This window comes from Mycobacterium botniense (assembly GCF_010723305.1).
GTDB lineage: Bacteria > Actinomycetota > Actinomycetes > Mycobacteriales > Mycobacteriaceae > Mycobacterium > Mycobacterium botniense.
On the sequence record NZ_BLKW01000002.1, the window covers coordinates 1,029,212 to 1,086,882 of the forward strand.

Sequence of the window (57,671 nt, forward strand, 5' to 3'; positions counted from 1 at the left end):
AATACAGCGCACGGGTGACCAGCGTCAGCAGGGTGGGCGCGTGGATCCCGACGGTCAAATGAACTGATGGCTGCGCGGTTGTCTCGGCCGCGTGAACGCGTCCGCGCGGCAAATACAGCACGTCACCGACCTCCAGGCGCAGGCTGGTCGGCGCCGGCAGTTCAGCCGTGTTCACCGGCGCCCGGCGCTGCATCTGGTGCGGTGACACGTCAGCGCCGTCGTACAAGTGCCAGATCTTGGATCCCTGGATCTGCAGGATCAACACGTCATGCGCGTCGTAGTGGGCGACGAAACCCTGAGAACCAGGGGGCGTGATATAGGCGTTGACCTTGGTTGCGAAGTTCAGCTCGACTTCGATGGAATGCGTCAGCGACGCGATCGCGCGGACATACTGCTCGATACCGTCCAAGACGATGGTGTAACCATCGGCGAAGTCGTTGCGGACGCGGTCGAGATCCAGGCTGCCGTCCGCTCGCCGATAGGCATCGGAGTGATGTTTCTCGGTGCCCCGGACCAGCCGCATCGCCCAGGCCGGGCCCGGCTCAGACCGGAACAGCTCCACCAGCACCTCGGCCGCCGACGACGCGTCCAGCAGGCTATCGAAGTAGCCCGCACAGCTGCGTTTGACGTGGTAGTGCGACACACCCCAGATCTCGTTGAGAAAGGTGTCGACCGGCAGCGGTGCCAGCAACCAGGCGAGTGATAAATCAGCGTTGACGCCCGATAAGCGTTGGCCCATCAGCCGTGATCTCCGCCCTCTTCGGCCGCACCGGCCTGATCCGGTATCCAGCTGTGCGGCACCATCGAAATTCTAGGGGCCTCGCCGGATTCAGCGCCGGTGAGGCTGGTCAAATCTGCGAGCCGGCCCCGGCCCACACCGGCAACGAATCCGGGCAGAACGCCGCCGCATCAACGGTGCGATACGGCATAGTGAAGAGACTGCAAAGCCTCAGGCGAACTATCTGCCGCGGGCTATGCTGCTGGGCGGCTGGGCCAAGGGGGCAGCGCCACCGCTTTCATCCTGAGGTGAAAGGCCAGAATCCCCGATGAAATATGTGCTGGCGAACTGGGGAACCCGCGGCGAAGTCGAACCCTTTGTCGCAGTCGCGCGGGAACTGCTGCGCCGCGGGCATGAGGTATGCCTGGCCGTCGCTCCTGAGATGGTCGATTTCGTCGAGGCGGCCGGGCCGGCGGCGGTCGCCTATGGCCCGGACTTGCAGACCATCCTCGACGCCCACCGCGACTACTGGACGTTATTTTTCCGCACCCCGTGGAAGATCCAGGAACTGAACAGGTTGCTGCATGAGGTGTCCGAGCCGCTCAGCCAGTCGCGAAAGAAGGTCACCGCGACGCTGACGTCGCTGGCTGACGGAGCCGACGTGCTTATCACCGGCATGAATTTCGAGGACGCCGCCGCTAATGTCGCGGAGTATTGCGATATCCCGCTGGCCACGCTGCATCACTTCCCGCTGCGGGCCAACGGCAAGCTGCTGCCGTTCCTGCCCCCGCCGGTGGGCCGCTCCGCGATGACAGTGTTCGAGTGGCTGTCGTGGCACGGAACGAGGAGGCTCGAGGATGACGCCGAGCGCCGGGCATTCGGTTTGCCGGAGGCGACCGTCCCCTGGCCACGGCGGATCGCTGAACGTGGATCGCTGGAAATCCAGGCCTATGACGACGTGTGCTTTCCCGGACTGGCCGCCGAATGGGCCAAATGGAATGGCCAGCGGCCTTTTGTGGGTGCACTGACGATGGCATTGCCCACCGATGCCGATGAGGATGTCTTGTCGTGGATCGCCGCGGGCACACCGCCGATTTGCTTCGGCTTTGGTAGCGTATCGGTCGAATCCCCGGCCGACACGCTGGCCATGATCAGCACCGTCTGCGCGCAGCTGGGGGAACGCGCATTGGTGGGGGCCGCCGGGACTGATTTCGGCGATCTTCGCCGATTCGAGCACGTCAAGGTGGTGAGCGCACTCAATTACGCGGCGATCTTTCCAGCCTGCCGCGCGGTGGTGCACCACGGCGGCTCCGGCACCACCAACGCGGGCCTGCGCGCCGGCATCCCCACCCTGATCCTGTGGACCTTGCCTGATCAGGCGCTGTGGGGAGCCGCGGTCAAACGGCTGCAGGTGGGCACCGCCCGGCGTTTTTCGGCCACCACCGAGAAAACGCTGGTCGCGGACCTGCGCAAGATATTGGCCCCGCCCTACCCCGCGCAGGCCCGCGCGATCGCCGCCCAGATGAGCAAACCCGCTGACAGCGTCGCCGCGGCCGCTGACCTGGTCGAAGATTTCGCCCACCGCAAGCGTGCCGGCTGACCGGCGACGGCGCACCCGGGTCACATCAGAACGACTGATCCAAGCGCGTGACCTGTTACGGCCAATTTCGGGTCGCTAGCCCAGCTAGTGGATTACACTTCCGGGCGGGCTGGACGGGGACGCGATCTCCGATTTTCGTTTTGCGGAACGCGCACGTCACCGGAAAGACTGAGGTCTGCGATGCCTGAAGGCGTGTTCGGACGCAGCGACGCCGAGATCGACCTCTTGGTGCGCGGTATGCGGTCGGGGATCGCCGTGGTGGGCTTCGGCTACATCGGCACCGTGATTGGCGCCGTGCTGGCCGATCGCGGCTGGCCCGTCACGGGGATCGACGTGCGACCCAGCGTTGTCGACGAGATCAACCTGGGCAAAACCACCGTGCCGGAACCCGGCCTTAACGAGCTGGTGTCCAACAACGTCCGAGTCGGCCGGCTGCGCGCCACGACCGATTTCGGCGCGCTGGCCGACAACGATTTCGTCATCGTGACCGTCGGCACGCCGCTCGGCCCGGACTTCGAGCCTATTGTCGATGACATCAAGGCGGCGGCGTGGGCGGTGGGAAAGCATCTACGGGCCGGCCACCTGGTCATCCTCAAGAGCACAGTGCCACCCGACACCACTGAAAAGCTGTTTCAGCCGATCGTCGAAGAGGCCTCGGGGCTGCGGGCCGGGGTCGACTTCGGGTTGGCGTTTTGCCCTGAGCGGCTCGCCGAGGGCCAAGCCATCCACGAACTGATGTCGATCCCCATCGTCATCGGCGCTGTCGATGAGCGCAGCGCTCGGGCCTGCGCCACCCTGTGGCGACACGCCCTGGGAGTGGAATCTATTGTCGTCGACGATCCGCGCACCGCCGAAATGGTCAAGCTTGCCGACAACGTCTGGATCGACCTCAATATCGCGCTGGCCAACGAATTAGCCAAGATCTGCGACCGGCTCGGCATGGACGTGCTGCAGGTCATCGAGGCCGCGAACACAATGCCGAAGGTCAACCAGAATGTCAACATCTTGCGGCCGAGTATGGGCGTGGGCGGCTCCTGCTTGACCAAGGATCCGTGGTTCGTCAACCACTTGGGCGACTCCCTCGGGTTGGATCTGGCAATTCCCCGGACGTCACGAACGGTCAACGACACGATGCCGGCCTACACCTACGGGCTGCTCACACAGATCCTCGCTGATCAGGGCAAAACGATCGCCACCAGCAGGATCGCGGTCTTGGGTATCGCGTTCAAAAACAACACCGGTGATTGCCGACTCACACCGACCAAACATGTCATCGCGTTGCTCGAGGAGTCCGGCTGCGCCCTGTCGGTCCATGATCCGTGGGTGGCGGCCGAGGAGGCCCTCACGGTGACGAAGATCCCCTTGACCGCAGACATCGAGTCAGCGGTCGAGGATGCCGATGCCCTGGTGGTCCTCGCGGGCCACCGACAGTTCCACCAGATCCCGCTGGCCCGGCTCGCGGATCTCGCAGCAGCCCGGTGCGTGTTCCTTGATGGCCGCAATAGCTTCGACCCGGCAGCTGTGCGCGCCGCCGGGTTCATCTACAAGGGCATCGGTCGATAGCAGGCCGACAGCCCACCGTCAACCGGCACGCAGAAGCGAAGGGGCGTTCATGTCCGATGTCGTCGTCACAGGCGGCTACGGCTTCATCGGATCGCACTTGGTCACCGCGTTGCTGAACCGGGGAGACACGGTCACGGTTTTCGACCGCGCCAAGGACACTCGCGACAGCAGTATCGACTTCGACCAGCATGCCAACTTCCGGTTTGTGCGTGGCGATGTGACCGATCTGACCGCGCTCGAACAAGCCCTGACGCCCGGCGTCGAAACAGTCTTCCACCTAGCCGCAATCGTCGGTGTCGAAAACTATCTCAAAGATCCCCTCCGGGTTCTCGACGTCAACGTGACCGGCACCCGCAACGTCCTCGAGCTGAGCCGCCGACACGGGGCACGCGTGGTGTTCGCCAGCACATCTGAGGTGTTCGGGAAAAACCCGAACCCGCCATTTGCCGAAGACGACGACCGCGTCCTCGGGTCGACGAGGACCGCGCGGTGGAGTTACAGCACCAGCAAGGCCATGGCCGAGCATCTGGTTTTCGCGATGTACACGACCTATGCACTGCCGGTCACGGTGGTCCGGTACTTCAATGTCTACGGTCCACGGCAGAATCCGATATTCGTAATTTCACGGAGCATTCACCGAATCCTTAACGGCCGCAGGCCATTACTCTACGATTCAGGTCACCAGACCCGCTGTTTCACCTACGTCGACGACGCCGTCGCGGGCACCTTGCTCGCTTCCGATAGCACTGCGGCGATCGGTGAGGCCTTCAATCTTGGGAGTATGACCGAGACGAGTGTGGCGGACGCGGTCGCTCTGGCGATCAAAATCGCGAATGTCGACTCGGTGTCGGGTCCCGACGTTGTTACCACCGCGGCGCGCTATGGGGACCGCTATGAGGACATCCCGCGACGTATCCCCGACTCGACCAAGGCGCAGCGGGAGCTCGGATGGCGGCTTCGAGTCGGCCTCGAGGAAGGGATTCGCCGCACGATCGACTGGGCGCGCGCCAACCCGTGGTACCTCGAAGAACCGACGAAGTGAAAAGTGTTGATCAGCAATGAAATTCGCGTTGGCATGCTATGGAACCCGTGGTGATGTCGAGCCCGGTGCCGCGCTCGGCCGTGAACTGCTGCGCAGGCGGCATGAGGTGCACAAAATCCTGGACCCGTCCTACCTCACCCGGGCCCGCGAGTTCGCGTCCCGGATGACCACAGCCGCCGACAGCGTCGCGATGGCTGCTGACCTGGTGGAAGACTTCGCCCGCCGGCGGCGTTTCGGCTGATCGGCCACACCCGGGCCGGTCGGATGCCGCCGCCGACCAGGGCCTGGTGCGGGTGAATCCTTAGAGCTGCCCGGTATCGGCGTCTTTCATGGCTTTCTGCGCGTGCGCCACCTGCTCTGCGGTGTAGCCGATCAACAACGCCACCCCGCCGAGCAGCATGACGACCGCCGCGAGCCACTGCAGTCCGTAGGTGTAGCCATGGTCAAGTGCCAACCGCTGCGCGGCATTCATGGCTTTCACCGGCCCGTTGATGCCGCCCAAGTGCCGTGTGTGCGCTGTGATGACCGCCTGGATGACCACCAGCACCAGCGGCCCGCCGAGGCTTTGCAGCATCACCGCAACCGCCGAGGCGGGCCCGATGCGGTCGACGCCGACACTGGCGATCAACGACAGCCCGAGCGGGACGCTGATCATGCCCAGACCCACTGCGCCGACGGCGACCGGCAGCACCAGGTTCGGGAAGTAGGGCATACCGGAGTTGAGCCGCGAACCGCACAGCAACGCCCCCAGCACCACGATGCTGCTGGCGATCACCAGCACCCGCGGGGAAAACCACACCACCAACCGTGACGCCACGGCGACCCCGACCGCCAGCGCGATGGCGAACGGCACGAAACCGATCGCTGTGTGCAGCGGGGTATAACCCATGATGTTCTGCACATACAGGGCGACCAGCACGGTCAGGGTGAAATTCACCCCGCGGGACAAGAACATGGCCGCAAAGGTGGCCACCCGGTTGCGGTCACTGAACAGGCTGAACGGCACGACGGGGTTCTCGGCTGTGCGCTCGACCACGGCGAACGCCACGCACGCGGCCAGGGCCACCAGGCCTGAACCGAGTGTGGGAGCCGACAGCCAGCCCTTCTCCGGGCCTACCGATAAGCTGAACACCGCCGCAATACAGATCACCGTGGCCACGACCGCCCCGGTGGCGTCGAGCTTCATCCGCTGCTGCTTCTGGGTCTCTCGCAGGCTGACGCGGGCCAAATAGAGCACCAGCAGCCCCATCGGCACGTTCACCAAAAACGCCAGGCGCCATGACACATCCGTGACCGCCCCACCCACGACCAAGCCCACCACCGCGCCGATACCGCCCATCGCGCCGAACACCGCCGTCGCCGCATTGCGTTCGGGTCCCTTCGGGAGATTCGTCGCCACCAGCGCGATACAGGTCGGTCCGATGATCGCAGCTGCCATGCCGTGCAGCAGCCGCGCTAAAACCAGGGTCGCCCCGTCCCAGGCGATTCCGCATATGACCGAGGCGAAGGTGAAAAGCGCGACACCGGCGATGAAGGCGCGCTTGCGGCCGATGGTGTCGCCGAGGCGGCCGCCCAGCAGGATCAGACCACCAAAGGTCAGCACATACGCGGTGATCACCCAGCTGCGCCCGGCATCCGAGAGGCCTAGCTCGTTTTGGATCTTCGGAAGCGCCAAAACTGCGACGGGGCCATCCATCGACGCCATGAGCTGGATGCCGCCAATCGTGACGGCGACACCGACGAACCGGCGAGACAGCGCCCAAGCCGGCAGATGCCGTCTCGACCGGCGCAACGTGGCCGAGTCGGCGGGTATCGGGGCCGCTGAGTCCGTCTGCCGTGTCGTCTTGCGAGCTAACGACTGCTCTGCGTCGTCGAGAGCCGCCATAGCGGCTGACCCTACAGCAAACGTGCGCCGGGCGGTCGCCGGTCCCCGCCGAATACCGGCACGGGGCTATCCGCGCCCATGAGCGCGCCCGAGACGTTACGGCTGCGCTTCACCTGACGGTGCACGTGTAATACGGTCGCGCCATGAGTGACTATGAGGTCGAGGCGGTGGATCGGCTGCCCTTCAGCACTGCGGAAAAAGCCGCGCGTTACCGCACCGAGAACTATCAGGGAGCGGTGGGGCTCAACTGGTATAACACCGATCCCACCTTGCAATTCATGATGGCCTATTATCTGCGGCCCGACGAGTTGGCATTCGCCGAGCCGCATCTGACGCGCATCGGCGAGCTCATGGGTGGACCGGTGGCGCGGTGGGCTGAGGAGACCGACCGGAACCCGCCGCGGCTGGAGCGCTACGACCGTTGGGGACATGACATCAGCCGGGTGGTGATGCCGCCGTCGTTCATCGAGTCCAAGCGTGCGGTGCTGGACGCCCAGAAGACCCTGCGTGACGCGGCCCGGCGCGCCGGGATGAACCCGGCAGTGCCGTTGTTCGCGTCCAACTATTTACTCGACCAGGCCGACATCGGGATGGGCTGTGCGCTGGGCACCGGCGGCACTATGGTCAAGTCGCTGGTGGCGGCCTACGCGCCGGCGGATGTCCGGGAGTATGTGCTGGCCAAATTCGCGTCCGGGGAATGGGACGGTGAGACCGCGCAGCTGCTCACCGAACGCACCGGCGGCTCCGATCTGGCCGCGCTGGAGACGACCGCGACGCGCTGCGGGGACGCTTGGCTGCTCAACGGCTTCAAGTGGTTCGCCTCCAACTGCAACGGCCAGGTCTTCGTTGTGCTGGCCAAGCCGGTGGGCGCCCCGGACTCCACCCGCGGTGTAGCCACGTTCCTTGTGTTGCGGACGCGCCGCGACGGTTCGGCCAATGGTGTGCGGATCCGGCGCCTCAAGGACAAGCTGGGCACCCGCTCGGTCGCTTCCGGAGAGGTGGAATTCGTTGATGCCGAAGCCTTTCTGCTTTCCGGGGAGCCGAGCGGCGACGCCGGCCCGGCTGACGGTAAAGGGCTCGGCCGCATGATGGAGCTGACCAACGCCGCTCGGCTGGGTATCGCACTGTTCGCCCTCGGCAACGCGCGCCGTGCCCTGGTGGAGTCGTTGTGCTACGCGTGGGCGCGGCGGGCATTCGGTGAGCCGCTCCTCGACAAACCGCTGATGCGACGCAAGCTGGCTGAGATGATCGTGGACGTTGAAGCCGCGCAGGCTATGGTTTTCGACGGGATCGGATTCGCTAACCATCAGCAGCCCAAGGTTATTCGCCAGCGTATCGCGGTCCCGGTCACCAAGCTGAAGGTGTGCCGGCTCGGTATCACCATGGCGTCGGATGCGATCGAAATCCACGGCGGCAACGGCTATATCGAAAACTGGCCGGTGGCGAGGATTTTGCGTGACGCCCAGGTGAACACCATCTGGGAGGGCCCCGACAACATTCTCTGTCTGGACGTGCGGCGGGGCATCGAGCAAGCCCACGCCCACGAGTCGCTGCTGGCGCGGATGCACGACGCGGTGTCGGTGTCCGACGACGACGATACGACGCGGCTGGTCGCAGACCGCGTCGCGGATCTGGACGCGGCGATCACCGCGTGGAGCAAACTCGAGCGCGGCGTGGCTGAAGCGCGGCTGTTTCCGCTCACGCAGTTCATGGGCGACGTGTACGCGGCCGCTCTGCTCGTCGAGCAGGCCGCCTGGGAGCGGGCCAGCCGACACGCTGAGCGCAAAGCACTGGTCGCCAGGCTGTACGCCCAGCGTTACCTCGCCGAGCGGGGCCGGCTTCGTGGTATCGACGCGGAAAGCGACGAAGCGCTGGAACGTTTCGGCGAGCTGGTGGACGGCGCTCTGAGGATGCAGTGAGAGCAGCCGCCCGCCGTTAAATGGGGATCAGCGCGTGCTTGCGCTGCACGTGCTGAACCTGCTTGTCACGTAACAGGTGTAGCGCCTTGCGCAGCAGCAGCCTGGTCTGGTGCGGTTCGATCACCGCGTCGATAAACCCGCGTTCCGCGGCGATCCACGGGGTCGCCATGTTGAGGTTGTAGTTCTCGATGAAGCTCTTCTTGATCGCCTGTGCCTCAGGGGTGGTCGGATCCGGGAACCGCTTCATCAACAGCTGCGCCGCGCCCTCGGCGCCGATGACGGCGATCCGCGCGGTGGGCCACGCGAAGTTCAAGTCCGCGGTCAACTGTTTCGACCCCATCACCGCATAGGCCCCTCCGTAGGACTTGCGCACCGTGATGGTCACCTTCGGCACATCGGCTTCCACCACCGCGTACAGGAACCGGCCGCCGCGTTTGATGATGCCGTTCTTCTCCTGCTCGACCCCCGGCAGGAAACCCGGGGTGTCGACGACGAAAATCAGGGGCAGGTTCATCGTGTCGCAGAACCGGATGAACCGTGCCGCCTTGTCTGAGGCCTCGTTGTCGATCGAGCCGGACAACACCATCGGCTGGTTGGCGACCACACCGACCGGATGCCCGTCGACCCTGGCGAAACCGGTGATGATGGCCTGCCCGGCCTGCGCGCCGACGTCGAGGAAGTCGCCGTCGTCGAAGATCCGCAGCAAGATCTCGTGCATGTCGTAGGCCGCGTTGTCGTTATCGGGAACGATCGAGTCCAGCTCAAGGTCATGCGGGGTGATCTCCGGCTCCAGGCCGGGATTGACGATCGGCGGCCTGTCGAAGCAGTTCGACGGCAAGAACGACAGAAAGTCGCGCACATACTGAAACGCTTCAGCCTCGGAGTTCACGACCTGGTGGATGTTGCCGTAGCGGGCTTGGGCGTCGGCACCGCCGAGCTCGTCGAGGGTCACATCCTCGCCGGTGACTTCCTTGATCACGTCGGGCCCGGTGACGAACATGTAGCCCTGGTCGCGCACCGCGACGATGAGATCGTCCTGGATCGGTGAATATACCGCTCCCCCAGCGCATTTACCGAGAATCAGTGAAATCTGCGGGGCTAGACCGGTCAGCCGTTCATGGCGGGCGCCGAGCTCGGCGTACCATGCCAGGGAGGTCACCGCATCCTGGATCCGGGCCCCGCCGGAGTCGTTGATCCCGATGATCGGGCAGGCCACCTTCGCGCACCATTCCATCAGGTGAGCAACCTTGCGGCCGAACATTTCTCCGACTGTGCCGCCGAACACGGTCTGGTCGTGGGAGAACACCCCCACCGGGCGGCCGTCGATCCTGCCGTGGCCAGTGACCACACCGTCACCGTAGAGCGCGTTGGGATCGCCCGGGGTGCGGCACAGCGCGCCGATCTCCAGAAAACTGCCCGGGTCCAGCAGAGCGTGGATACGGTCGCGTGCGCTTGGGATACCTTTCTTCGCGCGCTTGGCCGCGGCCTTCTCGCCGCCGGGTTCTTTGGCCAGTTCCAGTTTTTCGCGGAGTTCGGCCAGCAGCTGCGCGGTGGTCTTCGTACTCACCTGCGGGCCTTCTGTTCGGCTTCGATCCGGTTGAGGGCTTCGCTCATATGCGCTCCCACCTTGGCGATGTACGGCTCGTCGATGACCTGGATGTGTTCGCCGCCGATGTGCACGATCTCCAAATCGGACACGTATTCACCCCATCCGCCGTCGGGTTGGCGGATGGCGTAGCGCGGCTCGAACATGATCGCGTCGTCGTGGTAGCGGTCGGCCATGTAGAGGGTGACATGCCCGTCGTATGGCTGGATCTGTACGGTGTCCAGCGCCCGGTTGTCCAGATATGAGGTGCGCTGGTGTTCGATGATCCCGGCCGGGATTTGCACACCGCTGGCCCTGACCGCTTCTAGAACGAATTTCACCTGACCCTCGTCGTCGAGTTGTTCGAGCTGCTCGTAGGGAATCTCGGGGATGGTGACGTTGAATGTGCGCTCGGCGAAGCGCGCGTAGCGCTCCCAGCGTTTGCGGATCTCCTCTTTGGTCTGCGGGATTTCTTCGCCGGGGCGCACGGTGTCGATGAGCCCAACGAACGGGATATCGCAACCCAGCCGTTTCAGCCCGATCGCGCACGCGTAGGCCAGCGCGCCGCCCAGCGACCACCCGGCCAGAATGAACGGCCCCTCGCCCTGCATCTGCACCAGCCGGGGCACGTAGCGCAGCGCGCGTTCCTCGATCGTGCCCTCGACCCGCTCGAAACCATACATCGGGGTGTCCGGCGGCAGGCGCTTGAGCAGGGGCTCGTACACCACCGTCGAACCGCCGGCCGGGTGGAACACGAACACCGGGATTTTCGTGGAGCCTTCCGCACGCGCCCGTAGGGTGCGGACGAACCCGTCGACTTGCCCGGCCTCCAGATGCTCACGCACCTTCTCGGCCAGCGCCTCGATCGTCGGTGCGGACACCACATCCTCGACGGTGATCGGGCCGTCGGCGCGCTCGGCGAGCCGCTGTGCCATCTTGGCGGCGGTGTCCTCGTCGAGCGTGGGCAGCGGATTGAAGATGCCGCCCGGGGACTTGCCGGTGACAATCGCCCAGGTCGCGAACGTGACCCGCTCGGCGGCGTCGCGCGGCGGCACATCAGAGCTCAGCGCCTCGGCGACCGCGCGCTGGTTGAGCGCCTGCGCGGCACCGGCCAGATTGGGCTGCGCGGCCGGACCCGACGGGTCCGTGGGCGGCGGCGGGACCGGTTGTGCGGCCGGGCCCGACGGGTCCGTGGGCGGCGGCGGGACCGGCGCATCCGGTGCCGCCGCTGCCGAATCCGGTTGAGCCGCCGGTGTCTGGGTCGCGGCCGTTTGGGCGCTGCTGAGCAATTCGGCTTGCTCTTTGGCGATCTCTTCGGCCGTCTTCGTCTTCTGGTATTCGTGCAGCTGCTGCACCTCGTCGCGGTGCTCGATCGCGTATTCGATCAGCTTCTCGACGTTGTAGAGGTTCGCGTCACGCACGGCCTGCAGTTGGATGGGCGGCAGGTCGAAGTCGTATTCGACACGGTTTTTGATGCGCACCGCCATCAGCGAATCCAGGCCCAGCTCGATCAGCGGCACCTCCCACGGCAGGTCTTCGGGTTCGTAACCCATCGCCGCTGAGACGATCGTGGCAAGCCGCTCGTGCACCGTTTCCCCGGAATCCGGTGACCATTTGGTGAAGCCGGCCGGCATGTTGCGCAATGTCAGGCTGTCGCGCAGGGTCTCGGCGTCCGGCTCGGCCTCAGCCGGCGCGGTCGCGGCTTCGGTGGTCTCCGTCGGCGCGGTCGCAGCGGTGATCACCGTGCCGGCACCCACCGCAGCCGGCAACCCCGCCACCTGGCCGGCCCTGCTCACCAGCGCGTCGTAGACCAAAGTGAAGGACTCATCGATGCGGGCGTGCACCTGCACCGACGCCCCACCGGGATAACGGGCCAGCGTCGTCACCAGCCGCGCACCCGCACCCGGTACCGCCCGCTGCTCTGCCGCGATGAGCTGGGCATCCGGAAGTACCTGCGCGGCAGCTGCTTTCACCAATTCAGTGAGGTTGGTTTCACCACGCGGCGCGTACTCCCACACGTGCCGACCGTCGGGCAGCGCGACGTGGGTGCCCGGCATGATCACCGAGCCGTCGCCGGCGAAATGCGCGTCGAGCCAGTGCTCTTTGCGTTTGAACCGGGTGGGGGGAATGTTGGCGTAGTCCTCGGGGCCTTTCGCGCGAGTGAACAACGTGCGCATGTCCAAGTCGTGACCGTGCACATACAGCTGCGCCATCGCGGCGGTCATCGAGTCGACTTCATCCTGCTTACGCGCGAGCGTCGGGATCAGCTGCGCGTCAGGTAATCCCGCCGCGGCCGTCGTCAGGCCCACCTGCATCAGCGCCACCGGGTTGGGTGCGAGCTCTAAGAAGGTGGTGTGCCCGCTGTCGACGGCGTTGCGGATGCCGTGGGTGAAGTAGACCGAATGCCGCAGGCCCTTCTTCCAGTATTCGACGTCGTGGATGGTCTCGCCGGGCTTGATGTAGCGGCCCTCGTGCACGGTCGAGAAGTACCCGATGGTGATGGGATGCGGCCGGATACCTTGCAATTCGGCGGACAGTTCGCCCAGCAGCGGATCCATCTGCGAGGTGTGGCTGGCGCCCTTGGTCTGAAACTTGCGGGCGAATTTGCCTTCGGCCTCACAGCGGGCGATGATCGCGTCCACCTGCGCGGGCGGACCGCCGATGACGGTCTGGTTGGGGGCGGCGTAGACGCAGACTTCCAGATCGGGGAAGTCGGAGAACACCGTTTTGATCTCCTCGGCAGAGTATTCCACCAGCGCCATCAGCCGGATGTACTCGCCGAACAGCATCGCCTCGCCCTCGCCCATCAGATGCGAGCGCGAGCAGATCGCGCGGGTGGCGTCCGCCAGCGACAACCCGCCCGCCAGGTAGGCCGCCGCGGCTTCGCCCAGCGACTGGCCCACCACCGCCGCCGGTTTGGCGCCATGGTGGCGGAGCAGCTCGCCCAGCGCAACCTGGATCGCGAAAATGGTGACCTGCGTGGTCTCGATGCCGTAATCCTTCGAGTCGTCGAGGATCAGCTCCACGATCGAATAGCCGCGCTCAATCTGCACGTAGGCGTCGACCTTGTCGATCCACTCGGCGAAGACCGGGTTGCGCAGGTAGAGGTTCTTGGCCATCTTGCGGTGCTGGGCACCGAACCCGGCCAGCACCCATACCGGCCCGCTGGTGACCGGCCCGTCAGCCGAATACACGTTCGGCGCCTGCTTGCCCTCGGCGACCGCGCGCAGACCCTTGATCGCCTCCTCGTGGGTGCGGGCCAGCACCACCGCGCGTGAACGCCCGTGGTTGCGCCGTGACAGCGCCCGCCCGATCGACTCCAGCGATGATGCTTGTCCTTCAGGGCTTTCCATCCAGTCGGCCAGCTCCGCGGCCGCGGTTTTCTTGCGGGACGTCAGAAACGCTGAAACAGCCAGCGGCACAAGCGGAGTCACAGGCTCTGCGGCTTCCAGCTCCTGCAGCGCGATTTCCTTGAGCCGTTTGGCCTCCTCAGTCAGCCCCGGCAGCTCGGGCTCGTCCGCCGCTGGCTGCTGCTCGATGAATTCGCCGTACTCGTCGAAACGCACCCCGGTTGCGGGTGCCTCCGGGGTCGCGGGGGCTTCCGGTTGGGGCTCCGGCTCGTCGCGCTCGATCACGTCGCGGGGCAGCACTTCCCGCAACACCATGTGCGCGTTGGCGCCGCCGAACCCGAAACTGGACACCCCGGCAATCGCATACCCGCTGTAGCGCGGCCAGTCGGTGACGGTGTCGGCCACCTTCAGATGCAGCGCGTCGAAGTCGATGTGCGGGTTGGGCCCGGCGTAGTTGATCGACGGCGGCAGCTTGTCGTGCTGTAAGGCCAGCACCATCTTGGCCAGGCTGGCCACCCCGGCGGCCGATTCCAGGTGCCCGATGTTGGTTTTGACCGCACCCAGCAACGCGGGCTTGTCGGCGGGGCGGCCCTTGCCGACCACGCGCCCCAGCGCTTCGGCCTCGATCGGGTCGCCGAGGATGGTGCCGGTGCCGTGTGCCTCGATGTAGTCGACGGTGCGCGGGTCGATGCCGGCGTCTTTATAAGCGCGGCGCAGCACGTCAGCCTGGGCGTCGGGGTTGGGGATCAGCAGGCCCGAGGAGCGCCCGTCGTGGTTGACCGCGCTGCCGGCGATCACCGCCAGGATCTGGTCACCATCGCGGCGGGCGTCGTCAACCCGTTTGAGCACGAGCATCCCCGCACCCTCCGAGCGGGTGTAGCCGTCGGCGTCGGCGGAAAACGACTTGATCCGCCCGTCGGGAGCCAGTACCCCGCCGACCTCGTCGAAACCCACCGTGATCACCGGGGTGATCAGCGCGTTCACCCCGCCGGCGACGGCCACGTCACACTCGCCGGACCGCAGCGCTTGCACGGCCTGGTGGGTGGCGACCAACGAACTCGAGCAGGCGGTGTCCACCGCCACCGAGGGGCCACGGAAGTCGTAGAAGTAGGACACCCGGTTGGCGATGATCGAGTGCGCGTTGCCGGTGATCGCGTACGGGTGAGTGACGGTCGGGTCCGACATGGCCAGGAAGGCATAGTCGGTGACCGAGGCGCCGATGAACACCCCGACAGCCTGGCCGCGCAGACTCGACGCCGGGATCCGGGCGTTCTCCAGGGCTTCCCAGGTCAGCTCCAGCGCCATCCGTTGCTGTGGGTCGATGTTGTCGGCCTCGGTCTTCGACAGCGCGAAGAACTCCGAATCGAAGCCCTTGATGTCTTTCAAATAGCCGCCGCGGGTGCGGGCCCGGGCGACCCGCTCGGCGATGCGGGGTTCACCGAGGAACTCCGACCAGCGGCCCTCCGGCGGGTCGGTGATTGCGTCGCGGCCCTCCAACAGCGCCTGCCAGGTTTCCTCCGGGGTGTTCATATCCCCGGGGAAACGGGTGGCCAACCCCACCACGGCGATATCGACCCGGTCGGCCGGCCCGGGGCGCGACCAGTCCTCGTCGTCACCGGTTTCGACCACCGCGGGTTCGCCCTCAACGATGTAGGTGGCCAGCGAATCGATGGTCGGGTGCTGAAAGGCCACCGTCGCCGACAGCGTGACCCCGGTGCGGTCTTCGATGTCAGCGGCCATCGCCACGGCATCGCGTGACGACAGACCCAACTCCACCATCGGCGTGGATTCGTCGATCGTGTCGGGGGACTTTCCGGTGGCGTTGCCCACCCACTCGCGCAGCCAGCGCCGCATCTCGGCGACTGTCATATCGGTGCGCGCGGGCCGTGACGCGGGGGAGTCCACCGCTGAGGTCACCGGATCTGAGTTCACCGGAGAAGTGCCGGAATCAGCCATACTCATCATTTGGCCTCGTCAGCGAAAACGGTGGGGGATGCGACGCCGCGGCGCAGGCTGCCGTCCAGGTAGGCGGCACGACAAGCACGCCGCCCGATCTTGCCGCTGGAGGTGCGCGGGACGGTTCCGGCCTGCACCAGCAGCACATCACGCACGGTGACGCCGTGCCGGACGGCGATGGCCGCGCGGATGTCGTCGGTGATCGGCTGGGGATCGAGTTTGTGCGCGCCGGGAGCGCGTTCGGCGACGATGACCAACTGCTCGGAGGTGTCGTCAGGATCGTAGGTGAGCCCGCTGTGCGGGTTGTCGAACACCTCTCTGGGCAGCTGGTTGGCCGGCACCGAGAAGGCGGCGACGAAGCCGGTGCGCAACGCCCGGCTGGCTTCCTGCGCCGAGAACTCGAGGTCTTGGGGATAGTGGTTGCGGCCGTCGACGATGACCAGGTCTTTGATGCGCCCGGTGATGTAGAGGTTGCCCTGGTAGAAGGTGCCGTAGTCGCCGGTGCGCACCCACAGCCCGTCGTCGGGAGCGCCTTCGGCGTGTGAGGGGCTGGTCCGCGACTTGAGGATGTTCTTGAACGTCTCCTGGGTTTCCTTGTCGCGGTTCCAGTACCCGCTGCCCATGTTGTTGCCGTGCAGCCAGATCTCGCCGATCTGGCCGTCCGGCAGTTCGCTGGCTGTCTCCGGGTCGACGATGGCCGCCCATTCGTCGATGCCGATCTTGCCGGTGGACACCTGGGCGACGGCGTTGGGCGCGTCAGCATCGACCTCCACGAAGCGGTGGTTGTTGAGCGCCTCCCGGTCGACGTAGATGATGGTGGGCGCCTCGGACATCGGGGTGCTCGAGACATACAGCGTCGCCTCGGCCAACCCGTAGGCGGGCTTGATCGCGGTGTCGCGTAACCCGAACCGCCGGAACGCGTCATGGAACTTGCGCATCGATGCGACCGAGATCGGCTCGCTGCCGTTGAGGATTCCCTTGACATTGCGAAGATCCAGCGGCGGCTCGCCGTCTTTGGGCACACCACGCACGGCGGCGTGCTCGAACGCGAAGTTAGGCGCAACGGAGTAGACCTCGCCGTTGTCGTTCTCGTCCTGGCGCGCCATGGCGCGCAGCCAGCGGATCGGGCGGCGCACAAAGGCGGCCGGTGTCATGAACGTATTGGACTGGCCGAGCACCGGTGAGAGCATGATCGCGATCAGACCCATATCGTGGAAAAACGGCAACCACGTCACACCACGATCGCCCTCTTTGCCGTCAAAGCTGTATAACACCTGGACCACGTTGGTGGCCAGATTCAGGTGGGTGATCTCCACGCCGGTCGGGACACGGGTCGAGCCGGAGGTGTACTGCAGGTAGGCGATGGTGTCCGGATCGGTGTCATCGGGGGGTTGCCAGGTGGCGGCGACCTCATCGGGTACCGCGTCAACAGCAATGATGCGGGGTCGTTCTTTGGCGGGACGGGTGCGGAAAAATTTGCTCACCCCCTCGGCGGAATCACTTGTGGTCAGAATCGCTGCGGGAGTGCAATCGTCGAGTACGGCATGAAGCCGGCCAACGTGACCCGGTTCCGCCGGATCGAACAGTGGTACCGCGATCCGCCCGGCGTACAAGGTGCCGAAAAAGGACACGAGGTAGTCCAGATTCTGAGGGCACAGGATGGCGATGCGGTCCCCGGGCTGGGTGACCTGCTGCAGACGGGCACCGACTGCCCGGTTGCGGGCGGCGAAGCGGGCCCATGAGATATCCCGCGCGACGCCGTCCCGCTCGGTGGAGTAATCGAGGAACCGGTAAGCCAGCTTCTCCCCGCGGACCTTCGCCCACCGCTCCACGTGACGAACCAGATTGGCATTCTCCGGAAATCTGATGTGTCCGTTCACGATGAACGGGTTGTGGTACGCCATGCCACTCTCCTGTCACACGACTACTCCGGTGTATCGGCTCGGCCTGCGCGACGCCGCACGCTCAGGTCGCGCCGGTCGTTGGGTAACGCCAAACTTCACAGATGCTACAGATGCGCACACGTCCATTAGCACGGCGTTGGACTCGTCGGGCCTCCCTGCAATCCTTCTTAATTTCCTCTTAATGTTACGGGTCGGTATCCGGCGAACCAAATCAGAAGGTACCGCGTGAAAGGCCGTTCAGCGGTGCGGTGATGCGGCGATGTCGGCAAACCGGCCTCACGGAGCTGAACCGGTCGCGCCGTCACCGGTGCCGGTCCTCGGGCGGGCTACCCGTGTTTGGGATGCGGCGCGTGGTCGATGAGGTTCCGCGCCCAGTTCAACGTCCACTCGGTGGCTGACTGCCCATCGAGGCTCCAGAACTGGGTGGTGGCATACATGGCGTGTACGGGTTGGCCCGCGCCGCCGGCCAGCGTGTCGAGGGTCTTGGGCAAGTTGGCGAGGCTGAACGCCTGCTCGGGGGCAGCGCAGATCAAGTCGCCGGGCGCGCAGATTTCATTGGTCCGGTCGTCGAGCACGCCGAAACCGCCCGGCCGTTTGCCGGTCATCGTCAGTCCGAGCCCGGACAGGACCGGCACCTCGTGCAACGTGATCTCAGCGCCCTCACCGGGGGGGTTGGGGCCGATATCTTTGCCCACCCCGATCTGCCGGCGCCCATCGGCGATCAATGTGACACCCAGGACCAAATCCGGGTCGACGGGTCCGCGTCCATTGCCAATGTCGCTGGCGATGTCGCCGGCGATCACCGCGCCCTGCGAGAACCCGATCAGCACATAGCTGGTCAACGGGCACTTCTTGTTCATATCGAGCATGGCCTGAACGGTCGCGCGGGTGCCTTCCGCCCGGCTGTCGTTGTAAGACATCTGGGTATCGGTGCTTAACGGGTTGTGAAACTGCGCGGTGTACGGAACCGTGTACTCCTCGACCCTGCTGGCCGGAAACTGCTCGGCCAGCGGCCGGGTGATGTTGAGCAGCAATGCTTTGGGGAACTGCACCGGGTTAAAGGGGTTGTCGTGCAGCGAGGACTCCCACGTTCCGGGAACGGCGATCACCTCGACATCGGGGCAGCTGGCGTTCTGAAAAGCCGGCCGGGGTTTTTTCGCGTGCGGCGGGGTGCTGCTCGGCGGCACGATACTGGGCGGCACCGCGGTGGGCGGGGACTCCGGGTGACGGACGATGACCACCGCGACAGCGACCGCCAGGGCGACCGCAACGGCCGCCGCGGCGGCGGCGAGCAGCCCCAGGATTCGGTGACGTCGACGCCGAGAGCTCTTCGGGCTTTTAGTCATCGTGTCCGCCCCGTAGAGCCGAACGGTCGTGAACCAGTCGGCGGCGGGATCGTCCACCAGGGCCGCCCGCTGTGCAGGGGAATGCGGCCCGTCCACTCCTGCGCTGCACGCTTCCACGGTACCGGCTCACCGCCGCGTCCCGTCCCGGCGGAATGCGCCCGGAAGCTCCGGGCCGCGCTAGCGGATCGCGCCGACGATATCGCCGGACATGGCAGCCAGTTCCGCTTTCCAGGAGCCCCAGCCGTTGTCCCCGCCGCCCGGGAAGTCGAAGTGGCCGTTGTGCCCGCCGACGTTGCGGTACTGCTGGTAAAACATCCGGCTGTTCCCCATCGCCTCTCCGGCTTGGCCGATCATGGCGGCGGGATCGCTGGCGGCCATGTCGGTGGGGCTGAAGACCCAGATCCGGCTGTTGTTCTGCGCCAGCAGCGCGGCGTGCACGTAGGGGTCGTGCCACTTCCACCGGCCCAGCTGCGGCGCGCCCCACATGCCGTACGAATCCACCCCGCCGAACTGCGCCATGCCGGCAGTGATGGCGCCGTTGGTGGTGGTGTTCGACGGGTACAGGAAGCCCGACATCGAACCGGCGTAGCCGAATCGGTCGGGGTGGAAGCAGGCCAGCGCCATCGCCGCGTAGCCCCCCTGCGAGGCACCCACAACGGCGTGGCCGCCGGGCGCCAGTCCTTTGTTGGCCGCCAGCCAGTCAGGTAGCTCGCTGGACAGGAAGGTTTCCCACTGCTTGCTGCCGTCTTGTTCCCAGTTGGTGTACATGCTGTAGGCGCCGCCCGCCGGTGCCACCACCGAAATGCCTTTGCCGGCAAGGGTGTTCATCGCGTTACCCGCGGTCACCCAGTTGCTGACATCTGGGGCGGCGTTGAACGCGTCCAGCAGGTACACCGCATGGGGCCCACCCGCCATGAAGCTCACCGGGATGTCGCGGCCCATCGAGGGCGACGGCACCATCAGGTTTTCGACACTGGCCGCGTGAGTCGAGCCGATGTGAGTCGCGGCAATCGCGCCCAATCCCGCCGTCAGCGCGACCGTCCACAGCACGCGTAGCAGCACCGACACACCCCTCATTTCCACCTCACTCGTCTCTGGCTCGCCGGCCCGGCAACCCCATCTCGCAAGGTAGTGAACCACACCACCGCTAAGAGGATGCCGAAAATGGCTCACGGCGACGACCGCTGGGATCATCGCCGTGAGCCGGATCTGCGGACATCCGCGCAATGCGGGACTACGTGGTGGACTACGTGGTGGTGGGAGTAGCGCCCACGGTCTGCTGGATGTCGGATTTCATGGCCACAAGCTGCTGGTTCCAATAGGACCAGGTGTGCGTCCCGTTATCCGGGAAATTGAATACCGCGTTGTGCCCGCCGGCCGCGATGTATGCGTCCTGGAAGGCGATATTGCTTTTCCGCACGAAGCCCTCGAGAAACTTGGCAGGCAGGTCAGCGCCGCCCAACTCCGTCGGAGTGCCGTTACCGCAGTAGACCCACAACCGGGTGTTGTTGGCGACCAGTTTGCCGACATTGACCGTCGGGTCGTTGCGCTGCCATGCGGGATCCTCTTTCGGCCCCCACATGTCGGCGGCCTTGTAGCCGCCGGCGTCACCCATCGCCAGACCGATCAGCGAGGGGGCCATCCCAGCGGAGGGGTTCAGATAGCCCGACAGCGACGAAGCGTAAATGAACTGCTGCGGGTGGTACATTGCCAGCACCATCGACGACGAGCCGGCCATGGACAGGCCCACCACGGCGCTGCCCGTCGGCTTCACTTGCTTGTTGGCCTGCAGCCATTGGGGCAGCTCGCTTGTCAAGAAGGTTTCCCACTTGTAGGTCTGGCAGCCCGCCTTCCCACACGCCGGCTTGTACCAGTCGCTGTAGAAGCTGGACTGCCCGCCCACCGGCATGATCATCGACAGGCCCGATTGGTAGTACTCCTCGAAGGCCGGGGTGTTGATGTCCCAGCCGTTGTAGTCGTCTTGGGCGCGCAGGCCGTCGAGCATGTACAGCGCGGGCGAGTTGGGCCCGCCGCTTTGGAACTGGACCTTGATATCGCGAGCCATCGACGGCGACGGGACCATCAGATATTCAACCGGCAGGCCGGGCCGGGAGAACGCGCCGGCAGTCGCGTATCCTCCCAGGACACCGATCAGCCCCGGCAGCAGGACCGCCCCGAGGAGCCCGACCACGAGACGGCGCGGCATGTCTGATACCGCGCCGCGAAACCTGTCCACCAACTTCATCCTTGCTTCCTCATCCTCCAGGCCTAGTCACTTGTCAGGTCCGACTGCCCGCGACCGGCGCGGCAGTGCTCGTGTAGTCAACCACATGTATCTGGGGCCGCTCTCCTCGAGTAGGCCGTGTGGCCTCTGTGGGCCGAGTTCTCGGCGAGCCGCCCACGCCGGGTCTGCCGCCGCTGCTGCGCGGGCCGGCCGCTGTCAGGGACCGGTCGCCGGCAGACCCGTATAGCCGGTGGCGCCCCCGTCGCGCACCTCCAGCCCGCACCTGATGAGCTCGTAGAGCGGAACCCGGTCGATTCGGTACGTGGTGAATTGGTAGGCGTGCAGCAGGTTTGACAGAAACCGATGGAAGGTCATCGGGGCGCGCACCGAATTGAGCACCGCCGCCGTCGCCGGGCATTGCAGCGCCGCCCGCGCTTGGTCCACCCACGCGGGATCCAGGTAGGGCGGCACACCCACGAACGGGCCCTCGGCGATGGCCCAATCCGGAAACAGGTTTTTGTCATGGCCGATGCGGCCGTGTTTCAGGCGCGCCGTGTGCGCCGCCAGTGGATTCGCCAGGCCGATCTGATCGATCACCCGCACGTCGAGGCCCACATTCATGCCGACCATGCCGATATTGGTGAAAAATACTGTGTGAGGACCTTTTTCGGTTGAACGCTGACTGGGTGCAGTTCCCCGGCGTGGCGGCGGGGCCGCCGGCACGACATCCCATTGGGTGTAGTTGCCCGACGGCAACAGCAGCGCCCCGGCGGGTGTGTTGTTGAGCGTCTCCACAATCGCGCGCATCCGCGGGTAATTCAGGTAATCGGCAGCGGTCAGCGGGTGCGCGTGCCCGGTCGCCTGCGCGTAAAAACGGCGCTCATCGACGATCCCCGAGTAGGTGACCCGGGTGGCGTCGTCGCCCATGCCCGGTGAGTTCGCGGCCCACAGCGACCAGCCCGCGATCGCCACCCACAGCGCGCTCACCGTGCCTGTTAACCAATAGCCGGTTTCCCGCGTGAATGTCGTGTCGGCGGGCGACACCACAGGAATAACCGCAACCGGTGCCAGCAAACAAAACAGGGGTGCCAGCAACACGCGGCCGTGCATAAAATCGCCGCCTTGCCGGATCCAGTACAGCGCCTGCAACACCCCGCTGACCAGCATGAAGACCACCACCGCCGCGGGGTTGTGCACCGCGCGGGCGAGTAGGCCGTAACCGGGCGACAACAGTTGTCGGGTCGACCCTGGCCGGGGCCGGCCGATCACCAGCAGCGCACCCATCGCGCACATCAACACCGCCGGCACCCACAGCGCGTAGGGCCGGTTGAAATTGGCCAGATAGATCATGCCCTGCGCCCATTTGTCGCCGGCGGCGTCCTTGGCCAGCGCGGTGCCGGGCACCAGCAACGCGTAATAGCCCATCCGAAAGATCTCGCAGGCAACCGGAAGCAGCCCGCCGGCCGCCACGACGAGAACCCGCCGGCGCCAGCCCTGAGCGGCTACCAGCATCATGATGAGCGCCAGCCCGCCGATCAGCGCCAGTTCCGGGCGCACCAGCACGCTCAGGCCCGCGACAAAAGCCAGTGCGGCGGTGAATGCCGGGCCCTCCGGACGGGCCCGCGGCGCCTGCGACCAACACACCATCATCCACCACAGCAAGCCCAGATAGGCCAGCACCAGCCCGTTCTCCAAACCGGATGTCGCGAAGTCGCGTGCGGGGGGGATCGCGAGATAAACCAGCGTCCCGGCCGGCAGCAACACCGCGCGACGGCCCTGCAAGCTGGGAGCGTAGAGGCGGGCCGCGCCCAGCATGACCAACACCATGCCCAGCACCGACAGCACCAACGCCAGCACCAGCGCCACGTACTCCAGCCGCATGGGTCCGCCGACCCAGCCGCCTGCATACAGCAATAAAGTCCACACTGTGGAGGTGTTCGCCTCCACCCGCTCGCCGGCGTTGAACACCGGTCCATTGCCGGCCAGCAGGTTGCGCACTGTGCGGAGCACGATGAGCCCGTCGTCGGCGATCCAGCGTCGTTGCCAGGCTCCCCAGCCGAACAGCACCGCGACCACCGCAACACTCACCCAGAGGCTCACCCGTGCCGTGGTCTGGTAGGGAAATAACGGCCGGCTCGCCGGCCCGGCTGCGGGTCGGCGGGCCGTGAGCGTGGTCTTGGGACTCGGACTAGCCGAACGCAACAGCAACACCGAGAGTTCCGATCCAGGCCAGGAACAACAGCTGGAGCACCCGATCACGCAGGGCGATGTCTTCCGGTTCGCCGGCGAGACCCCCGTCGACGTCGACCGCATACCGCAGGACGGCGATGGTGAATGGGACCATCGACACCGCAAACCAGGAGCCTGAGGAGCCGCCGCGCTCGAACGCCCACAGCCCGTAGCACATCACCAGCGCGGTGGCCGACATCGTCCAGACGAAGCGCAGATAGGTGCTGGTGTAGCTTTCCAGCGCTTTGCGGATCTTGGCGCCTGTCCGTTCGGCCAGTTGCAGCTCGGCATAACGCTTTCCGGCCACCATGAACAGTGACCCGAACGCCATCATCAACAAAAACCACTGCGACAAGTGGATGTCGGTGGCCGCGCCGCCGGCGATGGCACGAAGCAAATACGCCGATGACACGACGCAAATATCAATCACTGCTTGGTGTTTGAGCCCGTAGCAATACGCCAGCTGCATCCCGACGTAGACGGCCATCACCAGCGCCAGGTTCGGGGTCAGCCACCACGCGATCGCAAGCGACGCAACGCCGAGCACCGCGGCGAGGCTATAGGCCAGCCACTCGGGGACCACGCCCGCGGCGATCGGCCGGAAACGCTTGGTGGGGTGCTCCCGATCGGCCTCGATATCACGGACATCGTTGATCAGATACACCGACGACGCGGCCAGACAGAACGCCGCGAACGCGACACACACATCGGCCAGCACCGCGGCGTAGTCGTAGTGAACATCGGCACTCCACGCGGCCAGCGGCGCAGCCAGCACCAGGACGTTTTTGATCCACTGCCGCGGGCGGACCGCTTTGACCACCCCGACGATCAGGTTCGCGGGTGGTCCGGTCACCGGCACCACGTCCTCACTCATGGGGCACACTCACCGTCGTGCCGGCGTCCCGTCGTTCAGCCGCCCCCCGCAGCCGTAACCGGCCCGCGTCGCCGGGCAGCCGCCGGTCCAACCCGATGGCAAACGCCGCGACACAGGCACCCACCGCAGCGCCCGCGGCGACATCGCTGGGATAGTGCACCCCGAGCACAATGCGGGACAGCGCCATCGGCGGCACCAGCGCGATAGCCAGCGGCGTCCCGCTGATCCGGCCCAGTAAAAGCGCCGCCGCAGTGGTGGAGCTGGCGTGCGCAGACGGGAAGCTCAGCCGGCTTGGGGTGCCCACGTTCACCGCGACCGCCGGATGCTGCGGGCGCGGACGCCGCACCACCCGTTTGACCAGCACCGCCGCGGCGTGCGCGGTGAACGCTCCGGCTCCGGCGAGCAGCCAGGCCCGCGCGCGCTGCGGATGGGTGAGGCTGCCCAGCAGCGACACCACCAGCCAACCGATACCGTGTTCGCCGAAATACGACAACCCACGTGCCAGCGCCAGCACACCGGGACGGCCGGCCAGTGCCGACTGGATCGCGACCACCGCGGTGAGTTCACCGTGTGGCGCCGACGGCTCAGGCATGTTCGGGCGCTTTGTCTGTCGCGGGCAGCAGCACCGTCTCCCACTTCTGCGTGCTCGACAGCACCGGTAACGCGTCACGGTAGATCCGGCGCATCTCACCGAACCTGCTGGCCACCTTGCGCTGACGGCGCAGCGACTGCCACAGCAGCGAGAACATCGTGGCCCGGTCGCGTTGCCGGTAGACCACACCGCGGCCGTCGGCAGTCGTGACGGTCGCACCGTCGAGGGTGCACAGCCTGAACCAGCGCGCATCTTGGGTCGGCACATTCAGCTGAGGTCGCCGATGGTGCGCCGGGTCGGCCCTGGTGAGATTGTGCAGCGCCCCCCGGGCCAGCCGGTAGCCGATCGCCCACAGCCCTACCGGCGGGTTCATTGGTTTGTTCTGCTGCGACGGCGGCGGCAGCTCGCTCGCGGCGGGCAACACAATCGCGTCCGGGTAGGCGTTGCGGATGCGGTGCACTTCCGGCAACGCGGTTTCGAGTATCGAAAACAGGTGCTCGGGGCCCGCGAGAAAGTCGTCAATCGCTTTATTCTGAATAGCCACCGTCGAATATTCCAGGCAGGCAAGGTGTTTGAGCGTCGCCTTGAGATGGCTGCGTAACAAGCCGAGAACGTCGCCGTCCCAGTGCATGGCGGCCACCACCAGCCGGTTACGCAGGTGGAAGTAGGCCTGCCAGTCGATGGCGTCGTCTTTGTCGCTCCACGCCATGTGCCATATCGCGGCCCCGGGCAGCGTCACGGTGGGATAGCCGTGCTCGGCGGCACGCAGCCCGTAGTCAGCGTCGTCCCATTTGATGAACAGCGGCAACGGCTGGCCCAGTTCCTCGGCGACCTGGCGCGGGATCATGCACGTCCACCAGCCGTTGTAGTCGACGTCGATGCGCCGGTGTAGCAGGTTGCTCCGAGGGTTGTTGTCGCTCAACGGATACTTAGCGAAGTCGTGGTCGTATTCGGCGTGCGGCGCCGCGGTCCACATGAAGTTCGACCGGTCCACCACCTCGCCCATGATGTGCAGGTGCGAAGGTTCCTGCAGGTTGAGCATCTGGCCGCCGACCAGCATGGGCGCCTTGGCGAAGCGGTGCATCGCCAGCACACGAAGGATCGAATCCGGCTCGATGCGGATGTCGTCGTCCATGAACAAGATCTGCTGACAGTCGGTGTTTTTCAGCGCCTCGTACATCACGCGGCTGTATCCGCCGGAACCGCCCAAATTGGGTTGATCGTGAATGGACAGCCGATCGCCCAACGGGGCGGCAGCGGCCGCGAAGTCGGGGTGGTCACGAACCTTCATACTGCCCTGGTCCGGTACGATCACCGCGCCAATTACCTTGTCCACCAATGGATCTGATGTCAGTTCCCGCAGGGCGTTGACACAGTCTGCGGGCCGGTTGAAGGTCGGGATTCCCACCGCGATGTTGGCCACGCCCGGCGCCGGTTCGGTCGCATACCACCCTGCGTTGTGCACGGTGACGTCGCTGTCGGTGGTGATGTCGAACCAGATCCAGCCGCCGTCCTCAAACGGCGCCAGGCTCATCTCGAACTCCAGGATCGTGGACACGTCCGGGGTGGTGATGAATCGGCGGCCCTCGATGAAGATTCGCGCCCCGGTGGCCTTGGTGCGGTACACGTCAACGCGTCCCGCGCCGGTCAGCTCGATCCGTAACACCACGGACTTGCAGGTCGTCCAGCGGCGCCAATAGCTGGCCGGAAAGGCGTTGAAATAGGTGGCGAACGACACCTCGGACTCCGCGCTGATCTCCAGTGTCGTGCGTGTCACCGCCCGCGCGCGCCGGGTGTTGGTGCGTGACTCTTCCAGGTAGAGCTTGCGCACGTCCAGGGGCTCGCCCGGGCGCGGCAAGATGACACGGGCCAGCAAACTGACGGCGGCGCCGGTCACGTCGAGCCGCTTTCATATCGCGGCCGCGCTGAGGCGCGCCCGCTCCCGATAGCGCCGGACCCGCCCCCGTTCTGCGGCCCCACGGGTCGGTCCTCCAGCGGCACACCGTCGCGGAAGTAGGGGGCGAGAACGTTGTCGTACATGTTCAGCGCGCTGGCGATGGCCATATGCATGTCCAGATACTGATAGGTGCCGAGCCGTCCGCCGAACAATACCTTCGATGACACCGTCTCGGCTTTCGCCCGAGCCCGATACGCAGCCAGCAGTGCTCGATCACCTTCGGTGTTGATCGGATAGTACGGCTCGTCATCGTCGCCGGCGAATCGGGAGTACTCGCGCATGATCACCGTCTTGTCCGTCGGATAGTCCCGCTCGGGATGGAAGTGACGGAACTCGTGGATGCGAGTGTAGGGTACGTCCAGGTCGTTGTAGTTCATTACTGACGTACCTTGGAAGTCGCCGATTGGTAGCACTTCGACCTCGAAATCCAATGTGCGCCAGCCTAGATGACCTTCAACGTAGTCGAAGTAGCGGTCGAGCGGACCGGTGTAGACGACCGGGGCTTGCGGACTGGCCGCCCGCAGCTCCTCACGAACATCGAACCAGTCGGTGTTCAGCCTGACCTCGATGCGCTCGTCTGCGGCCATGTTCTGACACCACGCCGTATAGCCGTTGACGGGCAGTCCCTCGTAAGTGTCGTTGAAGTAGCGGTTGTCAAACGTGTACCGCACCGGCAGTCGGGTGATGTTGGACGCCGGTAGCTCCTTGGGATCGGTCTGCCACTGTTTGGTGGTGTAGCCCTTGATGAATGCCTCGTAGAGCGGACGCCCGATCAGCGAGATCGCCTTCTCCTCGAAGTTCTTCGCCTCGGCGGTGTCGATCTCGGCCGCCTGTTCGGCGATCAGCCGGCGCGCTTCGCTGGGACTGTAGTACCTGCCGAAGAACTGGCACACCAGTCCCAGCCCCATCGGGAATTGATAGGCCTGCCCGTTGTGCATTGCGAACACGCGGTGCTGATAGCCGGTGAATTCGGTGAATTGCCGCACGTAATCCCACACCCGCTGGTTTGAGGTGTGGAAGAGGTGGGCCCCGTATTTGTGGACTTCGATACCGGTCTGCGGCTCGACCTCCGAGTAGGCGTTGCCACCGATATGAGGTCGTTTCTCGACGATGAGCACACGCTTGTCCAGCTGTGTGGCGACGCGCTCGGCTACCGTCAGGCCGAAGAATCCGGAACCGACGACAAACAGGTCATAACGAGCGGTCATCGGTTGCCTAGGGTATCTGACCACGCGGGTGCAGCCTGCTTGGCCGGGTCGGCCCAGTTCCTGAGATTTGCCGCCGCGAGCCTCCGGCGGAAGGTCGCAATTGCCTCACGATTCGATATAGCCACACCAGTATCAGATGTCACGTCAGTACCATCAGTCACGTGGGTTGTCTGTCGTGCTACCGGGCAGCGCAACCGCACCACACACATAGTCCAGTTAGAGGAGACTTCCGTGCCTAACCGACGCCGGCGCAAGTTCTCGACAGCTGTCAGTGCGGTCGCCGCTCTGGCAGTCGCGACTCCTTGTGCGTACTACGTTGTTGACGAATCGATGGCGGGTGACAAACCTGAGCACCACGAATTCGTTCGGGCGGCGGTGGCGACCGACCTGCCCAGCGAATTGATGTCGGCGCTGTCGCAGGGGCTGTCACAGTTTGGCATCAACCTGCCGCCGGTACCCAGCCTTTCGGGGACATCGACCACCTCCGGGCTGGCGCCTGCCGGCATGCCGGCCACCACCCCCGGCTTGACCACACCGGGTCTCACCTCGCCCGGGTTGACCTCGCCGGGCACGACCGCGCCGGGTCTCACCTCGCCCGGGTTGACCCCGCCCGGCACCACCGCGCCGTCGGCCACCGGTCCGTCGCTGACCGACCCCTCACTGACGAATCCGGGCCTGACGAATCCGACGGTGACCAGCCCCAACGGGGCATCGCCGGCCAACCCGGCCGGGGCCACACCGGGGTTGGCCACCCCCGGGACCACACCAGGGCTGACCACCCCGGTCGCCGGCGGCGCCGGACTGACGACGCCGGGCCTGACCAGTCCCAGCGAAGTACCGATCACAACCCCGGTCGGATTGGATCCGGGAGCCGACGGGACCTACCCGATACTTGGCGATCCCTCGCTGGGTGCGGCAGCGCCGTCAACCGCCCCGTCGTCTGGCGGGCTGATCAGCGATGTCATGAACACCGCCAACCAGTTGGGCGCCAGCCAGGCCATCGACCTGATCAAAGGCATGGTGATGCCGTCGATCATGCAGGCCGTGCAAAACGCTCGCCCGGCTGCGGCACCGCCCGCGCCTCCGCCACCGGCACCACCCGCCTAAAGCGCAGAGACCTGTCACCCCGACGGCACCGCAGAGCGGCGCCGGACTCGGCCCCGACCACCAGTCCGGCACCACAAAGCCTGCGGTGCCGCCCCAGGTCGTCGCTCGTATGTGGACTTTCTTCATATAAGTCCGTGTCGAAACATTTATAACAATTACCACATACGTACCATCGGCACGTGCCGTGCCGTCGTCCGACCCCGACGATGCTGTTCACCGCCATCGCGGCGACCGTCGTGACCCTGCTGTGGGCCAGTGACCCGGTACCTCCCCACCGTGACGAAACCACCGCGGTGGGGCGCACTCAGCTCCGTGAGCACCCGTTGGCCGGTCTTGGTGGCGGTGACACGATCCGTGAAATCAGCCAACGGACACCGTTTTCCATGGTTGCGCTGACCGGCGATGACCTGACCGGGACCTTCGTGCGGGTGCGCGCCAAGCATGCGGACGGGTCGTGGGGGCCATGGTATGCGACCGAGACCATGGAAACGGGACGCGACGGCGCTACCCGCAAATCACATGGCACTGAACCGGTGTTCGTGGGCCGCACCACAACGGTGCAGGTCGCGGTCACACGCCCGGCCGGCGCACCGGTGACATCGGCGGCACCGCATCATGCATCGAGCCGCTCTGGACTGGGGTACCGGCCGGCAACGGCTGAACAGCCGCTCGCACAGAATATTTCCGCCGTCTTGATTTCGCCGCCGCAAGCACCGGTGGATACTCAGTGGACCCCGCCGAGCGCCGCCCTGGCACCGGGTCAGCCGCCGACCATCATCAGCCGCGCCCAATGGGGTGCCAACGAATCGTTGCGATGCGGAAACGTGTTGTACAGCAACGGTATTCGAGCAGCTGTGGTCCACCACACCGCAGGCGGCAACGACTACGCTCCAGAGGATTCGGCGGCGATCGTGCAGGCTATCTACGCCTACCACACCAAGACTCTGGGCTGGTGTGACATCGCGTACAACGCGCTTGTCGACAAATACGGGCAAGTCTTCGAGGGCAGAGCCGGCGGAATCGTGAATGCGGTGGAGGGATCCCATACCGGGGGATTCAACCGCAACACCTGGGGTGTGGCGTTGATCGGCGAATTCGACGAGGTGCCGCCAACTCCGGTCCAAGTTCGTACGGTGGGTCGGCTCCTGGGGTGGCGGTTGGGCAAGGATGGTGTCGACCCCAAGGGCACGGTGACCCTGGATTCGGCGGGCGGCCCCTACACGAAGTTCCCGGCAGGTGCCACCACGACCCTGCCGACGATATTCACCCACCGTGACGTGGGCTATACCGACTGCCCCGGTGATGCCGTCTACGCGCTTCTGGACAAGATCCGTGATACCGCTGCGCGTTTCAACGCGCCACTCGGCACCGAGGAGTTGGCCGCCTCGCTGGAAGGGGGCGCGATCTACCAGCGCTGGCAAGCCATGGGCGGCCTGAACAGTGCGCTGGGGGCACCAACCTCGCCAGAAGCCAGCGGAGCGGGCTCGGCACGCTATGTCACATTTCAAAAGGGCGCAATCTACTGGTCGCCCGAAACCGGAGCGCAGCCCATCACCGGCGCGATTTATGATGCGTGGGCATCGCTGGGGTACGAGCGCGGTGCGCTCGGATTGCCCACCAGCGGCGAAATTCAGGAGCCGCAATGGGTGAAGCAGAATTTCCAGCACGGCACACTGAATGTCGACCGGCTGGACGGCACCGTCAGCCGGGTGATGGATGGGGTAGCGCAGGTGTTGCCGCCGCCGTCCCCTAGCGGCCCTCCGGTGCAGCTGGAGCGATTCTCGCCACCGATCGGTTGATGTGCGAGGCCGGGCTGCGCCGTGCCTGGTTGCACCGTTATGCCCACCAGCGTTCCAGCACCCGCGCCACTCCGTCGTCGGTGTTGGGGGCGGTAACCTCGTCGGCCGCGGCCAACGCCTCGGGATGGGCGTTGCCCATCGCCACTCCATGCCCGGCGCGTAACAGCATCGGCACGTCGTTGGGCATGTCCCCAAATGCCACCACTTCTTCATCGGTGATGCCCAGCGGAGAGGCGATCTCCTCGACGCCGGTCGCCTTATTGACTCCCGCCGGCACGATCTCCACCAGTCCATTGTCGGTGGAATAAGTGATATCGCCCTGGATACCGATGTACTTGGCTAATTCGGCTGCCATCTCGGCACTGCGGGCACCGGGTTTCCGGATCAACAGTTTGACCGCGGGCGCGCTGAGTAAGTCTCTAATTGACACCTCGGTGTTATCCGGGTTAAGCCAAGCGTGCTCGTAGCCCGGTGAACTGACGAACTGAGGCGTGGCCGTGTCGTGCACGCTGCCGCCGACACGCTCGACAGCCAGCCCGGCGCCTGGTATCACCCGCGTCGCGACCTCCGCCAGCTCGCCGAGGGTCTCGACCGGCAGGGTGCGCACCGACACGATTCGATCGGCAGCGGAGTCGTAGATGACTGCCCCGTTGGCGCACACGGCCATTGGTGCGAAGCCAAGCGCGTCGACGACCGGCCACACCCAGCGGGGTGGGCGGCCCGTCGCCAGGATGAACCGCGCACCGGCTGCGACCGCGGCGTGCACGGCGTGGCGAGTGCGAGGACTGATGGTGTCATCATCGTTGAGCAGAGTGCCATCCACGTCGCAGGCGATCAGTGCGGGCAGCGTCATCGGCCCGATCCCCGTGGGCCGCTCGTCGGAGCCGTCACTCGGACATGCCTCTGCCTACCGTTTTCACCGGCTGGTCCTGCCCTGTTTCCGGGCCCGCTCGGCTAATTCGGCGGCACGCAGGCCCTTCGAGTCTTCCGGAGTCGGCGCACCGCCCCCCAGCCGCCGTGGCACCCAGTACGCCCCCGCAGGGTGCGGATATTCCTCTTGGACTCGATACAGCAACGAATTCATCCGTTCCCGCAACATGGCGTTGACTTGGTCGACACCACCCGACGGCCACAGCGGTGCACCGGCCGCGACGGTGATCGGAACATTGGCGCGAATCAGGTTCTTCGGATGGTCTTTAGCCCAAATCCGCTGCGCACCCCAGACAATTAAGGGAACTATCGGTACGCGGGCCTCCAGCGCCATACGCGCCGCGCCGGTTTTGAACGGTCTCAGCTCAAAACTCCGGCTGATCGTAGCCTCGGGATGCAACCCGACGAGTTCGCCCTCCTTGAGCCGCTGCACTGCAGCCGCATATGCGTCAGCGCCGACACTGCGGTCAACCGGAATGAGTTTGGCATGCCGGATCACGTAATTGACTGCCCACACCTCCCGCATTTCCGCTTTGATCATGAATCTCAAACGCCGCCGTCGCCGGTAGGCGGCGATCGAAGCGGGGAGCCAGTCCACATAGCTGGTGTGGTTCAGTGCGACCACGGCGCCGCCGCGGTCGGGAATGTTCTCTAGGCCCTCATACGTGATTGTGATCCCGTTGGCCGCGACTATCGGCGGGACGATGATTTCCATCATGCGAAAAAATGGCTCTGCCATAACGGTTTTCCCCCGTTCGCTGCTGCTGCCCAACTGCCTTAGCTGAACCGTTGCTGTGTGATCGTGGTTGTGCACCAGTGTCATCGCACGATTCATTTCCACTGCTCGCCGGCGTCACATGTGCGCCAACATCACTGATAGGTGCTGTCCCGGTGTTTCGCCGACGCGGTGCGCCGATCCGGCGGGCAAACTGCATCCGCCTAAGCCGCCCCGGCTGATGATTGCGCGGCGCCCGTTCCCGCTCGGCGCGTTGTCCTGCGCGCTCGACGATTTCGGCTTGGTCGAGCGCGTTAGCCTCCTCCGGTGTCGGTGCGCCACCGCCAAGTCGGCGCGGCACCCAGTATGCACCGGCCGGGTGCGGGTATGACTCTTGTGTCTCGTGCAACAACGTGGTCATCGCCTCGCGCAGGGCCGTCTGGGTTTGGTCTAGCGTGGCGGCGGCGTATAGCGGCTTTCCAATGTTAACGATGATTGGAATATTGTTTCTTCCTAGTGATTTTGGGTGATCTTTAGTCCAAATACGTTGAGCTCCCCATACTATGAGCGGAATGATCGGCACGTCGGCTTCGTGAGCCATCCGGGCCGCGCCACTCTTGAACTCCCGCAACTCGAAACTGCGGCTGATGGTGCCCTCTGGATGCACGCCGATGAGTTCTCCCTCACGCAGGCGCTGAACAGCGATCGCGTAAGCATCGGCTCCGGCGTTGCGGTCCACCGGGATGAGCTTGACGTGCTTGATCACAAAGTTAATCGACCGCACATGCTGTAACTCGGCTTTGATCAGGAACCGCAGACGTCGGCCTCGGTTGACCGCCGCATACGCCGCCGGAATCCAGTCCAGATAGCTGGTGTGGTTCATCGCGACCACCGCGCCACCGTGTTGCGGAATGTTTTCTTGGCCAAGAAACGTGATCCGTGCCCCGGTGGCGGCGACAGCCGCCTTGACCAGAATCTCGATGATGCGAAACACCGGCTCGGCCATTCCCGCTACTCCCCTCGTCCAGCCCACCCCGACCCGGACTTTTGCTGTGTGTGGTGCGCGGCCCGCGCCGCGAACTCCGCAGCGTCCATCCGGGCCGCTTCGGCTAAAGTCGGCGCACTGCCGCCCAGCCGATGCGGCACCCACCACACCCCGGGCGGATGCGGATACTCCTGCTGAACCCGGTGCAGCAAAGCGGTCATCGACTCACGAAGTGCGGCGTTCGTCTGTTCTACGCCTTCGGCGGCGCACATCGGTGCACCAACCGCAACCGCAATTGGTATTTTTTTGCGGCCCAAGTTTTTTGGGTGATCTTTCGTCCAGATCCGGTGCGCGCCCCACACGATGAGAGGAATGATCGGGACTCGTGCCTCCGCAGCCATGCGGGCCGCGCCCGTCTTGAACGGTTTCAGTTCAAAGCTGCGGCTGATCGTGGCCTCAGGATAGACCCCACAAGTTCCCCCTCCCGCAGCCGCTGCACAGCCACGGCATATGCGTCGGCGCCCGCACTGCGGTCCACCGGAATCGTCTTGGTGTGCTTGATCAGGTAATTCACCAGCTTCACTTGCTGCATCTCAGCCTTGATCATGAATCGCAGCCGTCGGCGCCGCTGATATGTGGCCAGTGCAGCCGGTAAAAAGTCGACATAGCTGGTGTGGTTGATCGCGATCACGGCGCCGCCATGGGCGGGAATGTGTTCCACGCCGCTGAAGCTGAGGGGGCTTCCGGAGGCCGCGACGACTACCCGAGCCACAATCTCCAACGCGCGGAAAACCGGCTCCGCCATCCGCTGTTACTCCACGGCTCCGGCGGCACCACCCTGCTCCGCCCGGCGAGCTGCTCTTTCTGCAGCCTCCTGGGCGTCGAGTCGGGCTGCCTCCGCCAATGACGGCGCGCCTCCCCCCAGCCGGTGCGGCACCCAGAACTCCCCTGCCGGGTGCGGCCCGTAAGCCTCCTGCACCTTTTCGAGCAGATGCTGCATCCGGGCCCGCAGCAGCGCAGTCAGCTCGGAGGCCGGAAGTGTCGGGGCGATCGGCTCCCCGACGGCGACCGCGATGGGGACCTTTGGGCGAAACAGTTTCTTGGGATGGTCTTTGGTCCAGATCCGCTGAGCCCCCCACACGATGTGGGGGATGATGGGCACGTCCGCCGCCACAGCCATGCGGGCAGCTCCGCCCTTGAGTTCCTTGATTTCAAAACTGCGGCTGATCGTCGCCTCCGGATAGACACCGACCAGTTCACCGGCCTTGAGCAGCACGACCGCCGCGTCAAAGGCTGCGGCGCCGTTGTCACGGTCCACCGGGATGTGCCGGCATGCCCGCATGATCGGCCCGGCGACCTTGTGGTCGAAGACCTCCCGCTTGGCCATGAACCGCACTTTGCGCCCCAGCCCCTGCTGGTAGGCCGGCAACCCGGCGAAGGTGAAGTCGAAATAACTGGTGTGGTTGATGGCGATGACGGCCCCACCGCTGGCGGGCACATTCTCCACGCCGGTGACATGGAACTGTAAACCCTGCACTCGCCAGGTCAGGCGTGCGAGCTGGATGATCGTCGCATACACCGGCTCCACAGCGCCCAGCCTAATGCCCCGTCGGGAAGTCTTTCGGGCTCGGACGTGAGGCGGGGGTTCTGAGCAGTTCCCGCGGTTCTGCCCGGTTGCTGACCGGCCGTAGCACCAGTCCGCTCGCTAAGCTCAAAACGACGTTGCTGTCCTATCGTCCTACCCCTGCATGAAAGGTACGTGAAAGGTATTCGTGCAGCTCACCAGCATCGGCCATGCCGGATTTCTGATCCAGACCGCGGCGGGCAGCATCCTGTGCGACCCCTGGGTTAATCCGGCCTATTTCGCGTCGTGGTTCCCATTCCCGGACAACAGCACACTGGACTGGGCTGCCCTGGGTGACTGCGACTACCTCTACGTGTCACATCTGCATCGGGACCACTTCGACGCGAGGCTGCTGGCCGCGCACGTGAACAAGGATGCGGTGGTACTGCTGCCCGACTATCCGGTGCCCGACCTGCGAGACGAGCTGACCAAGCTGGGTTTCCACCGGTTTTTCGAGACCACCGACTCGGTCAAACATCGGCTCAGCGGACCTAAAGGCGAGCTTGAGGTGATGATCATCGCGTTGCGGAGCCCCGCTGACGGCCCGATCGGCGACTCGGCGCTGGTGGTCTCCGACGGCGAGACCACGGTTTTTAACATGAACGATGCCCGCCCCGTGGAGGTGGACATGCTGCCCGCCGAGTTCGGTCACATCGACGTGCACATGCTCCAGTACTCCGGGGCGATCTGGTACCCGATGGTCTACGACATGCCGGCGCGCGCCAAAAAGGCCTTCGGCACCCAAAAGCGGCAGCGTCAGATGGACCGCGCCCGCCAGTACATCGCACAGGTGGGGGCCACGTGGGTGGTGCCATCCGCCGGTCCGCCGTGTTTCTTGGATGCGGAGTTGCGCTACCTCAACGACGACCACGGAGATCCCGCCAATATCTTTCCCGACCAGATGGTCTTCCTGGAACAGATGCGTGCGCACGGCCACCACCGCGGCCTGCTCATGATTCCCGGTTCCACCGCCGACTTCACCGGTCCGGTATTGCACTCAGTGCATCACCCGCTGCCGCACGACCAGATTGAGGCCATGTTCACCACCGGCAAGGCGGCTTATCTCTCCGACTACGCCGACCGGATGGCCCCCGTCATCGCCGCGGAGAAGGCCAGTTGGGCCCCGGCGACCGGCGAGGCGCTGCTCAAGCCGCTGCGGGAACTGTTCGAGCCGATCATGTGGCAAAGCGACGAGATCTGCGACGGTGTGGGCTACCCAGTGGAACTGGTTATCGGTTCCGAGTCCATAGTTCTCGACTTTCCGAAACGAGCTGTGCGAGAACCGATTAACGGCGAGAAGTTTCGCTACGGCTTCGCTATCGCGCCGGAGTTGGTTCGCACTGTGCTGCGCGACAACGAACCAGACTGGGTCAACACCATTTTCCTGTCCACCCGCTTCAGGGCCTGGCGGGTCGGTGGTTACAACGAATACCTCTATACATTTTTCAAATGCCTTACCGGCGAACGGATCACGTATGCCAATGGCTGGTTCGCTGAAGCACATGATGACACTGCGTCGATCGCGTTGGACCGCTGGGAAGTTCAACGCCGCTGCCCACACCTGAAGGCTGACTTATCTAAATTCGGTGTGGTCGAAGGTAATACATTGACTTGCAACATGCATGGCTGGCAGTGGGATCTGGACACCGGCCGCTGTCTCACGGCACGCGGTCACGAGCTTCGGTGTTCACCGCTGTGAGCAAGGCGGCCAGGCGGTCCTACGACGACGGTCTCGTGCAGCTGGACGATCAAGCGATCACCCTGCGCCGCTACCACTTTCCCTCTGGCACAGCGAAAGTCATTCCACTGAACACTGTCCGCGGATACAGGGCTGAGCCACTGGGCCTGCTGCTGCACCGGTTCCGTATCTGGGGCAGCTCAGATCTGCGCCGCTGGCTGCCGTTAGACGTACGTCGACCGCTGAAATCGACGTTGATCACGCTGGACGTACCGGGAACCCGGCCAAGGCCCGCATTCACCCCGGCACATCCGGCCGAGTTTATCGCATTGCTCGACGAGCTGCTGGCTGGCCGGCAGCCGTGTTGATCCTCTTCGGGTCGGTCTTCCCGGTTTTTCTGCCCTATTGACAAATCAACGAATCGGCACTGAGATGGCGCGCGTGTTCTCACTGTTGGCGCATGGTTTGCTGGGCTTGACGGTGATCGGCGCGATCGTCGTGTCGAACTGCGCTGTTTTCGCCAGGCCAACTGAGGGACCGCGGTTTTCGATGCTTGAGTGTGCATACTATTGCGTCGGTATCGCCTCGATCGTGCTGGGTTGGTATTTCAACATATGTTTCGTGCGTGATTACTCGTCTGGGGACGGCAATCCGATCTGGGGGCCCGGAAGTTGGTCGGATTACATCAGGCTGCTGTTCACCAATCCAGCCGCCAGCTCCGCCGGCCAGGACTATACGATCGCGAACGTGGTTCTGCTGCCAATGTTTAGCATTGTCGACGGCTACCGTCACGGTGTGCGGCGTCCATGGCTGTACTTTGTGTGCAGCTTGTTCACCAGTTTTACATTTGCCTTCGCGTTCTACTTCGCCACCATCGAACGACAGCGTCGTCACCGGCGGTTGAGCGCTCAGGTTCCGGGCTGACCGCAGCGCTCAGTGCGTGGGCTCCAGCAGTTCGGTGCCCACGTAGGGGACGAGTGCGTCGGGGATCCGCACACTGCCGTCGGGTTGTTGGTGATTCTCCAGTATCGCCACCAGCCAGCGGGTGGTGGCCAAGGTGCCGTTGAGTGTTGCAGCGATGTGCGGCTTTCCGTTGGGATCGCGGTAGCGCGTCGCCAGCCGGCGTGCCTGAAAGGTGGTGCAGTTCGACGTGGACGTCAGTTCGCGGTAGGTGCCTTGTGTCGGCAGCCAGGCCTCGCAGTCGAACTTCCGAGCCGCTGAGGAACCGAGATCGCCTGCGGCCACGTCGATTACCCGATAGGGCACCTCGACCTTGGCTAACATTTCGCGTTGCCAGTGCAGCAATCGTTCATGCTCGGTTTCAGCGTGGGCGGGCATGCAGTAGACGAACGCTTCCACCTTGTCGAACTGATGCACCCGGATGATGCCGCGCGTGTCTTTGCCGTGGCTGCCGGCCTCACGCCGAAAGCACGACGACCAGCCCACATAGCGCAGGGGCCCGGCGGACAGGTCAAGGATTTCGTCTGCGTGGTAGCCGGCCAGGGGAACTTCGGAAGTACCGACCAAATAAAGGTCGTCAGACTCCACGCGGTACACCTCTTCGGCGTGGGCGCCGAGAAACCCGGTACCGGACATCACCTCGGGACGCACCAGCACCGGCGGGATCATCGCGATGAACCCGTTGTCGACGGCCAACCGCATCGCCAGCTGCAAGAGCCCCAGCTGCAGCAGCGCACCCCGGCCCGTCAGGAAATAAAACCGCGAGCCGGACACTTTGGCACCGCGCTGCATGTCGATGAGCCCCAGTGCCTCACCGAGTTCGACATGGTCACGCGGGTTTTCGACGGCGGCGGGCTCACCGACGACATCCAGGACGCGATAGTCGTCTTCCCCGCCGGGGGGCACGTCGTCGAGGATGACGTTCGGGATCGCCAGATGGGCCGCAGTGAACGCCGCCTCGGCCTGCGCCTGAGCGGCCTCGGCGGCCTTGACCTGTTCGGCCAGTTCCCTGGCCCGCGCTAGCAGTGCCGCACGCTCGTCGCCGGAGGCGGTACTCACGTTCTTGCTCGCAGCCTTCTGTTCGGCGCGCAGTGAGTCCGCCGTGGAGATCGCCGCCCGGCGGGCGGCATCAGCGGCCAGCAAGGCGTCCACCAGAGCGGGGTCTTCGCCGCGGCTGACCTGAGAACGCCGGACCGCGTCGGGGTTATCCCGCAGCAGCTTCAGGTCGATCACGACCTTTAACCTACTTTCGGTCGCCGGGGCCGAGCGTCGCCGGCCTGGCGCCCGGAGCCAGGATCCCACATGCAACAGCTTTCACGCCGGTCATGCAGCCTGTCAGAATGGAGCGGATGCCAGACGCAACCGACCAGGACGATTCACCGGCCGCCGCTCAACAGCCGCGGGCGGCACGGCGTCGGCTGCCCTCCTGGCATGCCCTGCGCGCCACGTCGACACGACGCACCCTGCTGCTGACCGCCCTGGGTGGCCTGCTCATTGCCGGCGTGGTCACCGCGGTGCCGAGCGGCGACACCGGTCCGGGGCGGCTGGTGGGTTACATGGTCGCTAACCCGGTGCCCAGCACCGGCGTCAAGAGCAACGAAGCTTTCAACCGCGCCACCAGCGGCGACTGTCTGATGTGGCCGGAGAACCTGCCCGAGGCGGCCAGTATCGTCGAGTGCAAAGACGAACACCGTTTCGAGGTCGCCGAGTCCATCGATATGCGGACCTTCCCGGGCTCGGAGTACGGTCCCGATTCGGCGCCGCCGTCAGCTGCTCGTATCGAGCAGATCAGCCAGGAGCAGTGCGAGGCTGCGGTCCGGCGCTACCTGGGAAACCACTACGACCCCAACAGCAAGTTCAGCATCAGTATGCTGTGGTCGGGTGACCGCGCCTGGCGCCAGTCTGGTGACCGCCGCGTGCTGTGCGGCCTGCAACTGCCCGGCCCCAACAACCAACAGGCCGCTTTCCAGGGCCGGGTCGCCAACCTTGATCAATCGAAGGTCTGGCCGGCGGGAACTTGTCTCGGTATCGACCCTGCTACCAACCAACCCACCGATACCCCGGTCGACTGCGCAGGACCGCATGCCATGGAGGTCACCGGCAGTGTCAACCTCGCCGAGAGATTCCCCGGCGCGCTGCCCCCTGAACCTGAGCAGGACACTTTTATCAAAGACTCGTGCACCCGGCTGACAGAGGCTTACCTTGCCCCGGTCCAGTTGCGCAACACCACGCTGACGCTGACCTATAACACCGTCTCGCTGCCCAGCTGGGCGGCCGGTAGCCGGGAAGTTTCCTGCAGTATCGGCGCGACCCTGGGCAACGGTGGCTGGGCGACATTGCTCAACAGCGCCAAGGGTCCGCTGCTGATCAATGGCCAGCCACCCATCCCGCCGCCGGAGATCCCCCCAAGAGCGGCTCAACCCGCCGCCGATCCCGGTGCCCCCCGTGCCGCTGAGCCAGGGCACCTCGACGGCATCGACCGGGCAACGGCCGGGCAACCAGCACCTGCCGCACCAACCTGCCGAGCCGGCTCCGCAGTCGCCGCCGCAGCCGGCGCCCGCCGTACCGCCATCTCCGGGTGCTGAAGCGCCACCACCGGCGGCTGCGGGTGGCGAACCCCCACCGCCGCCTCCCCCGGCGCCGATGGAAGCCCCACCGGCCCCGCCACCGCCGGCTCCGGCCGCACCCGCACCAGGAGCATGATCCGATGGCCGTGCGGATGGACCCGGGGCGGTTCGACGAACTGGTTTCCCACGCACTGGACCTGATCCCGCAGGAGCTCGCCGCGGCTATGGACAACGTCGTCGTTCTCGTCGCCGAGCGCCACCCCGAAGAACCTGACCTGCTCGGACTGTACGACGGGGTAGCGCTGACCGAACGCGACTCCAGCTACGCCGGCGCGCTACCGGATACGATCACGATCTACCGGGAAGCGCTGCTGGACGCCTGTCATTCCGATGCCGAGGTTGTCGAGCAGGTGATGATCACGGTGATCCACGAGGTTGCTCACCACTTCGGGATCGACGACGACCGGCTGGAGGAACTCGGCTGGGCCTGACAATGACTGGCAATCGATGGGCGTGGCATCGACGGGTTTGTCCGCGCCGGGTGCTAAGAACAGCCCATGGGTACCAGCTGCCGCGGTTGTCGTGAAGACTTGGCTCACTGCCACGGCACCGTCATTCGCCATGCGCTGCGCCGACCGGAGTGCACTGACGACGGCTGCGACGACCCCGAGCTGATTCCGCACACCTTTGTGATCGAGTGCGACATGGTCGGCTGCGGGTGCGGTGAACCGGTCGCGCTGGCCGCCGGTATGTGATCTCGAAGGTGCCCGGCCAGCGTGGTGCCGCGAGCTGCTCAGGCCATCGGGTCGGTGTTGCAGCGCACCGCGTCGGCGATTGGAGCCGGCGCGGGCTCGGGGGAGAACGGCGGCGACAGCTCACCCCAGCGCACACAACTCCATCGGCCGTCGGTGATGGGGATCAGCACCACCGATTCAGTGTTGCCGAGATGGTGATCCAGCACGAACCCGCCGTCCACGCCGGCCAGCGCAGCGGCCGCCAGCCGGATCGCCGCACCGTGGCTCACGACGATGATGTCGCCGGTCCAGTCATGGTCGTCGAGGTAACGGATGCGCAGATCGGTGAGCACCGGCAGGTAGCGGTCCAACACGTCGCGCCCGGTTTCCCCCCCGGGTAGCGGCACCTCCAGTTCACCGTGATGCCACCGCTGGTAGATCGCGTTGAACTCGGCAACCGCTTCGTCGTCGTTGCGGTTTTCCAATTCCCCGACCTGCACTTCGTGGATGCCGGCGACTTCGCGGATCGGCACCCCCAGTTCGGCGCCGATCACCGCGGCGGTCTCCGCGGCTCGGGCCGCGACCGAATGGATCACCATCGCGGGCCGCGGCGAACGGGTACGCGCAAATATACGGGCCTGATCCCGACCCAGAGGTGTCAAGCTGGTTCCTGGCGGTAACGTGTCCAGCCGGCGCTCCAGGTTGCCGTAGGACTGGGCGTGCCGCACCAGCACCAAACGACCGCTCATTGCGCGGTGCCTCCGGCGGGATCCGGTTTTCCTTCCCGTAACCGGGCCAGCCAGCGGGCTGCTTCGTCGCACGGCGGTGGTTGTGCGCCCGCTAGTACACCGGTGGGCCAAGAACCGAGGTATCGCACATCGGCACAACGGCGGTGCAAGGCTTTAAGTGCCTCGGCAACCGCGTCGTCGTCGATATGGCCGACACAGTCCAGGAAAAACATGTAGGCGCCCAGTTCGGTGCGGGTGGGCCGAGACTCGATCCGGGTCAGGTCGATTCCGCGGATGCCGAACTCGCTCAGCGCAGCGACCAGGGCCCCGGGCGTATTGTGGATCCGCAACACGACCGACGTCCGGTCGGCCCCCGTTCGGGGCGGCGGCGGCCCGGGCGGGCCGACCAGCAGGAAGCGGGTGCGGGCGTTGGGTTCATCGACGACGCCGTCGGCCAGCGCCGTTAACCCGCAGTGGTGGGCGGCCAGCGCTGAACTGACCGCGGCGTCGACCTGGCCATCGGCGACCTGCTGCGCAGCGTCCGCATTGGAGTTCGCCGGCCGCAGCTCCGCGACCGGCAGATGGGTGGCCAGCCAGTGCCGCACCTGCGCGGCCGCCATGGGAAAAGCAGCGACCGTGCGAACGTCGGCGACGGTCCGGCCGGGCTTGACGACGATGCTGAACGCCACATCCAGCGTTGTCTCGGCGAACACTTGCAGCGGCGAACCCATGGCCAGGCTGTCCAGGGTGGGCACCACAGGCCCTTCGATCGAGTTCTCGATGGGCACGCACGCGTAATCGACTACGCCGTCACGAACAGCGTCGAGTGCGGCAGGCGTGCTTTCGCTGGGCACACGCCGCACGGTAGCGGGGCCGTGGTCGGGGACCATGCCTGCGGCCGCCAGCTGCAGCAGCGCCGCTTCGGTGAACGTTCCTTCCGGGCCGAGATACGCGATGCGGACCACGACCAAACAGTAACCGGGTCGACAGAATTGCGCTGGTGCGCAGCAGAGTTTGTGTTAGCTCTGTCCGATTGACGCAGCCGGTGGCTGCCCGCTTGGCAATGCGTCGCTTAGCCGGGCGCCGCTCACGCGGACCATTGGGGCGGCTACCGTGTCGGGCGTGACCGCGCTGCCCGGTGAACCCGAAATGCCGCCGGCGCCGCGCCGGACGCTGGGCATCGAGGTCGCCGTTGTGCTGGGCGTCACCTTCGGCGTCAGCGCCCTCACCGCGATCCTGCAGCTCATCGATGAGGTTCTGCGTAATCTGGGCGCGCAGCGGATCCCGATCAACCCGCGACGCTCCTACTTTGACCTGATCGATCTCGGGCTGAACCTCGCGGTCATCGCACAACTGGTCGCCTGGGGTGCTCTGGGGGTGTATCTGCTGTGGCGTAGCGGTGTGAGTCCGGCGCGAATCGGGCTGGGGCGGATCCGCTGGCGGGCCGATGTGCTGGGCGGCACTGGTCTGGCCGCCGTGGTCGGCCTGCCCGGATTAGCCGGCTATCTCGCGGCGCGGACGGTGGGGATTAACGCCTCCGTCATTCCCTCCGGCCTGGGCCCGACCTGGTGGCGGGTGCCGGTGCTGGTTGGGATGGCGTTCGCCGACGGCTGGGCGGAAGAGGTGCTCGTGGTCGGCTATCTGCTGACCCGGCTTGGGCAGCTGGGCATCCGCCCTGGCGTCGCACTGGCCTGCTCAAGTGTGCTGCGCGGTGTTTACCACCTCTACCAAGGGTTTGGTGCCGGGCTGGGTAACTGCGCGATGGGGCTGGTGTTCGGGTATGTGTGGCGCCGCACCGGCCGACTCTGGCCGCTGGTGATCGCGCATGGTCTCATCGACACTGTCGCGTTCGTCGGTTATGCACTCCTGGCCGGTCATCTGGGCTGGCTACGCTGAAACGCCCGGCTCCGGTCCTGGCCGCCGTCATGTGCTGCCCGTCGCCGCCATCGGGGTGCGGCACTGTGGGGTGCACTGTGCGGTGAGACATCGCTGCCGCGGATCGTCACCGGCTCGCCGTCGACCCGTTCTGCAGCCAGGCCTTGGTCCGCCCGGGGTAGTGAGTGGCGATCCAGGCCACTCCAAGATCCCGGCAGAAGGTGACGTCGTCGAACGTATCGACATTCCAACAGTACAGAGCCCGGCCCTGCGCCGCGGCACGGTCGACGAGTTCCGGATGGTCACGCAGCGTGGTGATCGACGGCCCGACGGCGGTGGCACCGACCGCGGTCGCTGCGCTACTGGCCAGATACCAGGCGGCGCGCCCGAGCAACACCGTCGGCAGCAGCGGTGCCGCGCGGCGAATCCGCCAGACCGCGGCCGCCGAAAACGACATCACCACGGCCCGGGATCGGTCGGCGGAGGCCGGCGCGGCAATACCGAACCGGTGCAGCAGCGCTAACACCTTGCTTTCCACCAGTGCGCCGTACCGGACAGGATGTTTGGTTTCGATGAAGATCTTCACCGGACGCCGCCAGTCCAGGACCAGCGCGACGAGGGCGTCCAGCGTCAACAGGCTCGTATCACCATGAGCACCGTCGGGGCGCCAGCTGACATGCCACGCGCCGTATTCCAATTCGCGCAACTGGGCCAACGTCATCGTGCTGACCAAGCCGGCACCGGTCGATGTGCGGTCCAGGCGACGGTCATGGACGCACACCAAGTGACCGTCGCGGGTCAGCCGTACATCGCATTCCACCCCGTCAGCCCCCTCTTTGAGGGCAAGGTCATAGGCCGCGAGGGTATGTTCCGGCCGAGCTGCCGATGCCCCACGATGAGCGACCACAAAAGGGTGCCCGGTCAGCACCCTATCGGCCGACGTCATACCCCTATGCTGCCGGTTCCCGGCCCTGCAGCTCAACCGTGGCGGCGGGGGACAGGGAGCCCTGCCCGTCCACGGGCACCACCACCCACCGATGCGCAGGCCGTTCAATCGGTTTGCGCTCAAACCCATCGAACACTCGCACGAGAGTCGCCAGTGTCGCCGCCGCCAGCAGATAGCCGAGCGTCATCGCGACAGTGTTATTCGCGATTCCCTGCGCGTCGTGGGCCCGACTGGTCGCGATAGCAAAAACCGATACCCCGGTGCTGGCGATCCACACGATCCACCACATCAGGATCGGCCTCCGTAACCGGGCATAGAGCTTTTCGAGCATGGCCAGCTCGATGACGTACACCGGGGCCCACGCCAGGTTCACCAGCGGGACCAGGCAGCCCGCCCACAAACTCCAGCCGGGGCGCGGCTCGTGCCGGCCATAGTGCATGAACGCGGCGGCTCGCCGCGCAATCAGCCATCGGATCAACACCACGGCGCACGCGATCACCGCTGCGATCGCCGCCAGGCTCACTCCTACTCCAAGCCAGACCGCAGCCGCAGCCACCAGCGGGTTCAGCAATGTGTTGCGATTGATGACCAGCAACACGTATCGCACCACATACACCAGTGCGGCGATGGCGAACACCACGAGGGTGGCGAACAAGGTCGTATGTACCGTCGTCGCCGGCGGCCCCTGCCGTACCGGTGACGCCCGCTGCTGGGCGGCTTCGCCGACCTGATCGGCCAGACTCCACCGCGGTATGACGGTGTAGCGCGGAGTGGGCCCAAGAGGTTTGCGTGGCGGCCGCCGCGGCGGCGGAGCACCCGGACGCACCGCGATCCACCGGTAGCCCGGTGGCAGCTGCGGCGCTGGACGCTGGCTGGCGGTGACCGGCGCCTGGGTCGGTCCCTGTGCGCTCCACCGCGGGTCGGCCTCCGGCAACGGCGCCAGTAGCGCGCCGCGGCAGCGGGGACACCACATGCGCTGGCGGTCGCGCACATTCCACCGCGTGCCGCACTGAGAGCACACTTGGATCACCCGCTCAGCCTAACGGCGGCCGGTCTTCGCACGCATCGCGCGTGGATCACGGTCGCCTCCAGACTGGCAGCTCCGCCGCAGTTCGTCGGCTTTTCGGAGATCGGCTTGGCGCTCTCGGCGGTCGGTCGCGGCCCGCGCCACACAGCCGGACGCCCGGTCGACGGCAGGCCGCAGCTACTTCCCGCTATCCACAATTTCCACAGCTTTATCCACAGGGGTTTGTGGGTCAGCACATCATTGACGTCGTGTCAATACGGATATCGATGAGGAACCTGTGGATAACATGAGCCGATCGCCGATCGTCATCGACAGGCCAGCCGCTGGTCGAGCGAAACCCATTGCCGCGCTAACTAAACACAGTGCCCACCGAGCGGACGAATCCACGCACCGCTCAGCGGTGAAATTGCAGCAAAGTATTTGTATAGTCCACTCATTATAAATAATAGAGGCACAGCCTGTGAGAGGCCTGAGACCATGCCTAAGATATCTCAGCAGCAGAGTCAATTATTCGGCTGCATTGCCGCTGGTGTTGCCGTTGCCGGCGCTGGCGTCGTCGCCGTCATCCCGGCCACCCCGCCGCCCGCCGGCCCCCGCGGCGGTGACGTCGCACTCACCGCTGGCGAGGAGGACATCGTCCTCGACCTCGTGCGGCACGGACAGACGGTGTCGACAGGAGTCGTTGCCGGCAACGTGCTGCCCGGGTCGCCGCTGAGCGACCTTGGCCAGGACGAGGCACAAGAGGTGGGAACCCAACTCGCCAATCAGCTCGGCAGCCCGGACGCGGTGGCCGGGATCTTCGAGGGGCAAAACATCCGGATGGCGCAGACCGCAGCGCCCTTCGCCGCGCTCGAGCAGGAGACTCCGCACATACTTTCCGGGCTCAACGAGATCGGTGGCGGCATCTACGCGGGCGACCCGTATTCGGGCCCCGGCGGTATCCTCTACGACCTGACCCTGCTGACGTGGGCGTTTGGCTACGAATTCGTGCCGATGCCGGGCTCGTTGGACTTCAACGGGATCGCCTTCGAGGACTACTTCAGCAACGCTGTTGCCACGATGTATGCCGACGCGTTGGCCAACCCGATCGTCAGCGCGAACGGCCAGGTCACCGATGTCGCGTTTTCCGGTGAGGCGGCGATCAGCACCTGGACTCTGCTCAACGCGAAAAACCCCGATCTGGCGATCTTCTTGCCACGCTTCGTCGAAGCGGTGCTCAGCCGGAAAACACCCGTTCCTGCCCAACGCCGGCGTGGTGGAACTCGAAGGCAACCCCACGGAGGGATGGACGCTGGTCAGCTTCGACGGGCAACCCATTCCGCAAGATCCGGGATTGCTGACGCAGCTCATCGTCGACTTCCGGGACGTGATCACCCCGCCGCAGATGGCGATCTACAACCTGGTCGAGGCCGCCCTCACCGGCAACGCGACGACGATCCAGGATGCGCTTGCGGCCGGCGTGTACAGCGTCGGCGCCGCGATAGCTCAGTTCCCCCAATCAGTGATCGGTGACATCGGCTACGTGGTGCAGAATCTCGCTGCCGACGTGGCAGCGCGGGATTCAGCCATGGCGCTCATCGATGCGTTCGGGTCGTTGGTCTTCGGGTTGACTTAGCAGGTCGACTGAGCAGGTCGACTGAGCAGGTCGACTGGGCAGGTTGTGGGGCCATCCGTGCTCAGCACTGCCGCTCTCGGGGGTGAACGCGCAGCTCATGACGCTCTCGGCGAGACAATTTTCGTCGAGGTTCACAAGGCGCTATGATCGCGACCACGAGTTGCCGTTGTGATTCACCTCACTGGGGGCCACATTGAACGTGCAGGTCAGGGTGGTTTGATGGTCATGCATCCCATCGGGCCGCGGCCAGCGGCGTCATCGGCGCCGTGGTTTTCCGACTCGCCGGCCTGGAACCGCTCCTATCTCGTCGCGGGTTTGCGCGCCGGGCTGATCGCGCTGGTGTTGCTCGCGATCCTCGCCGTTATCGTTGTGTTCTGAACCGGCCCGCACCGGGTAGGCGTCACCGCAGCGTTGTTGCGGCCGACGCAGTCATGGAGCAGTGTTGAGTAGGGCCGTGCGCCAGCACGGAGCTTGCGAGGAGAGCGTCACAACGAAATCGACGATCAAGGAAGGAACCACGTGGCTGTATACACCTTGCCCGACCTGGACTGGGACTACGGAGCGCTGGAGCCGCACATCTCGGGGCAGATCAACGAGCTTCACCACAGCAAACACCACGCGACATACGTCAAAGGCGCAAACGACGCCCTCGAAAAACTCGAAGAGGCTCGCGCCAAAGATGACCACTCCGCGACCGCCCTGTGGGAGAAGAGCCTGGCGTTCAATCTGGGCGGCCACATCAACCACACCCTGTGGTGGAAGAACCTGTCACCCAACGGTGGTGACAAGCCGACCGGGGAACTTGCGGCAGCTATCGACGACGCGTTCGGCTCGTTCGACAAATTCCGCGCCCAATTCACCGCAGCTGCCACCACCGTGATGGGTTCAGGGTGGGCGGCCCTCGGCTACGATAGCCTTGCCAACAAGTTGTTGGTATTCCAGGTCTACGACCACCAATCCAACTTTCCGCTGGGCATCGTGCCGCTGCTGATGCTCGACATGTGGGAGCACGCCTTCTACTTGCAGTACAAGAACGTCAAGGCGGACTTCGCCAAGGCGTTTTGGAACGTTGTCAACTGGGCGGATGTGCAGGAACGCTACGCAGCGGCCACCTCGAAGACCAAGGGGCTGATCGCCGGCTGACCATCGCCGGCTGACCTGGTCTGCGGGCTGCGTCGTTCGCGTAACGCTCCGCACGCTGACTCCGGCTGAACCTGCCCGGGCGCCACATGCGCGTCGTGTGGCGCCCGACTTTCGCCCTGTCTCCCTACCCGTGTCGGCTTGCACGCCACGCACGTGGGGCGCATCCTGGTCTAATCGACGTTTCATCCACCAAATGTCGCGTTACCCCGAATGGGAGGTATAGCGGAGGGCGCAATGGGAACAGGGTCAGGCCGGGCGGTTGAAGTCACCCGTTCCATTCCCACGGCACGTTGAAGGGGTTCGTGATTTCTGGACGGTGGCCCGATTCGACGAAGGAGTGGGCCCAACTTCTACGGGTCGCGGTGTGGGTGGCATCACTCCCCGGATTGCTCTCCACCACAACGGTGTTCGGCGCTCGCGAAGAACTGCCGGACGAACCGGAACCCGGCACTGTGGGTTTGGTGCTTGCTGAAGGGACAGTCGTCGGTGACTCGGCTATTCCACCCGGCTATTTCTCCGATCAGCAGCCGCCCGCATTAATGATGCTGCACCCCGTCGGAAACCACACCGTCACTGCCGGAATGTGCTGGGGCGGCATCGGGCTGCGTACTGCTGCCCGGGCTGCCGCATCTGGGCCTGGAACACCGCGCGGCCTGGGTCGAAGCCGAGGCCGACGGTACCGTCACCTCGATGGTGAGTCGGGTCGGCGTCGACCCTATTAGCCATCCCGACACTGCGATCCTGGCCATGCTGCTTGCTGCATAACCGGTGTCAAATTCCCGAGCCCGGCTTGGACCGGGGGCGCCGCCACTCAGTCGGGCCACGTCCCCGAAAGCCCCGAATGTATCGGCCCGGTGGCGGGTGAACCCGGTCGCTTAGCCCTCTGTCGCCGACGCCGGCAGGCGGCCATGACGGCCGGTTCTGCACGCGCCATTGGACGCTTGCCGCGATCCCCCAGAACCCACAGCAAAGTGGTTTCCGGATTCGACACAATAGTGTGTGCGTTGCTTGACGCCGGGTGACGTCAGCGGCGTAGGACCGCCAGATTCCCTCAGACACTATAACCGTAACGCTCCGCTACCCAGTGTCTGTAGTGCATCCCGTGGATACGAGCCGAAATCCGCGTCCTTCGGGATTGCTCTGTGGGAGTAGCTTCACGTTTCTCGATATCCCTACCACGCAGGTTGCCGCCGCGTCAGCGATTTGTGCAGTTTGCACTTGGTTGTGGACACAACTCTCGCTACCATGATCAGCAAATACGGGCTCTTCGCAGTTGAGGGTGTAGAGGTGGTCGGCGCGTCGCTGCCGGGATAGGGGTCGAGGTCTTCTGATGATGGGAGTTTCCATACTGCCTATCAGAAGACCTCGACGTGCCTGACGCTACCTTCGCTTGCCCCGATCTGACCATGTTCTGCCGCCTTGATGAGCTCGGGCTGGAGGTGACCGGCCAACGCCTGCAGGCTGATCGGGCGGTGCTGGCGTGCCGGATCGTCGATGACGACTCGTGGTGTCGCCGCTGCGGGGAACAGGGCACCCCGCGACACCGTCACTCGGGAATTGGCGCATGAGCCGTTCGGGTGGCGGCCGACGACCTGCTGGTCACCGTGCGCCGTTACCGGTGTGCCGGCTGTGCGCATGTGTGGCGCCAAGACAGCAGTGCTGCGGCCGAGCCGCGGGCCAAGCTGTCGCGACGGGCTCTGCGTTGGGCCTTGGAAGCCCTGGTGTGTCAACACCTGAGCGTGGCACGAGTCGCTGAAGGCCTCGGGGTGTCGTGGAACACCGCCAACAGCGCGGTGCTGGCCGAAGGCCGGCGCGTGCTCATCGACGATCCCGGCCGGTTCGACGGTGTGCGCGTCATCGGCGTCGACGAGCACGTGTGGCGCCACACCCGCAAAGGCGACAAGCACGTCACGGTGATCATCGATCTGACCGCGGTGCGCGACGGAACCGGTCCTGCTCGGCTGCTCGACATGGTCGAAGGACGCTCCAAACAGGCCTTCAAGACCTGGCTAGCTGAGCGGCCCAAATCCTGGCGTGACGGCGTGCAAGTCGTTGCGATGGACGGATTCACCGGGTTCAAGACCGCCACCAGCGACGAACTGCCCGAAGCGGTCGCGGTGATGGACCCCTTCCATGTGGTCCGGCTCGCCGGTGACGCCCTCGATGAGTGCCGACGCCGCGTCCAGCTGGACACCTGCGGGCACCGTGGCCGCAAAACCGATCCGCTCTACGCCTGCCGGCACACCCTACACACCGGCGCCGACCTGCTCACCGACAAACAGAAGATCCGGCTGCACGCCCTGTTCGCCGCCGACGCCCATGTCGAGGTTGAAGCCACCTGGACGATCTATCAGCGCACCGTCGCTGCCTACCGCGAACCCAACCGGGCCAAGGGCCGCGCGATGATGCAGGCCGTGATCGACACCCTCAGCCGTGGCGTCCCCAAAGCCCTGCGCGAGCTCATCACACTGGGCCGCACGTTGAAGAAACGGGCCGGCGACATCCTGGCCTACTTCGACCGGCCTGGAACCAGCAACGGCCAACCGAAGCCATCAACGGCCGACTCGAACACCTGCGCGGCTCCGCCTTCGGATTTCGCAACCTCACCAACTACATCGCCCGATCACTACTAGAAACCGGCGGATTCAGACCCCAACTACACCCTCAATCATGAAGAGCCCAAATACGTGCAGGCAACCATTCACTCTCGCAAGCCCGGTGGAGGTCATATCGATGAGCACGACGTTCGCTGCCCGCCTGAACCGACTGTTCGACACCGTATATCCGCCTGGACGGGGACCGCATACCTCCGCTGAGGTCATCGCAGCGCTGAAGGCCGAGGGCATCACGATGTCGGCTCCTTACCTCTCGCAACTGCGCTCCGGCAACCGCACGAACCCCTCGGCAGCGACAATGGCGGCGCTTGCGAACTTTTTCCGGATCAAACCGGCCTACTTCACCGACGACGAGTACTACGAAAAACTCGACAAGGAGTTGTCGTGGCTGGCCACCATGCGGGACGAAAATATTCGCCGCATCGTGGGGCGGCTGGTTGACTTATCGCCTGAGGCCCAGCAAGACATCGAAGATCGTGTCAACGAGCTACGCCGTAAAGAGCATCTGGACACATGAGCTTTCGCGGGTGGCATAACGCGGCCATCTGCCCCATCTGTCCCTCACCTGGCCCACAGCCGTCGACCGCTGCCGATTAGGGTGGGCTCGGATCGCACACGTCGCGAGAGTGCACGACAATTCGGGAGGCGGCGGGAATGGGTCTGTTCCGTAAGCGAAAGAGCCGCGCGACTCGTCGCGCCGAGAGCCGGCGCTCAAGGCCCGCGCCAAGCTGGAGGCCAAGCTGGCCGCAAAGAATGAAGCACGGCGCATCAAATCCGCCCAGCGGGCTGAAGCCAAAGCGCTCAAAGCGCAGTTGCAGGCTCAGCGGGAGAGCGATCGTGCCGCGCTCAAGATCGCTGAGGCCCAACTCAAAGCGGCTCGCGAGGGTAAGCTGCTGTCACCTACTCGTATCCGCCGGGTTTTGACGGTATCTCGATTGCTCGCCCCGATCCTGGTGCCACTGGTGTACCGGGCGGCGATGGCGGCCCGTGGACTCATCGACCAGCGTCGCGCGGACCGGCTGGGCATCCCGTTGGCCCAGATCGGGCGATTCTCCGGGCATGGTGCGCGACTGTCGGCCCGGGTGGCCGGTGCCGAGCACTCACTCCGAGCGGTGCAGGACAAGAAACCCCGAGACGGCGAAACCCAGCAGTTCGTGGCCGCCGTGAGTGACCGGCTAGCCGATCTGTCCGCCGCTATTACCGCTGCAGAAACCATGCCCGCTGCACGTCGACGCGCCACCCACTCCGCGATCGCCAGACAGCTCGACGGTATCGAAGCCGACTTGATGGCGCGATTGGGGCTGGAATGACCGTCACACCATATGGCCGCTCGCGCGTCCGCCGCCTCGGGCTGAACGGTGAAAGTGGCGCAGCATGACAAACATGATGCGGATGGTCGCCGTCGCCGTTTTGGTCACGGCGCTGCTGGTGTCGTCGAGCGCTCTGGCGGCGGCCCATGCCACCCGGGTAGCAGCCGACCCACCCGAGAATGCCGCGGTCACGACCAGTCCCGCACGTGTCACGGCCACCTTCAATGAAGAGCTGCAGAGCGGCTTCGCCGCGATGACCGTTGTCGGGCCGGACGGCAACATCTGGTCCACTGGTCAACCGCAGGTGCGGGGTGCCACCGTCAGCATCGCATTACGCCCCCTGGGCCCGGTCGGCCCCTACACGGTGAACTACCGCGTGACCTCGGCTGATGGACACGTGGTAGCGGGCTCATGGTCGTTTCGGCTCACCGTGCCCGGCACTGGCCGCCCCGGCCCGCCCACCTTCCCCACTCACCCCGGTGACGGTGTCCCGCTCTGGCCGTTCGTAGCCGCGACCTTGGCAGTGGTGGGCGGCGCTGCGCTGTGGGCGGTGCGGCGGCAGTTCTGGCGGTGAGCCCGCGCCGGACACTGCGGCCGTCCGTGCTGGCATGATGGGTCGGGACTGCTGGTGTTCGCGACGGGCGCGCGCGACGAGACACGGCAAAGGAGCAGCCACATGGCAGACCCGCAGGATCCACCCGCCAGCGCGACACGGAACCGGCGCCACCTGACAGGGTGCCTGATATCGCCTCCACACCGGATTCATCACAGCCGCCCGCAACGCCCCCTGAGCCAACGGTAGAGCCGCCCGCGGAAAAAGCAGTTAAGAAAGCGCCGGCCAAGAAGCCAGCCGCTAAGGCCGCAAAGAAAGCACAGAAGGCGCCGGTTAAAAAAGCCCCGGCAAAAAAGACGGCCACCAAGAAGGCAACGGCTAAGAAGGCTGCCGCTAAAGCCACTGAAGCTGCCCAGCCGAAACCAGCCGACCAGCGCCGGATCGAAACCAACGGTCAGCTAGCCACCGCAGCCAAAGAGGCAGCTGCACGCGCGAAGTCGGCGGTCGCCGCCGCCCGCAATCCGATGACGGACGACACCTCCGCTCCCGCCCCCACCCGGTTCTTCGTCCCGATGACGGTAGCTATTGCCGCCAGTTTGTTAGCGTTACTGCTGCTGCGCCAACTCCGCCGTCGTTTCGCCTAATATGTCACGGTGCCGGTAACCTTCCGGGCCACCGCGGATTTGGTTGATGCAATCGGTCCCGGTGTGCGCAGCTGCGATGTGCAGTTCCGCCAGTTCGGTGGCCGTACCCAGTTCGCCGGAACGATCAGCACGGTGCGCTGCTTTCAGGACAACGCGTTGGTCAAATCGGTGCTCGCCGAGCCGGGTCATGGCCGGGTGCTGATTGTTGACGGCGCCGGGTCACTGCACACCGCACTGGTCGGCGACGTTATTGCCGGCTCGGCATACGCCAATGGGTGGGCGGGGCTGATCATCTACGGAGCGGTCCGGGATGCCGCCGCGCTGCGCGAGATCGACATTGGTATTAAAGCACTCGGCACCAACCCGCGCACGAGCACCAAGACCGGTGCCGGTGAACGTGATGTGGTGGTTCACCTGGGTGGGGTGATGTTCGTGCCCGGCGATATCGCCTACAGTGACGACGACGGTATTGTCGTCGTCACTCCCGCGCCATCGCCGACCCCGAGGTCGGGCTAGAGCTGCGGCGTCCGAGCTTTCACCCCTATCACTGGCGCACTGTCTAAACGGTGACCGCGGCAGTGTGTTTGCTGAACCGCAAACCTTCGTCGGCAATCTTGCCGTACCGGATCAGCCGTAGGTCCAGCAGGTAGTTCTGATTCAACCGCCACGGTGTGCGTGAACCCTGTTTGGGCAGTTCATCAAGCGACCGCAGCACATAGCCGGGGTGAACTCCATAAAGGCCGCTCATCGACGTGCGGCCCCGGATGTTCCGGCACAACCGTGTCAAATCCGTTGGCGTCCATGTAGTTCAACAGACGGCAGACAAACTCTGACACCAGGTCGGCCTTCAAGGTCCACGAGGCGTTGGTGTAGCCGACGGTGTAGGCCAGATTGGGGAGGCCGGAGAGCATCATGCCCTTGTAGGCCATCGTCCGGGTCAGGTCCACGGGCTGTCCGTCGACACTCACGGTCGCACCACCGAATAGCTGTAGGTTCAATCCCGTGGCGGTGACGATAATGTCAGCCGGCAGCTCACGCCCGGAGCGTAGCGCGACACCGGTCGCGGTGAACCGCTCAATCGTGTCAGTCACCACCTCGGTCTTGCCGTGGCGGATGGTGCGAAACAAATCCCCGTTGGGCACTAGGCACAGCCGTTGGTCCCACGGGTTGTAGCGGGACCGAAGTGTGTTTCGACGTCATAGCCTTCGGGCAGCTGGCGTTTGACCAGGTCCATCAAAATTTTGCGCATTCGCGTCGGCAGCGTCCGGCAGGCCTGGTAGACGAGCGACTGGCGGAGCACGTTTTCCACCGGATCACGGTGTAGGCCTTCTCATCAGACAACCATTTGAGCTTGTCCGCCCACGGCTCCCGGTCAGGCTGGGAGACGATATATGTCGGCGAACGCTGCAACATCGTGACATGGCCGGCTCCGGAATTCACCAGTGCCGGAACCAAAGTGACTGCGGTAGCGCCGCTGCCGATGACGACGATGTTCTTGCCCGTGTAATCGAGGTCCTCGGGCCAGTGCTGCGGATGAATAATCGGCCCGGTGAAATCCTCCGCACCGGCGAACGTGGGCGAGTAGCCCTGCTCGTAGTTGTAGTACCCGCTGCATAAAAACAGGAACGAACACGTTATCGACTGTTCCGCACCGTCGTTTTCGACGCGGACGGTCCAGTGATTCTCTGCGCTGGACCAGTCGGCACCAATCACTTTGTGGTTCAGCCGGATGCGCTTGTCGATGCCGTACATCACGGCAGTGCTTTTCAGGTATTCGAGAATCGGCTGCCCCTCCGCGATGGACTGGTGCCCGGTCCAGGGCCGAAACCGGAAGCCTAAGGTGTACATATCCGAGTCTGAGCGAATGCCTGGATAACGAAACAGATCCCACGTGCCGCCCATGCTCTGGCGCTTCTCCACAATCGCGTAATTCTTCGTTGCGCAGCGTTCTTGGAGGTGCCAGGCCGCGCTCACGCCTGAAATGCCAGCCCCGACGATGAGGACATCAAGGTGCTCAGTCATACGGCCACCGTATCAACACACTGTTGATAGAGTCAACACTGCGTCGATATTGTCGACATGGCGTAAGCTCGGGGTCGTGACCGGTCCTGCTGTCCGTCCCCCTCCGAGCCGCGGCCGGCGTTCCGCACGTCCTTCCGGTGACGACCGTGAACTGGCGATCCTGGCCACCGCTGAACGCCTGCTCGACGAGCGGCCGTTGCCCGATATCTCGGTGGACGACTTGGCTAAGGGTGCCGGCATCTCCCGGCCGACGTTTTACTTCTACTTCGCTTCCAAGGAAGCGGTGCTGCTGACCTTGCTGGATCGGGTGGTCACCGAGGCGGACACCGCGCTGGAACGCCTCATTGAGAGCCCGCCGGGCCACCGTGAGGAGATGTGGCGCATTGGTATTAACGTGTTCTTCGAGACGTTCGGGTCACACCGGGGTGTGACTCGGGCCGGGTGGGCAGCCCGGGACATCAGTCCCGATGTTCGCCAGCTGTGGTCGACGTTCATGCAGAAGTGGATCACGCACACCGCTACCGCCATCGAGGCTGAGCGCGCCCGGGGCACGGCGCCAAACACCCTGCCGGCACGGGAGCTGGCCACCGCCTTGAACCTGATGAACGAGCGGGTGCTATTCGCATCGTTCGCCGCCGAACAACCCTCCGTGCCGGAAGCCCGTGTGCTGGACACGCTGACACACATCTGGGTCACCAGCATCTACGGTGACACCAGCTCAGGGACAGGTCTGCCGACCACGCGGCCGGAGAGCTGATCAATCCTGCGAGCCTGCCCAGGTGAGCAATTGCTCGACCGGCCAGGTGTTGACGATCCGGTCAACGGGTACTTTGGCGTCCAGGGCACGCTGTGCGCCGTAGCCGAGGAAGTCGAGTTGGCCGGGCGCATGCGCATCGCTGTCGATACTGAACAGGCAGCCGAGATCACGCGCCAGATTCAGCAAACGCATCGGCGGGTCACGCCGTTCCGGGCGAGTTGACCTCCACCGCGGTCCCGTGCTCGCGGCAGGCGGTGAACACCGCCTCGGCGTCGAAGCTGGACTCGGCCCGGATTCCGCGGTTACCCGCAACTAGCCGACCGGTGCAATGGCCGAGTACATCGACGTGCTCGTTCGCCACGGCCCGCAGCATCCGGCGGGTCATCGCTACTGAGTCCATCGCCAACGTCGAATGCACACTGGCCACCACAATGTCGAGGCGGGCCAGCAGCTCGGGCTCCTGATCTAGGCTGCCGTCGTCGAGAATGTCGACCTCGATGCCAGTCAGGAGGCGCATCGGGGCGAACTGCTCCCGTAACCCGCGATCACCTCTAGCTGTCGGCGCAGCCGTTCCGGGGACAAGCCGTTGGCGATCGTCAGCCGCGGTGAGTGATCGGTTAACGCGCAGTACTCATGCCCCAACGTCTGCGCAGTGGCTATCATCTCCTCGATCGGCGCGGAACCATCCGACCAGTTTGAATGCAGATGCAAATCACCACGCAGCGCTGCCCGGATCTCGCCGCCACCCAAGTCTGTTGCGGCAGAGCGTAATTGCACCAGAAGATCAGGTTCACGACCCGCCCACGCCTGGGCGATCACCTGGGCCGTCTTCGGTCCGACGCCCGGCAAGCTCTGCCAGCTGTTGGCTCGGCCGTGACGTTCGCGTTCGGCGTCGTCCAGGGCCGCCAGGACATCGGCTGCCCGCCGGTAGGCCATCGCCCGCCGCGGATCATCGCGGGCCCGATCTTTGTAGTAGGCGATCTGCCGGAGCGCGGTCACCGGATCCATAGCCTTCAGTGTGCCCGCGTCACCCCAGCTGCCCTGCGATGAACCCTGCGAACACCACTCCGAAGCCGCCGATTTCACCGACGATGAGCATCGTCATGGACACCGCTGTGCCCCGGGTGCGCCGTTCGAATTGGTTGGTGGTGTCGCGGAGCAGGCCATGAGTGATATAGCTGACCGTGGCCGCCAGGAAGAAAAACACCGCTACCATCGCCGCGGTCAAGTTCACCCACGCCGGCCAGGCGCTCAGTTCCACGAAGACCGCGATCAGCAGGGTCGCGAACGAATACAGGAGCGCGGCCCGGTGCGCGATATCGACATAGGGATGAGCGCGGTGATCCTCGGCGCTCACCATCTGGCGGTACTTCCAGACACCGAGG

41 protein-coding genes and 11 pseudogenes (2 of these 52 running past the window's edge) are annotated in these 57,671 nt (G+C 65.1%); 25 read left to right on the top strand and 27 right to left on the bottom strand.

All coding sequences use genetic code 11. The features are described from left to right. Positions 1-739, bottom strand: partial view of a cupin domain-containing protein gene (locus tag G6N08_RS04930; protein ID WP_163754924.1) — the 5' portion only. The gene continues 476 nt to the left of window position 1, outside the view; the window shows 739 of its 1,215 coding nt (coding positions 1-739); the start codon lies at positions 737-739; the stop codon falls past the left edge of the window. Between the two features lie 307 nt (positions 740-1,046). Between G6N08_RS04930 and G6N08_RS04935 the strand changes: the two genes are divergently transcribed. The 4 genes and pseudogenes from G6N08_RS04935 to G6N08_RS21265 all read left to right on the top strand — a co-directional run. Continuing rightward, on the top strand, positions 1,047-2,318 hold the full coding sequence (locus tag G6N08_RS04935; protein WP_163754925.1) for a glycosyltransferase: 1,272 nt from the start codon (positions 1,047-1,049) through the stop codon (positions 2,316-2,318). 180 nt (positions 2,319-2,498) lie between these two features. Beyond that, positions 2,499-3,881 (top strand): nucleotide sugar dehydrogenase, encoded by a 1,383-nt coding sequence (locus G6N08_RS04940; protein ID WP_163754927.1) that lies wholly within the window; start codon positions 2,499-2,501, stop codon positions 3,879-3,881. Between the two features lie 49 nt (positions 3,882-3,930). Further along, positions 3,931-4,923, top strand: coding sequence for an NAD-dependent epimerase/dehydratase family protein (locus G6N08_RS04945; RefSeq protein WP_163754929.1), 993 nt, complete (start codon positions 3,931-3,933; stop codon positions 4,921-4,923). A 16-nt stretch (positions 4,924-4,939) separates the two neighbouring features. After that, positions 4,940-5,030, top strand: a pseudogene (locus G6N08_RS21265) (hypothetical protein); the annotation flags it as partial. A gap of 194 nt (positions 5,031-5,224) precedes the next feature. Here the strand turns inward: G6N08_RS21265 and G6N08_RS04955 are convergent. Further along, positions 5,225-6,808 carry an MFS transporter gene (locus G6N08_RS04955; RefSeq protein ID WP_163754933.1) on the bottom strand — a complete coding sequence of 528 codons (1,584 nt, stop codon included), beginning with the start codon at positions 6,806-6,808 and terminating at the stop codon, positions 5,225-5,227. 143 nt (positions 6,809-6,951) lie between these two features. Here G6N08_RS04955 and G6N08_RS04960 point away from each other — a divergent pair, with 143 nt between their 5' ends. Next, positions 6,952-8,727, top strand: coding sequence for an acyl-CoA dehydrogenase family protein (locus tag G6N08_RS04960; protein WP_163754936.1), 1,776 nt, complete (start codon positions 6,952-6,954; stop codon positions 8,725-8,727). A gap of 16 nt (positions 8,728-8,743) precedes the next feature. On the opposite strand, the gene G6N08_RS04965 is transcribed toward G6N08_RS04960, so the two are convergent. The 11 genes and pseudogenes from G6N08_RS04965 to glf all read right to left on the bottom strand — a co-directional run. Continuing rightward, on the bottom strand, positions 8,744-10,294 hold the full coding sequence (locus G6N08_RS04965; protein ID WP_163754939.1) for an acyl-CoA carboxylase subunit beta: 1,551 nt from the start codon (positions 10,292-10,294) through the stop codon (positions 8,744-8,746). After that, entirely contained in the window at positions 10,291-15,531 is a 5,241-nt protein-coding gene (pks13, locus tag G6N08_RS04970) for a polyketide synthase Pks13 (RefSeq protein WP_371868995.1), read from the bottom strand. The genes G6N08_RS04965 and pks13 overlap by 4 nt, the downstream gene beginning before the upstream one ends. A gap of 92 nt (positions 15,532-15,623) precedes the next feature. Continuing rightward, positions 15,624-17,522: a long-chain-fatty-acid--AMP ligase FadD32 gene (gene fadD32, locus G6N08_RS04975; protein WP_163754941.1), complete on the bottom strand. Its 1,899-nt coding sequence runs from the start codon at positions 17,520-17,522 to the stop codon at positions 15,624-15,626. A 326-nt stretch (positions 17,523-17,848) separates the two neighbouring features. Further along, positions 17,849-18,868: a carboxylesterase Culp6 gene (gene culp6 / locus G6N08_RS04980; RefSeq protein WP_163756708.1), complete on the bottom strand. Its 1,020-nt coding sequence runs from the start codon at positions 18,866-18,868 to the stop codon at positions 17,849-17,851. A 177-nt stretch (positions 18,869-19,045) separates the two neighbouring features. Further along, on the bottom strand, positions 19,046-19,945 hold the full coding sequence (locus tag G6N08_RS04985) for an esterase family protein (RefSeq protein WP_163754943.1): 900 nt from the start codon (positions 19,943-19,945) through the stop codon (positions 19,046-19,048). Positions 19,946-20,114: 169 nt separating this feature from the next. Further along, positions 20,115-21,113: an esterase family protein gene (locus G6N08_RS04990; protein ID WP_163754944.1), complete on the bottom strand. Its 999-nt coding sequence runs from the start codon at positions 21,111-21,113 to the stop codon at positions 20,115-20,117. Positions 21,114-21,308: 195 nt separating this feature from the next. Then, positions 21,309-23,297 (bottom strand): terminal beta-(1->2)-arabinofuranosyltransferase, encoded by a 1,989-nt coding sequence (aftB, locus tag G6N08_RS04995; protein ID WP_371868996.1) that lies wholly within the window; start codon positions 23,295-23,297, stop codon positions 21,309-21,311. Further along, positions 23,281-24,195, bottom strand: coding sequence for a decaprenyl-phosphate phosphoribosyltransferase (locus tag G6N08_RS05000; protein WP_163754946.1), 915 nt, complete (start codon positions 24,193-24,195; stop codon positions 23,281-23,283). The genes aftB and G6N08_RS05000 overlap by 17 nt, the downstream gene beginning before the upstream one ends. Continuing rightward, positions 24,188-24,787 (bottom strand): phosphatase PAP2 family protein, encoded by a 600-nt coding sequence (locus G6N08_RS05005; protein WP_163754947.1) that lies wholly within the window; start codon positions 24,785-24,787, stop codon positions 24,188-24,190. Before G6N08_RS05005 ends, G6N08_RS05000 begins: the two co-directional genes overlap by 8 nt. Next, a complete protein-coding gene (locus G6N08_RS05010; RefSeq protein WP_163754948.1) occupies positions 24,780-26,684 on the bottom strand; it encodes a glycosyltransferase in 1,905 nt (634 codons plus the stop codon). Before G6N08_RS05010 ends, G6N08_RS05005 begins: the two co-directional genes overlap by 8 nt. A 95-nt stretch (positions 26,685-26,779) precedes the next feature. Further along, a pseudogene (gene glf, locus G6N08_RS05015) lies at positions 26,780-27,952 on the bottom strand (UDP-galactopyranose mutase); the annotation flags it as partial. A 231-nt stretch (positions 27,953-28,183) separates the two neighbouring features. Here glf and G6N08_RS05020 point away from each other — a divergent pair. Next, complete coding sequence (locus G6N08_RS05020) at positions 28,184-29,059, top strand: hypothetical protein (protein WP_163754949.1); 876 nt, start codon at positions 28,184-28,186, stop codon at positions 29,057-29,059. Positions 29,060-29,238: 179 nt separating this feature from the next. After that, on the top strand, positions 29,239-30,858 hold the full coding sequence (locus G6N08_RS05025; RefSeq protein ID WP_371868956.1) for an N-acetylmuramoyl-L-alanine amidase: 1,620 nt from the start codon (positions 29,239-29,241) through the stop codon (positions 30,856-30,858). A gap of 37 nt (positions 30,859-30,895) precedes the next feature. On the opposite strand, the gene G6N08_RS05030 is transcribed toward G6N08_RS05025, so the two are convergent. From G6N08_RS05030 to G6N08_RS05050, 5 genes and pseudogenes are all read right to left on the bottom strand, one after another. Further along, a complete protein-coding gene (locus G6N08_RS05030; protein WP_371868957.1) occupies positions 30,896-31,711 on the bottom strand; it encodes an HAD family hydrolase in 816 nt (271 codons plus the stop codon). Between the two features lie 63 nt (positions 31,712-31,774). Beyond that, positions 31,775-32,527, bottom strand: coding sequence for a lysophospholipid acyltransferase family protein (locus G6N08_RS05035; RefSeq protein ID WP_163754950.1), 753 nt, complete (start codon positions 32,525-32,527; stop codon positions 31,775-31,777). A 235-nt stretch (positions 32,528-32,762) separates the two neighbouring features. After that, positions 32,763-33,509: pseudogene (locus G6N08_RS05040) on the bottom strand (lysophospholipid acyltransferase family protein); the annotation flags it as partial. A 5-nt stretch (positions 33,510-33,514) separates the two neighbouring features. Beyond that, a pseudogene (locus G6N08_RS05045) lies at positions 33,515-34,293 on the bottom strand (lysophospholipid acyltransferase family protein). A 6-nt stretch (positions 34,294-34,299) separates the two neighbouring features. Further along, a complete protein-coding gene (locus G6N08_RS05050) occupies positions 34,300-35,076 on the bottom strand; it encodes a lysophospholipid acyltransferase family protein (protein WP_163754953.1) in 777 nt (258 codons plus the stop codon). Positions 35,077-35,260: 184 nt separating this feature from the next. On the opposite strand from G6N08_RS05050, the gene G6N08_RS05055 reads away from it, so the two are divergent. The 3 genes from G6N08_RS05055 (at position 35,261) to G6N08_RS05065 (ending at position 37,714) form a co-directional block, all read left to right on the top strand. Continuing rightward, complete coding sequence (locus G6N08_RS05055) at positions 35,261-36,811, top strand: Rieske 2Fe-2S domain-containing protein (protein ID WP_163754954.1); 1,551 nt, start codon at positions 35,261-35,263, stop codon at positions 36,809-36,811. Continuing rightward, entirely contained in the window at positions 36,808-37,158 is a 351-nt protein-coding gene (locus tag G6N08_RS05060) for a hypothetical protein (protein ID WP_163756714.1), read from the top strand. Before G6N08_RS05055 ends, G6N08_RS05060 begins: the two co-directional genes overlap by 4 nt. A 73-nt stretch (positions 37,159-37,231) precedes the next feature. Beyond that, positions 37,232-37,714: a DUF2834 domain-containing protein gene (locus G6N08_RS05065; protein WP_163753133.1), complete on the top strand. Its 483-nt coding sequence runs from the start codon at positions 37,232-37,234 to the stop codon at positions 37,712-37,714. Positions 37,715-37,723: 9 nt separating this feature from the next. Here the strand turns inward: G6N08_RS05065 and serS are convergent, their stop codons facing one another. Next, positions 37,724-38,983 carry a serine--tRNA ligase gene (gene serS / locus G6N08_RS05070; RefSeq protein WP_163754955.1) on the bottom strand — a complete coding sequence of 420 codons (1,260 nt, stop codon included), beginning with the start codon at positions 38,981-38,983 and terminating at the stop codon, positions 37,724-37,726. A gap of 107 nt (positions 38,984-39,090) precedes the next feature. On the opposite strand from serS, the pseudogene G6N08_RS05075 reads away from it, so the two are divergent. The 3 genes and pseudogenes from G6N08_RS05075 to G6N08_RS05085 all read left to right on the top strand — a co-directional run bounded on the left by G6N08_RS05075 (position 39,091) and on the right by G6N08_RS05085 (position 41,072). Further along, positions 39,091-40,453 (top strand): annotated as a pseudogene (locus G6N08_RS05075) (septum formation family protein). Positions 40,454-40,457: 4 nt separating this feature from the next. Continuing rightward, positions 40,458-40,808 (top strand): metallopeptidase family protein, encoded by a 351-nt coding sequence (locus G6N08_RS05080; RefSeq protein ID WP_163754956.1) that lies wholly within the window; start codon positions 40,458-40,460, stop codon positions 40,806-40,808. A gap of 66 nt (positions 40,809-40,874) precedes the next feature. Further along, on the top strand, positions 40,875-41,072 hold the full coding sequence (locus tag G6N08_RS05085; RefSeq protein WP_163753127.1) for a hypothetical protein: 198 nt from the start codon (positions 40,875-40,877) through the stop codon (positions 41,070-41,072). A gap of 38 nt (positions 41,073-41,110) precedes the next feature. On the opposite strand, the gene G6N08_RS05090 is transcribed toward G6N08_RS05085, so the two are convergent. Both G6N08_RS05090 and pheA read right to left on the bottom strand, forming a co-directional pair. Further along, positions 41,111-41,800 (bottom strand): histidine phosphatase family protein, encoded by a 690-nt coding sequence (locus G6N08_RS05090; protein ID WP_163754957.1) that lies wholly within the window; start codon positions 41,798-41,800, stop codon positions 41,111-41,113. Beyond that, positions 41,797-42,744 carry a prephenate dehydratase gene (gene pheA, locus G6N08_RS05095; RefSeq protein WP_163754959.1) on the bottom strand — a complete coding sequence of 316 codons (948 nt, stop codon included), beginning with the start codon at positions 42,742-42,744 and terminating at the stop codon, positions 41,797-41,799. The genes G6N08_RS05090 and pheA overlap by 4 nt, the downstream gene beginning before the upstream one ends. Before the next feature lie 184 nt (positions 42,745-42,928). On the opposite strand from pheA, the gene G6N08_RS05100 reads away from it, so the two are divergent. Continuing rightward, a complete protein-coding gene (locus tag G6N08_RS05100) occupies positions 42,929-43,675 on the top strand; it encodes a CPBP family intramembrane glutamic endopeptidase (protein WP_163753139.1) in 747 nt (248 codons plus the stop codon). A 106-nt stretch (positions 43,676-43,781) separates the two neighbouring features. Here the strand turns inward: G6N08_RS05100 and G6N08_RS05105 are convergent, their stop codons facing one another. From G6N08_RS05105 to G6N08_RS20590, 3 genes are all read right to left on the bottom strand, one after another. Beyond that, a complete protein-coding gene (locus tag G6N08_RS05105; RefSeq protein ID WP_163754961.1) occupies positions 43,782-44,600 on the bottom strand; it encodes a glycerophosphodiester phosphodiesterase in 819 nt (272 codons plus the stop codon). 4 nt (positions 44,601-44,604) lie between these two features. Further along, complete coding sequence (locus tag G6N08_RS05110) at positions 44,605-45,630, bottom strand: DUF4328 domain-containing protein (protein ID WP_163753125.1); 1,026 nt, start codon at positions 45,628-45,630, stop codon at positions 44,605-44,607. Positions 45,631-46,134: 504 nt separating this feature from the next. Beyond that, positions 46,135-46,284, bottom strand: a complete 150-nt coding sequence (locus G6N08_RS20590; protein ID WP_246216552.1) for a hypothetical protein — start codon at positions 46,282-46,284, stop codon at positions 46,135-46,137. Between the two features lie 9 nt (positions 46,285-46,293). Between G6N08_RS20590 and G6N08_RS05115 the strand changes: the two genes are divergently transcribed. From G6N08_RS05115 to rraA, 10 genes and pseudogenes are all read left to right on the top strand, one after another. Next, positions 46,294-47,139, top strand: coding sequence for a histidine phosphatase family protein (locus G6N08_RS05115; RefSeq protein WP_246216612.1), 846 nt, complete (start codon positions 46,294-46,296; stop codon positions 47,137-47,139). Between the two features lie 322 nt (positions 47,140-47,461). After that, positions 47,462-47,620, top strand: a complete 159-nt coding sequence (locus G6N08_RS20125) for a hypothetical protein (protein ID WP_170301251.1) — start codon at positions 47,462-47,464, stop codon at positions 47,618-47,620. Positions 47,621-47,761: 141 nt separating this feature from the next. Next, on the top strand, positions 47,762-48,385 hold the full coding sequence (locus G6N08_RS05120) for a superoxide dismutase (RefSeq protein ID WP_163754963.1): 624 nt from the start codon (positions 47,762-47,764) through the stop codon (positions 48,383-48,385). A gap of 234 nt (positions 48,386-48,619) precedes the next feature. Beyond that, positions 48,620-49,150: pseudogene (locus tag G6N08_RS05125) on the top strand (peptidase). Between the two features lie 605 nt (positions 49,151-49,755). Beyond that, positions 49,756-51,059 (top strand): annotated as a pseudogene (locus G6N08_RS05130) (ISL3 family transposase). Positions 51,060-51,118: 59 nt separating this feature from the next. After that, a complete protein-coding gene (locus G6N08_RS05135) occupies positions 51,119-51,517 on the top strand; it encodes a helix-turn-helix domain-containing protein (protein WP_163753118.1) in 399 nt (132 codons plus the stop codon). A 137-nt stretch (positions 51,518-51,654) separates the two neighbouring features. Beyond that, a pseudogene (locus tag G6N08_RS05140) lies at positions 51,655-52,310 on the top strand (DUF6474 family protein). Positions 52,311-52,392: 82 nt separating this feature from the next. After that, a complete protein-coding gene (locus G6N08_RS05145) occupies positions 52,393-52,884 on the top strand; it encodes a copper resistance CopC family protein (RefSeq protein WP_371868997.1) in 492 nt (163 codons plus the stop codon). A gap of 161 nt (positions 52,885-53,045) precedes the next feature. After that, positions 53,046-53,507 (top strand): Rv3852 family protein, encoded by a 462-nt coding sequence (locus G6N08_RS05150; protein ID WP_163754965.1) that lies wholly within the window; start codon positions 53,046-53,048, stop codon positions 53,505-53,507. Between the two features lie 9 nt (positions 53,508-53,516). Then, the gene (gene rraA, locus G6N08_RS05155) at positions 53,517-54,023 is read left to right on the top strand and encodes a ribonuclease E activity regulator RraA (protein WP_163754967.1); all 507 of its coding nucleotides are present in this window, start codon (positions 53,517-53,519) and stop codon (positions 54,021-54,023) included. A 43-nt stretch (positions 54,024-54,066) separates the two neighbouring features. On the opposite strand, the pseudogene G6N08_RS05160 reads toward rraA, so the two are convergent. After that, positions 54,067-55,529, bottom strand: a pseudogene (locus tag G6N08_RS05160) (flavin-containing monooxygenase). 76 nt (positions 55,530-55,605) lie between these two features. Here G6N08_RS05160 and G6N08_RS05165 point away from each other — a divergent pair. Beyond that, positions 55,606-56,286 (top strand): TetR/AcrR family transcriptional regulator, encoded by a 681-nt coding sequence (locus G6N08_RS05165; RefSeq protein WP_246216613.1) that lies wholly within the window; start codon positions 55,606-55,608, stop codon positions 56,284-56,286. Here the strand turns inward: G6N08_RS05165 and G6N08_RS05170 are convergent. Beyond that, a pseudogene (locus G6N08_RS05170) lies at positions 56,287-57,294 on the bottom strand (PHP domain-containing protein). A gap of 19 nt (positions 57,295-57,313) precedes the next feature. Continuing rightward, positions 57,314-57,671, bottom strand: a pseudogene (locus G6N08_RS05175) (hypothetical protein) (it continues 73 nt past the right edge of the window).

Coding starts and splice junctions, on each gene's coding strand:
- G6N08_RS05005 (WP_163754947.1), bottom strand. CDS start 24,787: ATGCCTGAGCCGTCGGCGCCACACGGTGAACTCACCGCGGTGGTCGCG.
- G6N08_RS05000 (WP_163754946.1), bottom strand. CDS start 24,195: ATGAGTGAGGACGTGGTGCCGGTGACCGGACCACCCGCGAACCTGATC.
- G6N08_RS05105 (WP_163754961.1), bottom strand. CDS start 44,600: ATGACGTCGGCCGATAGGGTGCTGACCGGGCACCCTTTTGTGGTCGCT.
- G6N08_RS04960 (WP_163754936.1), top strand. CDS start 6,952: ATGAGTGACTATGAGGTCGAGGCGGTGGATCGGCTGCCCTTCAGCACT.
- G6N08_RS04935 (WP_163754925.1), top strand. CDS start 1,047: ATGAAATATGTGCTGGCGAACTGGGGAACCCGCGGCGAAGTCGAACCC.
- G6N08_RS04945 (WP_163754929.1), top strand. CDS start 3,931: ATGTCCGATGTCGTCGTCACAGGCGGCTACGGCTTCATCGGATCGCAC.
- fadD32 (WP_163754941.1), bottom strand. CDS start 17,522: ATGGCGTACCACAACCCGTTCATCGTGAACGGACACATCAGATTTCCG.
- G6N08_RS20125 (WP_170301251.1), top strand. CDS start 47,462: ATGGTCATGCATCCCATCGGGCCGCGGCCAGCGGCGTCATCGGCGCCG.
- culp6 (WP_163756708.1), bottom strand. CDS start 18,868: ATGACTAAAAGCCCGAAGAGCTCTCGGCGTCGACGTCACCGAATCCTG.
- G6N08_RS04985 (WP_163754943.1), bottom strand. CDS start 19,945: ATGAGGGGTGTGTCGGTGCTGCTACGCGTGCTGTGGACGGTCGCGCTG.
- G6N08_RS04940 (WP_163754927.1), top strand. CDS start 2,499: ATGCCTGAAGGCGTGTTCGGACGCAGCGACGCCGAGATCGACCTCTTG.
- G6N08_RS05030 (WP_371868957.1), bottom strand. CDS start 31,711: ATGACGCTGCCCGCACTGATCGCCTGCGACGTGGATGGCACTCTGCTC.
- G6N08_RS05090 (WP_163754957.1), bottom strand. CDS start 41,800: ATGAGCGGTCGTTTGGTGCTGGTGCGGCACGCCCAGTCCTACGGCAAC.
- G6N08_RS05145 (WP_371868997.1), top strand. CDS start 52,393: ATGGTCGCCGTCGCCGTTTTGGTCACGGCGCTGCTGGTGTCGTCGAGC.
- G6N08_RS05100 (WP_163753139.1), top strand. CDS start 42,929: ATGCCGCCGGCGCCGCGCCGGACGCTGGGCATCGAGGTCGCCGTTGTG.
- G6N08_RS05080 (WP_163754956.1), top strand. CDS start 40,458: ATGGCCGTGCGGATGGACCCGGGGCGGTTCGACGAACTGGTTTCCCAC.
- pks13 (WP_371868995.1), bottom strand. CDS start 15,531: ATGACAGTCGCCGAGATGCGGCGCTGGCTGCGCGAGTGGGTGGGCAAC.
- G6N08_RS05035 (WP_163754950.1), bottom strand. CDS start 32,527: ATGGCAGAGCCATTTTTTCGCATGATGGAAATCATCGTCCCGCCGATA.
- G6N08_RS05085 (WP_163753127.1), top strand. CDS start 40,875: ATGGGTACCAGCTGCCGCGGTTGTCGTGAAGACTTGGCTCACTGCCAC.
- G6N08_RS05135 (WP_163753118.1), top strand. CDS start 51,119: ATGAGCACGACGTTCGCTGCCCGCCTGAACCGACTGTTCGACACCGTA.
- G6N08_RS04955 (WP_163754933.1), bottom strand. CDS start 6,808: ATGGCGGCTCTCGACGACGCAGAGCAGTCGTTAGCTCGCAAGACGACA.
- G6N08_RS04990 (WP_163754944.1), bottom strand. CDS start 21,113: ATGAAGTTGGTGGACAGGTTTCGCGGCGCGGTATCAGACATGCCGCGC.